Raw genomic sequence first — 57,671 nt, 5'->3', positions numbered from 1 at the left:
TAGGTGCGGCTGTCGTTGTCGGCGGTGCCGGTGGCGCCGCTGGCGGTGAGGTGTCCGGCCGGGTCCCAGGTGTAGCTGAGTTGGGTGCTGACCTTGCCGGTGGGGTCGGTGACGGTGTCGCTGGTGACCCGACCGAGGCCGTCGTGGCCGAAGGTGCGGGTCGGCCCGGGGGTGGTGCCGGTGGCGCGCTTCTCGGCGGTGACCTGTCCGGCAGGGTCGTGGGTGACGGTGCGGGTGAGGCCGGAGAGGCTGTCGGTGACGGTCGCGAGGTCGCTGTTGCCGTTCCAGGTGTAGGCGATCCGGGCGCCGCCGGGGTCGGTCTCGGTGAGTGGGCGGCCGGCGGTGTCGTAGGTGTAGCCGCTGGTGCCGAGCGGGCCCTGGCTGCCGGTCAGCAACCCCCGGTCGTCGTAGCCGAAGGTCTGGTTGCCTCCGGGGGTGGAGGCCGAGGTGAGCCGGCCTGCGAGGTCGTAGCCGAAGGAGCGGCTCGCGTTGGCGTCGCCGCCGGTGCCGTTCTCGCCGGTGAGCCGGCCGAGGCCGTCGTAGCTCGCGGTGCGGGTGACGCCGCCGGGCTGGGTGACGGTGGTGCGCTGGCCGGCCGCGTCGTAGGCGGTGACGGTGGCACGGTCGGCGGGGCTCTGGTCGGCGGGGACGGCCGGGAGGGTCTGGGTCTCGGCGAGGCCGAGGGTGTTGTAGGTCTGGTAGGTGGCGTTGGCGCGGGCGTCGGTGATCCGGGTGAGCCGGCCGAGGAGGTCGTGGCCGAGCCCGGTGGTGGCGGCGGGGCCGGCGCCGACCGGCGGGTCGGTGAGGCCGACGGGCTGGTTTCGGGCGTCGTAGCCGGTCTGCCAGACCTTCTGGTTCGGGTCGGTGACGGTGACGGCGTTGCCCGCCGCGTCGTAGCCGTAGCCGGTGGTGGCGAGGACGGCGCCCTGCGGGTCCGAGACGGTCTTGGCGGTGGCCCGGCCGGCGAGGTCGTAGCCGGTGGCGGACACCCGGCCGAGCGGGTCGGTGACGGTGGCCGGGCGCCCGGCGAGGTCGTAGGTGTAGCGGGTGGTGCCCCGTCCGGCGGGGGTGCTGGAGGTGAGTTCGCCGAGCTTGTCGTAGGTGTAGGTGGTGGACGTGTCGCCGAGGGTGCTGCTGAGGAGGTCGCCGAAGTCGTCGAAGGTGTACGTGGTGGTGTATGTGTCCGGCGTGGCGGTGCCGTTGCGGACGACCGAGGTGGCGGAGGTCCGCCGGTCCATGCCGTCGTAGACGGCGAGGGTCTGGGCGCCGCTCGGGTCGATGACGGACAGCACGTTGCCGTTGTCGTCGCGGGCGACGGTGCGGTAGCCCTGGGCGGCGCCGGGCGCGGCCGCCGGCAGGGTGGTGCGGACGAGGCGGTCGCGCAGATCGTAGGCGTAGGTGGTGGTGCGAGTGAGCGCGTCGGTGTGCGAGGTGGTGTTGCCGTCGGCGTCGTACGTCCACTTCTCGACGGGGTGCAGGGCTGCGGTGGCGCCGGGCGGGGTGTAGTCGGTGTAACGGGCCTCGATGCGGCGGCCGTGCTGGTCGTACCGGTAGTGGGTGGTGCGGCCGGTGGCGTCCTGGACGTCGGTCAGGTCGCCAAAGGTGTCGTAACCGCGGATGGTGGTGGCCGACTTGGTGGTCGGGACAGCACCCGGGGTGCCGTCCTCGACCGGGGTGGGCGGGGTGGTCGCGGTGGAGAGGCGACCGAGCGGGTCGTAGCCGTTGGTGGTGGTGTACGCCGGATCGGGAGTGCCGGCGACGGTCGGCTGCCGTGGCATGCCGCGCGGATCGGTGGAGCCGAGGACATGGCCCTGCGCGTCGCGCAGGTAGCCGGTCACCAGGCTGGTGGCGGCATCGAGCCGGACGGCGGTGCGGTCGAGCTGGCCGGTCGTCGCGTTCCAGGTGTTCTGCCGGGTCTCGGTGCGGGTGCCGTCGCTGACCGAGGTGGTGGTGACCAGGCCCGCCGGGTCGTAGACGGTGCGGCTGGTGCGGTTGAGGCCGCCGGGATCGGCGGTGGTGGCGGTGAGCCGGTTGGCCTTGTCGTACTCGTAGCCGGTGGTGCGGGCGGCGGCGCCGTCACCGCGGACGTCCTGCTTCACGTTACCGGCGTTGTCGTACGTGAAGGTGTGCAGGGTGAGGTCGCGGCCGTTGCCGCCGTTCTGGTCGGTGAGGGTGAACTTCTCGCTCTGGACCAGGTTGTCGTTGGTGTAGGTGTACGTGACCAGGTGCTGCATCGCATCGGTGGTGAAGCCGAGCCGGCCGGCCGGGTCGTAACCGAAGGACTGCAGCCGAACCTTGCGCGGGGGCGAGTTGGCGACCGGGTCGTCGACGAAGTTCTGCAGGTCGACGGAGCCGAGACGGCCGGTGACGTCGTAGTTGTAAACGTAGTGGGCGCCGTTCGGGCTGTAGCTGTCGGTGACGTTGCCGACCTGGTCGTAGGTGACCTTCTTGGTGGTCACACCGTCCTCGGTGACGGTGGTCAGCCGGTCCTGGGCGTCGTAGCCGTAGACGGTGGTGCGGGGCGCGTCGCCGCCCTGGGCGGCCGGGGTGAGGTCGGCGACCGTGCGGGTGGCGAGGTTGCCGTCGGCGTCGTAGGTGTAGCCGGTCCGTGCCTGGTGGACGACGCCGGTGACCGGGTTCTTGACGGCGGCGGCGGTCTCGGCGGTGAGCCGGCCCGTCCCGGTCTCGTACGCGTAGTCGGTGGCGACGCCGTCGGGGTGGGCCGGGTCGGCGACGGTGCGCTTGACGACCCGGCCGAGGCCGTCGTAGAAGGTGTTGGTGGCCTGGCCACCCGGGGTCACGGTCTGGGACTGGTCACCGTGCGAGTCGTAGCCGTACGTGGTGATCCGGCCGTCGGGGTCGATGACCTTGGTGGGGACGAAACAGGTGGACACCGGGAGGTTGCGCGGGTCGTTCACCGTGGGCGGGCTGGGCATGTTCCCGCCCCCGCAAGCCCATTGGGTCTCGGTGACGCCCCCGTTGGGGTCGGTACTGTGCCGCCGGACGCCCATCTCGCTGTAGTCCACCGTGGTGGTGTTGAGGTTGGCGTCCGTGACGGTCACCGGCAGACCGGTGCGCAGATCGCCGGCCCAGCCGTTGTCGAAGTACTCGGTCCGCTCGGTGAGCGGTTGGGTGGGCGTGCGGTAGCGGGTGACGCTGGTCTGCTGGCCGGTGGCGAGGTTCCAGCCGTAGCGGATGACGTTGTTATTCTCGTCGACGGCGGCGTTGAGGTGGCCGTACGCGTCGTAGGTGAACATCCGGGTGCGGCCCGGCGGCGGGGTCGGCGTGCCGTACCAGCGGTAGTTCAACTGGCCCAGCTGGTCGTACTGGTAGTAGGTGTGGACGCCGCGCGGGTCGGTGCGGTGGACGATCAGGTCCGGGCTCGGACCGGTGGTGTCGGTGCGTCGGTCGTACGTCCAGCCGTTGTCGACGCCGGTCGCGTTGTTGTCCGACTTGCCGACGTGCTGGACCAGACTGCCGTCGTAGGCGACGGTCGTGGAATTCTCGGCGCGCGCCCGCTGCACCTTGACCAGCCGGTTGACGCCGCCACCGGGGCGGGAGGTCTCGTAGCTGTACGTGGTGCAGTTGCCGCCCGGGTCGCAGACCTTCGTCAGGTAGTCACCGGTGTAGCCGTACTGCCAGGTCACCGCACTCGGGTCGGAGGAACGGTCCATCGTGGACACCGAGATGACGTGGCCGCGGAAGTCCCACTGGAGGTAGAGCTTGCGGTCCGCGGAGGCCAGGTAGAGCTCGGAGGTCATCAGCGTGCTGCCCGCGAAGCGCGTGCGGTTGAGCTCCAGGTTGCCGAAGCCCTGGGTCCGAGTGACCTGGCCGAGGGCGCCGCCGAGGTAGTAGTCCATGCCGCCCATCCGGAGATGGCCGCCGTCCACCCACTGCCCCACCCCGCCGCCGCCGTACTCCGGGACGAGGTGGCCGTCCGGGTTCCGGCCGAAGTTGACCTTCCGACCGTCGTCCAGGGTCAGGGTGCTGATCCCGTTGCCCGCGTCGGCCACGCCCATGTCCCACAGCGAGGACCAGCCGATGCCGAAGGAGCCGTTGGCGCTCGCCGCGCTGTTGTACGTGCGCTGCACCTGGAGGCCCAGGCCGGGCTGCGGCAGGTCGAAGTCGGTCTCCTGGCGGGTGTAGTTGCCGAGGTAGAGGTTGACCCCGGTCTCGTCCAGGGCGCCCGGGTCCAGGCCCAGATGGGCGGCGTCGGCGGGCGGCGGGACGACCACCGAGAACGGGCTGAAATCGCTGAACGGTGAGGTGTAGCCGGAGTCCTGGACCCGCAGGCGCCAGTAGTAGGTGGTGTTCCAGCGCAGCGCGTCGGCCGGCGGGCGCCAACTCGTCATCGCGCCGAAACTGCTTGGGTGGGACGGCACCGCCTGCATGCCCGAGCCCCAACAGGTGCCCTTGGCGGGGTCGTCGGTGGTGCACAGCTGGTATTCGACCGAGACCGGCAGGCTGGCGTCGTCGCCGACGAAGGCGGACAGCGGCGGGGTGAGCGAGCCGACGGTCGCCCCGACGACGGGCCACAGGTCGCCCGCCGTCGGGGCGTAGTGCGGCACGGTGAGCGCGGCGGCCTGGGCGGCGGGCACGCCGTAGGAGGAGAAGAACTGCGCCGTACCGGACTTGTCGGCCATCTCGTACACCAGCAGGTAGCTGCCGGGGCCCAGGTAGGGGACGACCGCGTTGACGGTCACCGACTGGCCGGGGGCTACGTCACCGGGTAGCTGGGTGAAGGCGGCGATGTAGTTGACCAGCGTCTGGTCGGAGCGGTACAGGTGCAGGCCGAGGTTCTGGCCGCCCGTCGTCCAGGTGAAGGTCGAGGTGTTGGTGACGGTGACCTGGAGGTAGCCGACCGCGTCGTACCGCGGGGCGAGCACCAGTTGGCCGACCTGGTAGGTGGCGCCGTAACCCTGGCCGTCGGTGGCGGCGGCGGTGCGCTGCGGCGCCGCGAGCTGCTCCGTGCTCAGCGGGGCGGGTGCGGCGGACCTGGCGGCGTCACGGCGTTTGCCGGTGTACTCCGCCGCCGGGTCGGGGATCCGGTACTCGGGCAGCGCCTTCGCGGCCGTCAGCTCGGCCAGCTTCCGCTGCCGCTGCGCCGCCTCCGGCGCCGGCGACGGGCCGGACGCCCGCTTCCTGGGCGCGTTCGCGGCGGCGATGTCGGCGGCGATCCGCGCCCGCTCCCGGCCGAGCGGGCTGTCCTCGGGGACGGCCTGCTGGGTCGGCGGCGGATCGACCTCCCGGGGGGCCGCGCTCACCCTCCCGGGCGGCAGCGGCGGGGAGACCACCTTCTTCTCCCCCGCCGCCCAGACGGCCACCGGCGGGGTCCCGAGCCCCAGCGCGAACAGCGCCAGGATGAGCAGCTGCGCCAGGCGCCGCCCGGCCGATCCGTGCCAGTGCGATCCCACGGTCCCCCACCCCAGACCACCGAAGCCGTCGGCCCGCCCGGCGGGAACCAGGCGTGCCCGAACCGTTCGGAGGCTAGCGACCGGCGGGGAGCGCGGGCCAGGAGGAAAGGCGAGTGGTTTCCCCTCGTTCACGCAACCGTGACCGGAGCGGTGGAACCGTCACCGCCCGGCTCGCGTCCGTTCCGGGCGCCTCGACCGACGACAGCGACGTGAGCCCGCGACTTGGGCCCTGACCGACGACCGCGACCCGGGCGCCTGTGGGGCGTCCGGGTCGCGGTCTGAGGGTTGTCGGAGAGTGGTTCAGGAGGCGGTACGGACCTCGGGGGTCGCGCCGACCGGGGTGACCTCGACGAGGCCGGTCTCGCCGAAGGTCAGCTTGCAGGTGTCCGCACGGTAGGTGGCGACGGCGAGGGCCACCAGGCGGCCGGCAGCGGCGTACTGGGTGGTCATGACCAGCACCGGGGTGCCCGGCGGGCGCTCCAGCAGCGCGGCCTCGTCGGCTTCGGCGACACCGAGCTCCACGGCCCGGGACTCGCCGTCGACCTCCAGCCGCTCCAGCTGGCGCAGCACCGAACGGGCGCGGTCGCTCTCGGCGCGGAAGCCGGGCAGGTGCGGCAGGGCGGAGGTGGGGACGTGCAGCGACTCGGTGGCCATCGCGCGGCCCTCGACCAGGCGGACCCGGCGGACGGTGTGCACGGTGGCACCCTCGGCGATGCCGAGGTTCTTGGCCAGCTGCGCCGGGGCGGGGGCGGTGGTGCAGTCCACCGTGCGCCAGGACTGGCTGCGGCCGACACCGGGCCAGCCCTCCTCCTGCCGGTTCACCGGGACGCCGACCCGCGGGGCGGCGATCAGCGTGCCGATCCCCCGGCGGCGGACCAGGCGGCCCTCCAGTTCCAGCTGGTCGAGGGCCTGGCGCAGCGTGGCACGGGCCACGCCGAAGCGGGCGGCGAGCTCGCGCTCGTTCGGGAGGACCTGGCCGGTGGAGAACTCCGAGTCGATGGCCCGAAGCAGCACCGTGCGCAGGTGCCAGTACTTCGGTTCCGGCACCGCCGAAAGCTGTCCTGTCGTCCCCACCGTGTCCTCCACCTGGTCTTGTCCGCCGTACGACAAGGAGGGCGGATCCCGGGCCCGCTGCCCGCTGTTGCGGCAGGTGGGAGAGCGGGCCTTTATCCGTCCTTCTTTATTAAAGGTCCTTGCAGTAAGTGACCCTAGGTGCTCCCTCCGGAGATGGTCAAGACCAATGGCAGGGCTTGATGGGACCGTCGCGAACATTCATGCCACGTTCACGACAGCCCGCCCCGACCGGCCCGCGGCCGGTCCGCGGCCGGTCCGCGGCCGGTCCCGACCGGCCCGCGGCAGCGCGTCACGCTTCGGTGCGTGGGCGCCCAATGGGTAGGCTGCCCGGGTGATCGTGGTGACGAGTGTGAACGTGAACGGAATCCGTGCGGCGGCCAAGAAGGGCTTCGTCGAGTGGCTCGCCGGAACGGAGGCGGACGTGATCTGCCTCCAGGAGGTGCGCTCCGAACCCGGGCAACTGCCCGTCGAACTGCGCGACCTGGACGGCTGGCACGCGATCTGGGCCCCGTCCGTCGCCAAGGGCCGGGCCGGCGTCGCGATCCTCTCCCGCACGGAGCCGCAGCGCAGCGTGATCGGATTCGGCTCGGAGGAATTCGACAACTCGGGCAGGTACGTCGAAATCGACCTCCCGGGCCTCACCGTCGCCAGCCTCTACCTGCCCTCCGGCGAGGTCGGCACCGAGCGCCAGGAGGAGAAGGAACGCTTCATGGCGGAGTTCCTCGTCCACCTCACCGCCCTGCGCGCCCGCGCCGCCGCCGACGGCCGCGAGGTCGTGGTCTGCGGCGACTGGAACATCGCCCACCGCCCCGAGGACCTCAAGAACTGGAAGGCCAACCAGAAGTCCGCCGGCTTCCTCCCCGAGGAACGCGCCTGGCTCTCCCGCGTCTACGACGAGGCCGGCTACGTCGACGTCGTCCGCGCCCTCCACCCCGACCGCACCGGCCCCTACTCCTGGTGGTCCTACCGCGGCCGCGCCTTCGACAACGACTCCGGCTGGAGAGTTGACCTTCTGACGGCTAGTCAGAAACTCGCGGACACCTGCATCAAGGCCTACGTCGAGCGGCCGGCCTCCCACGCCGAACGGTGGAGCGACCACGCGCCTGTAACGGCCGTCTTCGAAATCAGCCAACTCCTATAGCGCCAAGGGAAGATCAGAAAAACTGGCTTCGGATGCCTCGGTCGTCGCACTGCTTGATCAGAGCGACGACCGAGACTGCCATCGGCTCGCAGCTGGAATGCGTCGGGATCCCCTTCGGAGTGAGAGTCAGCTAGCGCTCCGGGAAACGACTCGTTTTGTAAAAGCCAGGCCACGAGCGTTCCCGTAGTTGATTGTTGAGACGCTCGAGGCGGGTCGGGTCGACCGGCCGCCTGGCCAGTTGCGCAGCTTGGAGGAGGTTCTGCTGCCGTGCGATGCCGACCATCGCGTGGTAGGCGCCGTCGCCCTTGCGACGGCAGTCGCGAAGGATCGTCCAGGTCTTCACTCGAACGAAGACGTGCTCGACCCGGGCGCGGACCTGCTTGTGCTCAGGACTGTGCTCGGCCTGCAAGTCGGTGAGCTCATCACCGCGTGGCCGACGGCGCGGCATGACCAGGTCCGGACGCCGGCGCAGCGCCGTCACTCCTCCTGCGGCAGGACGAAGCGCAGCCGCATCGCAGTGCTGACGATCTGATAGCTAGTCAGGCCGGACTCGCTGAACGGGTTGGGCAGCGGGGTGATCCTCCGGCGCTCGTGGTCGTTGGCGTGGGAGACGTAAACGATCCGGTACTCCACGTCGGGCTGCAGCTGGCTCGCCCGTGCGGCCCGCGTCTCGGTGTCCCCGAGGTGGATGTCGCCGTCCGCGCCAGTGGACGACTTGACCTCGAAGAGCAGCGTGCGCTCGCCGTCCCGGATCAGGAAGTCGTAGCCGAGGCCGTCGTCGCCCAGCCCGTCGGCAAGGACGTGGCGGCGCATCTCCGACTTCCACGACTCCTCGGGCGGCACCCCGAAGTGCCGTTCCAGCCAGGCTCCGACCGCCACCTCGCCGGCGAGGCCGACCGCGACGGGCTTCTCGCCGCTACCGGACTCCCGCGCGCCGCCCGTGCCGTTCCCTGAGCCGCCGGATCCGCGCTGGCGCGGGATGGCGGCCGCGGGGCCGGGCGCCTCGGGGGTCACCACGTCGACCGGCGTCGCGAGCTGCGCCTCGGTAAGGTCGGCCACCACTCGGCGTGCGAATTCGCGCAGGTCGTCGCTCCCTATGGGCAGGTGCTCACCGTTGAACTCCAGCATCGGTGCCTGGGCCCGTCCCGAGGGTGCCGTTCCTTTCCCGTCACGCGGCTCCAACGGCGGTCGGCCCGCCGCTCCGCCCTCCAGGCCGAAGTCGCCGAGGTGCGTCGTGGTCGGCATCCCCTCCGGCCAATGGCCGCGCGAGCGCAGCCAGGCGATCAGCGCCTTGCGGGTGAGCGGCGCGAAGTCGAGAAGTCCCTCCGCCTCCATCTCCCGGGCCACCTGGGCGGCCCCTGGGCAGGTGGACTCCCTGCCACCCCCCTGCCGGGCGAGCCAGCGCTCGACCAGGGTGCGAAGTTCCGGCAGCCGGGCGTGCACGAAACCCACGCACAGGTCCCGGACCTCGCTCACCGGCAGCAGGGTCCCCGAGCCCTTGCCCGCCTGGGGCAGGTGCTCGGCAAGCCACCGGTCCGCGTGGTCGGCCATCAGCTGGGCGGGGAGCGCCCAGAGCGTCCGGTGCCACACCGGATCGGGTCCTAGCCCCGGCAGTTCGCGCAGCCGCACGTACTCCCCCAGCTCCCGCCCGGCGCGGTGGGGGGCGGCGAACGCGTCGCGCACCCGGTCCACCAGCCGCGAGCGGTTGCCCTGCAGCCAGGTCTCGAACTGGCGGATGTGCAGGGCGGAGTTGTCGATCGGGGCCAGCCCGAGGGCCTCCCACGCGCGGTTGGCCCGCTCCAGCGGCACGCCGAGCCGCAGCAGCAGCCGCTGCCAGTCGTCATCCAGTAGGGAGAGCAGCAGCTCGGCACGGTCGGCGCCGAGCTTCCCCGCCAGCCAATCTCGCAGCTCCTCACGGCTGTTGAAGGTCTCCTGGAGCTGTTGCAGCTGTTCCGCCAGCTCGACGTCCTCGCAGGCGAGGACGGGCACCAGCCGGGCGCTGCCCGAGCGGGCGGAGGCGCGGTCGGAGAGCACCGCCTCCAGCCGGTGGAGCGGCAGGTCGAGCGCGGCGGCCAGGTCGGCCTCCGTTACCTCGGCGGTTCCCCGGCCCTGCATCCGCTGCCCCAGCTTCAGCAGGGCGAGCTCGAGTTCCGTCGCGAGGTAGGGAGCGCCGACTAGCTCGGCGATGCCCGGCGCGGCCGCCTGGAGGACAGGCCATTGCGCTCGCGGCGGCGTCTGGACGACCACCAGACAGGGGCGCTCGGGGTCGTCGTGCAGCACTGAGCGGTCGGTGGCGGCCAGCGTGTGTCCGGCGACATGGGTGACGGCCTCGGTGGCGAGCACCAGGGAGCAGGCTCGCAGGCGCCCGGTGAGCCGGGCGACCGTGACCGTCTCCGGACGCAGGGCGCGGTCCTCGTCGTACTCCACCACCGCGGCCACCAGGGCGCGCAGCCAGGGGCCGGCGAACTCCAGCAGGGGCGTGCTCGGCGCCTGCGGCGCGGGCAGCTGGTCCGCGACTACCTGGACCGCGGCCTCGCTGCATGGGCGGGGTTCGAAGCCGTCGTGGTCCGCGAGGTAGTCGTGTACCCGGCTGCCCAGGGCCCGGTCGTCCAGCGGCAGCACGGGGACGGGGACCTGGTCGAGCAGCCTGCGCTGCTGGCCGCTGCCCGGGTCCGGCAGGTGCACCGGCTCGGCGGCCTCGCCCTCGGGGGCGGCGGGGAGGACCTCCAGGGCGCCGGCCCGGGAGACCAGGAGGGCTTCGAGGTCGGCCCGCGAGCTGTCCTGGCCCTGGTGGGGCGGCAGCAGCTGCGACCAGGCCCGCTCGTAGGCGCGGCGGATCGCGTTGGCGTGCACCCCGTTGCGCAACTGGGGTGCTTCGAGCAGCAGTTGGGGCAGGTGGCGGAGCCGGTCGAGGGCGGTACGGGGGTCAGACCAGTGGCGCACGCCCAACAGGTCGAGCCGTTCCAGCGTTTTGCCGGTCGCCATCTGCCGAAGCCCCGCGGACACAACGGAGAGGTAGGTAGGCGGCTGCTCGCTCTCACTCCACCACCACGCGGCCGAGATCGGCGCGAAGGTGCTCCGGCCCTGGTGGTCCAGGGTCTGCGGAATCCACGGCGCATGGCAAAGGAAGGCCGCGAGCGGGGTCGGCCAGGCAGTCCCGGAACCGTCTCTGCCACGCACGAACCGGGTCTCCAAGGCGCTGTCCTGCCATGTGCCCAGGCCGTGGACGATCAGCTCGGCATAGAGCCGGCGGCCCTCGTCCGAGATGTCGGCGTAGGCGTCCTGGCCCGGGAGCGTGGCCAGCTGACGGTACTGGGGCTGGTAGGCGACGGTCGCGTAGAGGTCGCCGTGCCTGTTCGGCCAGGTCTGGGCCGTGGCCACCCACTGCCGACGCGCCTCGGCCGTACGGTGGAGAGACCGGTAGGCGTCGAAGGACCACGGGTGGTTGAGCTGGCTCCCCTTCACCGAGTCCGTGACGGGGAGGTAGGTCGGCCGCAGGCCGTGGCGCACGTCCTGGCGTTCCAGGAAGCGCTGGAACACCGCCGGGTCGGTGCCGCTGCCCTCGCACACCTCGGCAGCCGGCCTCAGGAGTGCGCCGTGGGCCTGCCGGAGGGAGCGGTCCAGGGTCCGGGTCAGGTCCAGGAAGCGGACGAGGGTGTCGTCGGCGGCCGAGGCCGCTCCCGTCCAGCCCGGGCCGAACATCGCGCTCCAGGTCGGCGACCAGCCTCGCCTGGTGGGGACGAGCAGGCCCTTGATGCGGGCGGCGCGCGGGCCCTGAGCGATCCACAGGCGGCAGGCGAGGTGCAGGCACTGCCACCGGGTCTCGTCGTCCTGCCCGTCCTGCCCCATCACCGCGGTCAGGGCGGGCAGCAGCGCCGCCGGGGTGTACGTCTGCACGAGCCCCTGCTGTTCGAGCCACCGTCGCCCGGCGGCGCGGCGGCTCCGGGCCTTGCCCCGGCCTGCCGACCACGGGATCGCGTCATGGACGAAGGAGAGGTGCTCGCGCACACTGGCGGGCAGCGCGTCGGGCTGGAGCAGGACGTCGCCGGTGCCGGGGAAGAAGACGTGCTCGCCACCGGCGGGGACGAGCCGGCCGCCCGTGTCGAGGACGATCCGCTTGCCCCGCAGCGGGGCGGCGTCGGGGAACGACAGCGCCAGGTCGTGGTAGAAGTCGGCCCAGCGCTCGTGGCCGGTGTCCGCTGCGCCGGTGGTCTCGGCCAGCTGCTCGGCCACGGCCTCGGCCCACTGGGCGAGTTGGAAGGTCCAGGGCTCCAGGCGCACGTGGAGAAGACGGGCCATCCTCCGGAGCCGCTCGGCGCGCAGCGGGTGCAGGGCAGGGTCGATAATCTCCGCCTCGCCGGTCGCACCGACGGCCTGCGGAGTGAAGACCTCGACACCCACGGGCCGCTCGACGAACGTGCCACGGTCAAGCGAGGTACGCGAGCCCTCCGGGTGGACCCTCGGGATGAAGGCCACCTCGTCGAGCTTGCGGTCCAGCTTCCGGAACGCCTCCTGCAGCCGCTCCAGCTCGGCGCCGTTCCGGCAAACCAGGTCGATCACGGCCTCGCCCGGCAGCCGCACCCTCCCCTCGTCGACCACCACGGCAGCCCGGGCGCAGGCCGTGGCCACCTCGTCCAGCAGCAACTGGTTCCACGGCGTCTCGACGACGAGCGTGTGGCGCCTGACGTGGGAGAAGAACGGCGCGTTGACGTACCCGTCGACCGGGCACTCGGTCGCGGCACTCATCGGCAGGTAGGTGTAGAGTCGGCCGCCCTTCAGCGGTTCGCCTGCCGGGACGGCGACCACCACTTCGGCGGACCCTCGCCACTTGTCCCAGGCCTTGCCCATGTCGCTGCTGGCCGCGATGGCGGCGAGGACGCGCTCCTCCGGCACCCGGCTGCGGACCAGGACCAGCTTCAGGCGCCCGCGGCGCAGAGCCACCTCCTCGATCCTGAGTCCTCGGCCTTTGTACAACGTGGTCACCCGCCGCCCGAAGACGACGCGCTTCGGGGCGGCGCCGACCTGGGTGTGGGACACCACAACCGTGGCCAGCCGGTCGAGGAAGAGCTCGAAGGGCGCTCTGCCGTCGATGAGTTCGCGCAGCTGCCCAGCAGCCGAAGCGCGGGCCTCGGTGTCCTTGAGGGGCAGCCGGACGACGGTGACGATCCCGCGACGGCAGAGCTGCCGCACCGGCTCCGGGACCTCGTCGACGGGCACCGGGAGCATCAGCCCAGACAGGTTCTCGCGCAGCTTGTCGGCCGCGCCGGGGTCGTCCGGGGCCGCCTCCGCCGCCAGCCGGTCGAAGTCCGACGGCCGGGCGAAGCGGAAGCAGTATCCGTCGAAGGCCTTGGCGCCCGGGCGGGAGACGCTGTAGACCTCCGGGGCCTCGGCGAGCTGACGGACGCTCTTGAAGCCCACCCCCTTGTGCCCGATGCCCTCGTCCGGCCGCTTGCTGGACGACGCGACCCGGCGCAGCGCGTCGAAGCGCTTCGGCGTCAGCTCACGGCCACCGTTGGCCACGTAGAGGACTCCGTGCTCGCCCTCGGCCTCGTCGAGCAGAATTTCCACCCGCCCGTCGCCCGCCTTGGCCGGGTGCGCGTCGTGGGCGTTCTGCAGCAGTTCGACGATCACTCGCCCCTTGTACTCGGAAGCCAGTACCTCCTCGATCACCGCCTTCAGATCGCGCGAGTCCGTATCGCCCTCCGCCAGGTTCCTCAGGCACGTCCGTGCCTTCTTCACTGACTGCGCCCACACCTGCCGCCGACGGGAACCCGCCGCCCCGGAGTCCTTCAACCGCTGCCTCCACATGCCGTGCGAAATCGTCCGCAGCCACGCTACTAGGGCACGCATTTGGTCATGATCAATGGGACCTGCGCTCGCGAAGGCGACCACGTTCGAGGCCCGACCCATCCCACAACCGGTTCGAGCCGATGCCTATCCGGGGCAGCCGACCTACAGCGAGCACTCCCTGTCTCGGGGTTCCTCAGTGGGATAGTTCGAGGTGTTGCGATCCTCGGCCGCCCACGCGGGCGACCGCCACCGGGCCCGTCGAAGTCACTCCCCGCCGACACGCTGGCTGCCCTGACCCAGGAAGCAGGCGGGCCCCTCCCCCACCCGGAGCCCGCGACGCCTGCTCCGCGGGCCACCGCCACTCCTCGTGCCGCCGCCCGAACGCCACCGGCACGCGGAGGCACTCCGCGGAAAATCACGCTCGTTCAGGCCGAGCGCTTGTTCCGCGAGATGGGGCTGGCCGTCGGCGGCGACGACCAGGCCGGCTTCACCTTCCGTGCCGTCGGCGGCCGGATGGGCAACCTGTCCGTCAGGCCACCGATAGGATCGATGTGGAGTACCAGGTCCAGGGCGGCTACACCCTCGTGCGGGGTGACGTGGAGGGCAATCCAGAAAGCCCTGGCTACGGCTATACCGTCACCTGGGAGCCGGGCAGCGCGCGAATGGAACTGACCCGCTCTGCCGATGCTCCTGGCGGTGGGGGCGGCCGATGAGCACCAGGAGCACAGGGTCGTCGTGGCGTGGGGTGAATTGTGGCCCCGGTTCGGATTCACCGTGACCTGGGATCCGGGCACGTCACGTCCGGTCCTTCCCCGGGCCGCGGCACGGATTGTGGACGACGGGGAACAGGCATGACCGGGCCACCGGAACTTACGACAGTCGAAGCCGACCTTCTCGGCTACCTTCGGGCCCACGCCGAGCTGTACGAACACTCCGCCCCTGGCACCGTGAGCTGGGCATACCGGTCCGCATACCATCTCCTTCTCCAGCACGGTCGCTTCTTCGAACCGGCCGACCTGCCCACCGGCATCGCACCCATGACCGAGAAGCTCTGCTACGGCAACGCCTCCACGACCGCTCGGCGACACCCAGGTCTGGTCTACGTCGAGGGCTTCGCCGCCGCCGGCCTCGGGGGCGCCAGCGTGGTGCCGCTCGCGCATGCCTGGTGCGCGGCCGCCGACGGCACGGTCGTCGACCCGACGTGGCAGGACGGATGGGGCCAGGCGTACTTCGGTGTCCCTGTAGTCGACCCGGGCCGGTGGCCCGACCCAGCGGCCGGCGGCAGTGCTCTGGACTCGTTCGACCTTCTGCGCGCCGGGCTGCCCTCCCAGGCCTTCGGTGACATCGGCCGCCGCTGTCCGTGACAGGGGGCAGGGGCGCGGCACCGAACGACGGTTCAGGGATGCGACCGGCGGCGTAGGTGTTGACGGCGACAGGGTGCCGGGCGGGGTCGCGGGGGCGGAGGCGGGTACCGGCTGCAGGTCTGCGCCAGGGGCCGCGACACCGCCTTCGACCAGGTGGCCGAGGAACCCGTCGAGGACTACCTGATCACGGTATGGCCCGAGGAGCCCTCCCCGGCCGTGATCACACGGGCCCACGACCGCTGCGGCCACAACCTGCGCGCATCGGCATCGCCGCCGAAGGCCGAGCCGGTGCAACCGACCCCGGAGGAGACCGCATCGGCCGATGCGGAACACGACCGTCTTGCAGCGCTCCGCAACAAGCTCCTGGAGGCCGCAGGCCCCACGGACCCGCCCGCGAACCCGCAGCTCGGTCAGACACCCGGCAGCCCGCAGGAACCGGCCTCTCCCCCTGCCGACTGGCAGCCTCGCCACCACTGAACCCGACCTCAACACCGGCCCGCCGGCATCGGGCAGACGACCACCCCTGCCGCCAGGAAGCGACCGGTCCGAGGAGCAGAGCACCGACAGGCCGGCTGTCACCGAGGCCGATCGGCCTGCTGCCACGGGTCCGCGGACGCCGTCGTGCCGGGTGAGCATCCGGTACCGCCGGCATTCTCACGGAGTCCTCGGGAGACGCTCAGCTGCCCGGAGCGAGACCGGGCCGGACCGCCGCCAGGACCACGATGACGGAGACAGAGGTCGGCTACCCCGGCGAGCAGCTGGTGCTGCACCACGATCGCGACCTGGGTACTCAGCTTGTTCTCCAACCAGTGGCTTCGTGGAGCCCGTCCGGGAAAGCTGAGCGCATGCACCTGTCCGTCCTGGCGGCGGAGGGTGCGGGTGAGGTGGGTGGGCCCCAGCACCCAGGAGAAATCATCGCTGGCCCACTCGCCTCATCGGGGCGAAGCGTCCACACCTAGACGGCGAGCCGGCCCTGGCCGTCGCCCGGCAGGGCCGCGAGCCCGGAGCCGGGTCACGTGACCTCGCCTCAGCCCTGGCGGGGAGCCGTCGACGGGTCTGGCTGTGGTTGTCCGGTGTGGGTTCCGGCCTGGCGGGCCGTGGCGGCGAGGGCCTGGAGTGCGGCCAGGTGCCGGTCGAGGGCCGCCCGGCCCTCCTGTGTCAGGGAGAGCCAGGTCCGTGGACGTCTGCCCAGGTAGCCCTTGCGGACGTGGAGGTAGCCGGCCTGTTCCAGCGCTGTGACGATCCGACTGACGCTTGCGTCGGAGATCGCGCAGTAGTCCCGCACCGTCGCGAACTCCGCTTCGGCGCAGCCGGCGAGAAAGGCCGTCATGGTGAGGCGGGTGGGATGGTGGATCGTCGCGTCCAGCGCCGGGGGGTTCGACTCGTTCATCCGTGTTGCCTGTGGCGCGCCTTGGCCGCGGCGTTGTGCAACAGCGCCACGACCGCCAGTGCCAGCCCGCCGGCGAGGCCGGAGACGACGGCGCCGGCGACGCGTCCTGCGGGGACGGCCGCGAGCCAGCCGAGCGCGTAGACGGCGAGGGGGAGCAGCGGCAGGAGCGCATGCGACCCGGTTCGGCCGGGGGCAGGCCAGAGGCTGATGCCGGTGCGGCGGGTCTCGCGGACGTTCAGTACGACCAGGGCGACGGCCGCCGCCGCGCCGGCGAGGTTCCCCCAGAGCCCGCCTGCGGGAGAGCCCGGCCCTCCGAATCCGAACAAGAGGATCGTGGCACCCGCGAACAGTGCGCCTTGCGCCGGCGCGAGCCAGACGGGAGCGGCGGATGCGGCTGCGGCGGTGCGGGCTCGTTCGGCGGCCTGCAGGGCGGCCGCCGCCCCGTCGGAGGCGAGGGGCTCGGAGGTGGGCATCGTTTCCCTTTCGTGCGACCAGGCTTGCATTTTCACTGTAGCAACTACTTTCGTACTCCAAAAGTAGTTTCCTTTGTGAGCGGACTGTCGTCGCTGGCGACACCCGGTTCGACGTCCCCGAGCATCACGCAGGTGGGCTCGGCGTGCGCGAACAGCGCCGCCGCTGCGGCGGCCACGTCCCGGACGGGCACCTCGCGCAAGCGGGCGGGCAGCCGTTCCAGCAGGGACGGTGACCTCCCTGCGGCGACGGTCCGGCACAGTTGGTCGGCGCGGACGGCCGCCGAGTCGAAGACGGACAGCAGCTGGCCGGCACAGAACTCACGGGCCGGGTCGACCTCTGCCGCCGATGGCGGTCGCTCGGCCATCCCTCGCATCTCCTCGCGGAGGGCGGCCAGGGCGGGGCTCGCCAGTCGCTTCGGCACCGTCGCACGGACGTAGGCGCGGGGCCGGTCCAGGAAGGTGTCCCGTCCGGCGAACACCGCGCAGCCGTCCAGAACCGTCCCCACCGTCCTGGACGCCAGGCGGGAGCGGTGGTAGCCCCCGAGCACCGCGGTGGCGAGGAAGCGGGCGGCCTCGTCCACACCGGACGGGGCCTCCGGGACGGAGAGTTTCAGGTGAGCCACAGCGCCGGCGGCGGGCTCACGGAGCAGCAGGTCTCCGGGGGCACGGCCGCCGGTGGGCGCGACAGAGGCGCCGATGAACCACTGGTCGGTGAGCCGCTCTGTCGCCGTAGCGCTCCAGGAGGCGAGTGCCCGCTGCGCTGCGGGGGCGAAACGCCGGGGGTCGAGCTCTCCGATGGCCACCAGGACGGCGCCGGTCGGGTCCAGGAGGGATCGGCCCAATCGTTCCAGCAAGCCCCGGCCGTCGATGCCCGGTCGGCCGGCGGCCGGGGCCGGCAGGACGTGAGCCCGCAGCGTGTCGTCCAGGAGGCGGTCCGCGTCCGCGAAGCCAGTTGCGGTGTCACGGGGGTCGACGGTCGGCAGGGCGGCGGTGAGGGTCTCGGCCAGGGCGTCCAGCCACCCGTCGAGGCCGGTCGACGAGGTGTAGCCGGTGGCGTCCAGCCACTGGCCGTCCGTGCTGAACCGGAGCTGTCCGACGGGTGCCCTGGCGTTGAGGGCCGCCTGGCCGCGCAGGTCGATCAGCCGGGTGAGGTGGTCGACCTGCGCGGAGTGTGCCCACCCCAGCGGGCCTACGGGTAGCCGGAGCCTCAGCTCGACCAGTGGCGTCCGGTCGTGACGTACGGCCACCGTGCGCAGGCCGTTCGGCAGGGTGGTGTCGTGCTGCTCCGACGGGCTGGGGTCGCGGTGGGCTCCGGCCGCCGGCACGGGCAACGGCCCCGGGGCGGCCGTTGTCGGCCGCGCCCGGAGCCGATCGTGCGCGATATGGTCCCTGCGGCCGTCCCGGGCCCCGGCGAGAGGACGGGTCCGTTCGCTTCCGGGAGCGATCGTCAGGACGGTTGCGGGGGCGGTGCGCAGCGAGCGGGCGGCGGCGGCGACCTGTTCCGGCGTGACCGCGGTGATGAGGTCCGGGAGCCGGTCCACGAGTTCGGCCCTGTCGAAGAGTGCCTCGAGCCTTCCCAGACTCCGGCAACGGATCTGGAGGTCGTCGTGCCGACGGTGGTGCTCGGCGGCCAGGACGCGCACGCTCCGCCGGACGGCGTCGATGAACCTGTCGTCCGCCCCGGACGCGGCCCAGTACGACCAGCGGTTGCGGACCACCTCGAGCAGATGCTGCGACCGCTCGGCGGGGAGGACCGCTGTGAGGACGAGGGTGTCGGGGCTCCGGGCGTCCAGTGGGCCGAAGAAGCCGCAGCTGGTGCTCACCGCCGGGAATTCGGGCATTCCGGTGCCGTACCGGCCGAGCAGGTCGGTCAGGACCAGGTGGGAGAGGTAGCCGGGAAGGTCCTCTTCGGGGTCCGGCAGCCGGAGGCCGACGGCCACCGCACTGGCGTCGATCCCAGGCTCGGTCCAGCTCACCCGGTGGTCGTCCGGGCGCAGCGGCTCGGTGAGATCGGTGCGCGGTGGTAGCGGGCGAGATGGGATGTCGCCGAAGTGGCGGGTGATCAGTTCCATTGCTTGTCGGGGGTCGTGATCCCCGGCGACGGTGAGCACCGCGTTTCCGGGTGCGTAGTGCGCCGTGAAGAAGTCGGCGCAGTCGTCGAGTGTGGCGCGTCGCAGCCGCCGCATGTCGCCGAAGCCGTCGTGGGCGTTGGGGTGCGTGGTGTACAGGGCTCCTGCCAGGAGCGGCCACGGAAACCCGCCGTAGGGCCGCTCGATGGTCGCCTGCCGGGCTTCCAGCTCGACGCCGGAGAGTTGCTCGGCCAGCGCCCGGGCGGTGAAGCGTGGGGACCTCATCCGGTCGGCCTCGCTGAACAGGGCCTGCTCCAGCGCCGCCGCCGGAACGGCCTGGTAGTAGTCGGTGTAGTCCTGGTGCGTGGTGCCGTTCGCCGCCCCGCCCCAGCGGTGGACGTGGTCGTAGAAGCGGCCGTCCGGCAGGCTGGCGCTGCCGCGGAACATCAGGTGCTCGAAGAGGTGGGCGAAGCCCTCCCGTCCCGGCGGTTCCGAGCGGAAGCCGACCCGGTAGTGCACGGCGACGGAGACTCTGGGCGTGCGGGGGTCCGGTGCGAGGAGGATCCGGAGCCCGTTGGGCAGGGCGGCCCGGTGCAGCGGCGGCTTCGGGCGGTCGTCGGTCATGGTGGTGCAGCCTTGGTCACAGGTCGATGAGGTAGGTGAGGAATGCCGCATAGCGCCGGAACTCCTGGTCGTTCCAGCCGACGTAGGCGGTGAAGTCGTGGAGGTGGAGCGCGATGCGCAGGACCGCCATCCGGTTCCACCGGTCGCCCGGATCGCGTCCGTAGCCGGCGAACAGCTCGTTCGTGAGGTCCTGCCACGGATGGGTGTCCCCGCCCGCGTACCAGGTGAGCTCCACGAGTTCGCCCACCACCCAGCCGAGGTCGAAGTACCACGGAGCGGTGCAGACATCCTCGCCGAACAGCAGCTGGGCTCCCCCGGAACGTGCGTCGACCACCAACGAGCCCAGGCCGGGCGCGCCGTGGGCGAGAGCTGCGGTGCTGTCGGTGCGTACGGCGGTGGACCAGTCCTGCAGGAGCAGCCAGCGCGTCTCGCCGAGGGTCCTGCGCAGCAGGAATCCGGCCCGGCCTGCGGACGCGACGGGCGAGCGGCCGGCGAGCCAGGTGTCCAGGCGGTCCAGACCGCGTGGGCCGACGCCTGGATGCGGCGCCGGCTCCGCCAGAGCGTGGAGGGAGCGCAGGGCGCTGCCCAGGTCGCGCAAGGCGGATCGGAGCCGGGGCTGCGGGCCGTCGCGCAGCAGCACTGCGGCAACGGATTCGTGGCCGCCGACCCGGTACACCCGGGCGCTGCCCGTTCCGTCGCCTGGGACCAGCAGGGTGCGGCCGTCCGGTGCGTGGCCGCTGAGGTGGTCGGTGAGCTGCGGGTCCGTATGGTGGAACGGTGAGGGTGCCAGGGGGCCTGGGGTTCGGTGCCATCGGTAACCGTAGGCCTCGTCCCGGGTCACCGTCGTGGTGAGCAGCCCGGTGCCGAACTCGGCTACCGGCGGGCTCGTCGGCGATGGACCCGGACGTGCCGGGTCGGTCGGCGGTCGTGGATTCGGCGGCCTGCTGGTCATGCGTCCGCTCCGTCCGCCAGTGCGGACGGCACGCTCCTCGGTGAGTTCGATCCGGGGGCTGTGGCGAGTTCGGCCTGTCGGCGTTCGACGAGTTCGAGCACGTCTGGCAGCGGCGCGGGCACCCAGGCGTCGGCCCGGCCGGTGGTCACGCTGACTCCGGGACCGGGGGGCGCGACGACGACGTTCGCCCGGGCGGCGAGTGCCGCCCAGTGCGAGCGGTAGGCGGCACTGTCCATCCCGCCGGGCGGCAGGGCGGGTGCGAGTCCGACCGGGGCGGTGGTGCACTGTGCCGCGAGGAGTGCGGGGCTGTCGCCTAGCCCGAGGGCGAGTCGGGCGATGAAGTGCAGGGTAGCGGGGTAGATCATGATCGCCTCGGCCCATTCGGAGAGCTGGACGTGCCGGGCAGTACCCTCGTCCGGCGGCCAGGTGTCCTGCAGGACCTCGCCGCCGCTGCGGCCGGCCAGTGCAGCGCGGGTCACGAAGCGCTCTGCGCTGCGGGTGACGACCACCTTGAGCTCGAGGTGTGGCCGGCAGGCCCGCAGCCAGCTGATCCAGTACGGCAGATCGGCGGCGGAGGTCGATCCCGTCGCCACGAGGAGGAGTCGCGACACGCCCGGCTCCCGGATGTTCGGCGTCTCCGTCCCCCGCTCGAGTGTTGGGGTGGCCCTCTGCTCGCCCGTACGGTGCCCGTTCATGCGGTGACACCGTCCAGGATGGTCTCCAGTTCGGTCAGGGCGGCTGCGGCGCCGTACTGCTGGCAGACGCCGGTGACGTTCAGCACGATCTCGTCCACTCCTGCGGTCTGGTACTCCGTTAGGGCGGCGGCCAGCTCCGCGGTGTCGCCGCTGAGGAACGCCCTTCCCCGGACCAGGGCCCGGGCGCCCGAGACGGGGTCGTCCGCGTCCACCTCGATCCCGGCTCGGCGGAGCATGTCGGTGTAGTGCGGCAGGCGCAGGTGTCCGGCGTTGCCGGCCAGCGCGATGGCCGCGGGGTCCCGGTCGGGGCCGGCCAGGGCGAGGGGCACCATCGCGACGAGGCGGGGCACCGGCCGGGAGGCTCGCACCGCGCCTTCACGGAGCGCGGGCACCACGACGTCGCGGAGGTAGGACGCGGGGGTGAGCCAGGTGATGGCGACGTCCGCGATCTCGCCGGCCAGGCGGGCCATGGCGGGCCGCAGGACTCCGAGGCCGACCTCCACCGGCGGGGCGGGCAACGGCGGCAGGTCGTTGCGCAGGTGGACGTACTCGCCCGCGAGGTAGGGCGCCGTGTTGTCGAGGACGCCGCGCACGGCGGTCAGGTACTCGCGTGCCGCGGTCAGCGGACTCGCGTACGGGGACCCCAGGAGGCTGCTCTGGAAGACGGCGGCACCGGGTCCGTAGCCGGCGACCGCGGGGTGGCCGGTCACCACCGCCAGTGACCGGGCCTGTAGGGCGGCCTCGTACGGGTGGCGCAACGGCATCAGGGTGACACCGGTGCCCACCGGGATCCGGAAACCGGACGCGGCGGCGTAGGCGAACGCTTGGTGCGGCTCGACGAGGACGGACTGGCCCTGCCAGAGCCGGTGGGCGTTGCTCCATTGCACCAGCGCCGCGAACGGGAGCACTTGCTCCGGTCTGGCGGGGGTGAAGGGCAGGAGGATCGAGAAGGTGACCATGGGGTTCGAGCTCTCAGGTGCAGGGGACCGGGGTGGACGGGACCGAACTGAGCAGTTGGCCGCTCACCAGCTCGGCGTACGCGGGGCAGCGGACGAGGAGTTCGTGGTGCCGGCCCTGGTCGACCACACGACCGGCGTCGAGGATGATCACGTGGTCGGCGTGCTGCACCGTGGAGATCCGGTGGGCGACCACCAGCACGGCCCGTTCGACGGCGAGTTCGTCGACGATCGCCCGTAGCCGCTGTTCGTTGATGCTGTCGAGCTGGGAGGAGGGTTCGTCCAGGAGGACGAGACGGGCATCGGTCAGGGCCGCTCTGGCGAGGGCCAGCCGCTGGCGCTGGCCGCCGGACAGGTCGCCGGTTTCCCCGAGAACCGTGTCCAGGCCATGCGGCAGGCCTTGGATCTCGTCTCGCAGCCCCACCTTCCCCAGGACCGCGAGGAGATCGTCGTCCCCCAGTGGCGCGTCCTGTCCGATCGTGAGGTTGTTGCGCACGCTGTCGCGCAGCAGGGTGAACGACTGGTCGACGTACGCGAGGTTGCCGCGCAGCTCTCGCAGTGGCCACTCGGTGAGGTCACGGCCCAGGATCTGCACTCGGCCGCTGTCGGGTGTCATGAAACGTTCGACGAGCCCGAGGACGGTGCTCTTGCCGGAGCCGGACAGTCCGACCAGCGCGGTCAGGCCCCTGTCCGGCACCTCCAGATCCACGTCTCTCAGGGCAGGTTCGCGGCCCTCATAGCCGAAGCTGACCTGCTCGAACCGCAGGGCCGGAACCGCGCCCGGCGCGGTGGCCGCCGCGGACGGGCTTTCACCCGTCGGTCGCGAAGCGGATGTCGAGAGGTCTTCGAAGGGCAGCGCGAACACGTCGTTGAAGCGCTTGCGGGCGACCAGCCCGGCTTGGAGCGTATTGATCCCGGAGGCGGCCATGATCAGCGGGGCGGTCAGCTGGAGCAGGTAGAGCAGGAAGGCGATGAAGGTCGCGAGGTCGAGCTGCCCGGCGAGGATCCGTGCGCCGCCGCCCACGATCACGCCGACCAGTGCGATCTGCTGGCCGAGGGTGATCACGGGAACCATCAGCGACTCCATACGGGCCGCGTCGGTTTCCAGGGCCTTCACCCGCTCGGCGCGGTGGGCGAGGTCCGCCGCGACCTTCCGCTCGGCGCGGTAGGCCTTGATGACCGTCAAGGCTTCGAGGGCCGCGACGAAGTCCTGGACGAGCAGGCCGACTTCTTCCTGGAGTACCAGGTACTTGCGGCGAAGGCCGGTGATCACCAGGGCGACGATGAAGATGGCGGCGAGGAAGGACGCGACGGTGATCAGCAGGAGGACCCAGTCCAGCAGGCCCATGATCACCATCGTGCCGACCAGGGTCAGTGCAGCCATCGGCAGTTGGATCGGACCGATGTCGATCGCGGCCTTGAACTGCATGGCGTCCGCGGTCAGCCGGGCCACGAGGTTGCCGGTGCCCTCCCGGCGGGCGTCGGCCAGCGGCAGGCCGAGGGAGTGGTTCATGGTCCGGATCCTGAGCCGGCAGATGAGCCGCTGGCCGATCCGCGACAGCAGGAACGTCGCCACCGCCCCTGCCGCCGCCGTGCCCAGGCCGGCCCCCGCGGTCGCCACCGTCCACCAGGTCAGGTCCTCGCCCAGCTGGATCTTCTCGACCAGGGTTGCCGCGATCATCGGCAGGCCGAGCGTGGCTCCCGTCGACAGAAGAGCGAGCACGGCGATGACGGTGATGTGGAAGCCGTTTCCGCGGGTGAGTTCCCGCATGATCTCCAGCTTCTGATGTGTGTTCACCTGCTGCATTGAGTGATGTTCCAGGTTCTTTTCGTGTCGGAGGGGTGCGCCGTCAGTGCCGTCAGTGCCCTGCGCCGCGGAGCGCGTCCTTGACCTTGATGACTCCGCCGTGCTTGAGGATCCCGCCGCGGTAGACGCGGCCCGCCAGGCGGACCAGCGCCGCCGTTGCGAGCAGCATGAGCACCGCGGCGACGACGATCTCCCAGGCCCGCACGGGCGCTGCGGCCATCCGCACGGGCATGGCGGACCAGGAGAAGCCCGGTGTCAGGGACAGGATCCGCGCTGCGGCGGATTGCGGGTCCAGGAAGGCCAGGAGGGGACCGGCGAGACTGCCGGTCAGCGCCAGCAGGACCGGCCCGAGGACCTGGTTGAGGTCCTCCTGGCGCGAGGCGAGCGATCCGGCGACCGCGAACACGGTGGAGAACAGGACGTAGCCCGGGACGAACCAGAGCACGACCAGGAGGCCGACGGTGACGGCGTCCGCCTGCAGATCCACGGTGTGAAAGCCGATCATGCAGGCGATGCCGGTGACCAGGGTGACCGCGATCTGTACGAGAGCGATCACCCCGATTCCGAGGATCTTTCCCGTCAGCAGCTGCCAGGCCGGCACCTTGGCCAGCAGCAGCTCGACGATGCGGCTGGACTTCTCCTCCGTCACGCCCTGGGCGGTGGTCATGCCGAAGCCGAGCATCAGGAAGAAGAGAACGACGGTGGCGAACACCGCAACGGTCGAGCGCTGCCGCTCCCTCGTGCCGCTTCCGCTCCGGTCCAGGACGGTCACCCTCAGCGGGGCCACGTCCAGGGCCGCCGCGATGTCGTGGTCGGTGAGCCCTCGCTCGCGCAGTCGCAACGACCGGGAGGCCTCCCGGTCGGCCTCCGCCAGGAGCGCACCGAGCGCCGCGGGCACCGCCGGGGTCACCAGGACCTCCCGGTCCTCCAGGACCACCGCGTCCACGGCGCTGTCCCGCAGCGCCGACTCGGCGGTGGCGCTGTCGGCCAGGTGGACGACACCGAGGTCGGCGCCGGCCGTGGCAGCCTGCCGGTGCAGCGCACCCGTGAACTCAGGGCGCTCGCCGACGATGCCGACCTTCGCGGAGACGACGTCCCGTCCACCGTTGCCACCACCGCTGAATCCGGCCTGAACAGCCATCGCGACTGTCAGGATCACCACGGTGAGCAGCATGGACCCCCAGAAGCCCCTACTGCGCAACTGGGGAACGATCTCCCGTCCGGCGACGATCCTGATCACAGCCACGGTGCCGAGACGGACCGGGGGGCGCGGCCGGCCGGCTCCGGCGCGCACGTCGACCCTCCCGCTCATGGGGCCACCGACTTCCGGAAGACCTCCGCGAGGGTGGGCTGGTGCCAGGAGAAGTGCTCGAGTTCTCCCATCGACTGGGCGGCGGCCAGGACCTGCCGCGCCGAAGCCCGCTCGGCCAGGGAGACGGTCACCGTCCCGCCTTCGCGGCCGATCGGTCGTGCGCCGGGCAGCCGCTCCTCCCAGCCGGGCGGGGCTCCGGTGACGCAGATGCGCAGCCGGCTCTGCCCGTCGGCGGCTCTCAGCTCCTCGACGGTTCCCTCGGCGACCAGGCGGCCCTGGGCGAGGATGCCCACGCGGTCGCACAGCCGCTCCACCAGTTCGAGCTGGTGGCTGGAGAAGACCACGGGAACGCCCCGGGCGGCGAATTCGGTGAGGGCCTGCGCCATGGCGTCCACCGCTACCGGGTCGAGTCCCGAGAACGGCTCGTCCAGGATCAGCACTTGCGGGTCGTGGATGAGCGCGGCGATCAGCTGGATCCGCTGCTGGTTGCCGAGCGAGAGCCTCTCCAGCGTGTCGGTCGGTGTCATCGTGACGCCGAGGCGCTCGATCCACTCGTCCGCCCGCCGTCTCGCGACGGCCGTCGGCACTCCGCCGAGCCTGGCGAAGTACACCAGTTGGTCCCGGGGGCGCATCTTGGCGTACAGGCCGCGCTCCTCCGGCATGTAGCCGATGCGGCGGCGGGACTCGTCGTCGACGGGGACGCCACGCCAACGGACCGTGCCGTGGTCGGCATCGAGCACGCCCAACGCGATGCGCATCGCCGTCGTCTTGCCGGCCCCGTTGGCGCCGCAGAAGCCGAAGAGTTGCCCGGGCTGCACGGTGAACGTCAGGTCGGTCAGCGCCGGCTTCGTGCCGAAGTGCTTGCTGACGTGGTCGAATTCCAGCACCTCAGCCGTCCTCGCGGGGGGCGACCGAGAATTCCAGCAGCGAGCGGACCGCGGTGGCAGGCCCTTCCCAGGTCACCCGGAGGCCGGCTGCGGCGCCGAGTCGCTTGAGCTCCTCGACCGAGCGGACGGGGGCGGGCATGATCGCGCGCAGCCACAGGGCGGCGCCGGCGGCCTCCTGCGACTCGTCGACGGGCAGGTTCACCTCCGCCAGCAGGACCCTGCCGTCGGGGCCGGCCGCGTCGGCGCACCGCCGCAGGATCCGCACGGCGTGCTCGTCGTCCCAGTCCGCGAGGACCGCTGACAGCAGGTAGACGTCACCGCCCGGTACCAGGGGATCGAAGAAACTGCCGATCACGGCCTCGCACCGGTGCGAGAGTTCGGCCTCCTCGAAGCGCCGCCCCGCGATCCGGGCCACGTTCTGCAGGTCGACCAGCGTTCCGTGCAGGTGCCGGTGCCGACGGACGAGCTCGATGAGGAGGGTGCCGGTGTTCCCGCCCACGTCCACGACGCGGCGCGCGGTGCTCCAGTCGTAGGCGTTCACGACGAGGTCCGCGTCCCAGCCCAGCTCGCCGGGGATCAGGTCCTGCAGCTCCCCTGCCACGGCCGGGTCCTCGTTGAGGTCCTCCCAGTAGGAGCGGCCGAACGCCGCCTCGTGGCAGGCCTGCCCGGTCCGCACCGTGTGCAGCAGTCGGACGAGGCCGAGGTCGGCCCGGCCGAAAGGTCCGTCCGTGCTCAGGTGCCGCCGCAGCTGGGCCGGGTGGTCGTCCAGCAGCAGAGCCCCCAGTGGCGCGAGGGAGTACCGTCCGGCCGTGCTCATCCGGAGCACCCCGATCGAGGTCAGGTAGCGCAGGAGCTTCGGCAGCACCTCGGGATGCGTGTTGGTGGCCTCCACCAACTCGTCCACCGTGGCGGCTCCGTCCGCGATGTGGTCGGCCAACCGGAGCGTCGCCGCGCTCCGGATCGCGGCCGGCCTGAGCAGGTCGGCCATGGCCATCAGTTCTTCGGGTGGTGGTGTGTTCGTCATGAAGCAGCGGTCCAGAGTTGTCGGAGGGAGCGCAGCGCGGCGGTGGTCCCCGCTGCGCGAGCCAGGGCGTGGGCCCGGAGCACCCGCCGGTGCTCCGGACCCACGCCACGGTCGGGCTGCGGTCAGCAGCCCTTCTTGTAGGTGGCGGTGGCCACGTTGGTGGTGAGCCAGCTGGCCCCGGCACCGCCGAGGGCAGCTCCGGAGATGACGCACGCCGGCGTGGTCGCCGGAGCGTCGGAGACCGCGGTGACGTCGAGGTCAGCAGCGGTGGCGAAGGTGTCGTAACCGGACACCAGCTCCATGATCGCCGTGCTCTTCTGCATGTGGATCTCTCCTTCTCAACGAGGTTTCGGTTCCTGCAGCGGGTTTGTGCGGCCCGGGGTCAGCAGCCCCTGTCGACGGTCGCCGAAGCGGCGCTGACGACCGCGCTGCCCACCCACGCACCGCACTTGGCCGAGCTGACCCGGGCCGCGACCGTCGCGGCGGACCAGACACATGCGGGCGAGGTCGCGGGGGCGTCCATAGCGGCGGTGACGTTCAGCTCACCGGCGGTGGCGAAGGTGTCGTAACCGGACACCAGCTCCATGATCGCCATGCTCTTCTGCATAAGATTTCTCCTTGTTCGATAGATCGCCTGAGTCGAAAACAGGAGGCGCGTGACCGCGCCCCCCGCAATCGGCTCGGACGAGATCTGAGGGCCCGCCCGAAGGTTCAGGGCCGCGTCAGGTTGCGAGCGGGGGCGCCCGGGTCGATGTTGGCCTCAAGGAACCGTCGGACGAGTGCCCGGTCGATGGGACTGCCGTCCCTCGCCCGGTCCATCAGGGCCAGCGCGACCGCCGCAGCGCGATGCTGCCCGAAGCTGAGGCCCTGCATCTCGGGTCGTGGATCGTCCGGCTCCCATGCGGTCGCCACCCCGCGCGCGAGCCGGTCGGTGAAAGCGGAGGTCTCGGCACCGACACCGGTCATGCCGTCGACGGCCTTCGCGACACCGGCTGCCTCCGCCTCGAACCCGACGCCCAGGTAGACGACCAGGGCATCACGCCGTGCGTAGAGCGCCGGAGTTGACAGCACCTTGGACCGGTAGGGAACCCGGTTGTCCTCCAGGTGACTCAGAACCTGGTGCCACACGGCTGCGGCGTGACGCGGGTGAGTGAGGTTGACGTAGACCCTCAACAGCTGCGCCGGCCGCCGGTGCCCCATCGAGCCGTCGACCAGGAAGAACCCGGGAGACAGGGCCGGACGCGTCGGCGGCACCACCAGCGTGACCCGGTCTCCGGCCACCGCGGCCTCGGCGTTCCGGACCGACTCCCGAGGCATCCAGACCCGTACGCCCTCGCGCTCCACGAGAAGCATTCCGGCCTCCGCACGGAGGCGAGGATCCGCCGTCGGCGGCCCGGGGGCGACACACAGACGTGCCGACACCACGGTCCGCCGGTGCGGCACGGCCTCGGTGAGGGTCCGTTCGAACGCCTCGTCCCTGATGCGGAACGGCATCGCCCCGGCAGCCACGTCCTGTCCGGCGTGCAGCACCTCGTAGAGGGCCCCGGACAGGAGCCTTCGAAGGTCACGAGGGCTGTCGGCGCGCAGGGACCGTCCTCCGACCTCGGCCTCGCACAGGTCCGTCGCGACCTCGACACCCTCGAGTGCGGCCAGCAACCGGCCGGGCAGGCCCGCCGACTTCGGTGAGGTGGTCACGCGGCCTCCCCCAAACCGATGGCAGCGGCGAACCTCCGCGGTGACAGCAGGGCCGAGCGCCCTATTCCGGCAGCGGCCCGCTCGATGCCGGACACTCGCGAACGCTGCGCACTTCCGGCGATCAGCCGGTCGAGCAGGTGCCAGCCGGCGAACGCCGTGGCCCTCTCGATCAGCCCGTCGTCGGCTGCGGGCGCGGTCTCCAGGTATCCGCTCCAGAAGTGCCGGACCCTCGGGCGCAAACGATCCAGCTTCTGCGTGCCGCGGTCGAGTATCAGCTCGTGGGTCAACTCGACGTCGGCGAAGGCCGTATCACCTCGAGCCGTGACGATGTCGAGGACCGACCGGTAGAGCCACTCACCGGCGAACGACCCGACGTCCCGGGCCGGATCGGCCAAGCGGAACTCCTCCCAGTCCGCGACATAGAGGTGCCCGCGCACCACCAGGAGCTGGTCGACCCTCAGGTCACAGTGCGACGGGACACGCGGCGCCCGGCTCTCCTCGGTCGCGAGAGCGGCGATCGCTTCCACGACGCCCCGGTCGCCCTGCATCAGGTGCCAGGCCTCCAGGCCCGCGAAGCTGAGGCCTTCGAACATCTGCTGGGACATGCCGCGCAGAAGGCTCGTCGAGGGAAGGGCCGGCAGCGTGGTGTCGAAGCCGTCCGGGTCCTCGGGAACCGCTGCGTGGATCCTGCCGATCGTCCGGCCGACCTCGAAGGAGAGCTGGTCGTCGAAGGTCTCGTCCACCATCATCTCGGCACCGTTCACGGCCTCGTCGAGATGGTCGAAGACCACCAGACCGAACGTCTCGTCGGCACCCAGGAAGCGCGGGGTCCGCACCGCTCCGGCCGGCAGGGTCGTACGGAAGCGTTCGAAGGACAGCAGTCGGCGCATCCGCTCCCGTACGTCACCGGGTTGCCCGAGCAATCGCTTGACGAAGACCTTCCGCCCACTGCGGGTCCTCCCTGCCCAGGCGTCGTTCCGTCCGACCGGGGCCGAGAGCGACGCACGTTCGAACGGCCCCAGCCCGAGGCGGCCGAGGAATTCATCCACCTCGGGTACGTCGTCGAGATCCACCGGCGCATATCCGCGATTCACGGCGAAGGATATTTCTTGCTCCACTGTCCTCTTTCATATTTGCCGCACGGATTCGAATTCCGGAAGGTTCATGGAATCAGCGGACGGCAATCCACGTGCGGTGCGATCTGCCTGCGGTGAACGATTCCAGGGAATCCCGGCGACTGAAAGAGGCCGACCGGTCAGGGAATTCGAGTATTTCGTCGGCAGCGCCCCCGCCGATCGGCGGGGGTGCCGTCCGCTGACCGGCTCAGGAGGCTGCCCCCGTGGGATCTCCACCATGGGCCAGCCACCCCCGGCGCACCGCATGGGCCGATGCGGTGCGTGGTCACTCGCTGTGAGAGATCGGCCGGAACCGATCAGTTATCCTCGGACCTTCGGCGGCCCGATACGAGGCCCCACTCGCAGGACAGGGTCGGCGTGGTCAACCGGATCCGGTCGAACAGCACGACACGACGGGGTACCAGCATGATCCGGGTTGCGGTGGTCGACGACGAGGCACTGATTCGTTCGGGTTTCAGCCTGATCCTGAACGCGGCCGCGGACATCGAGGTGGTGGCCGCCGTCAGTGGCGGCCAAGCCCTGGAAGCGGTCGCCTCGCACACCCCGGACCTGGTCCTGCTGGACGTTCGGATGCCCGACGTCGACGGGCTGACCGTTCTCGCCCGTCTGGTGGAACTGCCACACCGGCCCAAGGTGGCGATGCTCACGACCTTCGACATGGACGAGTACGTCGCCCGGGCCCTCGGCCTGGGTGCCTGCGGCTACCTCCTGAAGGACACCGACCCGGACTGCCTCGCTCCGATCGTCCGCTCACTGCACGCGGGCACGTTCGTCCTGACCCCGAAGGTCGCGTCCACGGTGATCGACGGCTACCTCCACGGTCATCGCACGGTCACATCCGCCGACGAGCACGCTGCTGCCCTCAACGCGCGCGAGCAGAAAGTCCTGGTGCTCCTCGCGGAGGGGCTCACGAACCGCGAGATCGGCCTGCGCCTGCACCTGAGCGAGAGCAGCACCAAGGCCCTCGTCAGCACGGTTCTGGCCAAGCTCGCGGTCGGCAATCGCGTCCAGGCCGCCTTGTGGGCGCAGCGTGCCGGCCTCCTCGTCGACAGCGCGGCCCGGTGAGCCCGGCCGACACCGCGGTGCGGCGCGTCGTGTACCGAATCGTCCAGGAATCGTTGACCAACGTGCGCAAGCACGCACCCGGAGCGGCCGCCACGGTCGAGATCCGCCCGACGGGACCGGGCCTTCGGGGTCACGGTCACCAACCCGGCTCCCACCGGGGCCTTGCCTTGTTGGGTCTTCCGTCAGCTTGACTCTGTCGGTGATCTTGGTAGTGCCCGGCTGAGCGGGGTGATCAGTGGGCAGGTTCGTGGCTGTGGTGCAGGTCATCCCAGTGGCGAGGTGCGCGTTGTCCGTCCGTCCCCGTTCCGGTGAGCAGGTTCCCGCTCTGACTGCGCGTATCGCACGGGCGAGCAACCCGAAGGGGACGACGGCGACGTGGGTGCGGGACCGGTTGGACGGGCTGTGGCACGACGAGGACCTCGCCGACTGGTACCCGCGCGACGGCCGTCCCGGTCTCTCGCGCGCCCAGCTGGCCACCGTCTGCGTGCTGTCGGACCGCCAGGCAGCCGAAGCGGTCGGCTGCCGCATCGACTTCAAGTACTCCATGGCTATGGAGCTGGACGATCCCGGCTTCGACCGCAGTGTGCTGGCCGACTTCAGCGAGCGTCTCACCCCATGACGACCGCGCCGACCGTCTGCTGGATCTGGCGCTCGCCCGCTTGAAGCAGGCCGGGCTCGTGGCCGAGCGCACCACGCAGCGCACCGACTCCACCCACGTGCTGGCCGCCGGACGCCGCTCGGGACGGAGCGTGACCAGGCGCAAGGGCTCAAAAGCGGCGATGAGCTCGCACTTCGTACTCCTGCGCGGGTCCGGCTCGCCGGGCGCCGTCCCAAGCCGGCCGCCGACGGCACGATCCCGCTCACCTGACTGATCGCCCCGTGGCCGGAGAACGAGGCGGAGCCGGTCAAGTACCGGACATCGAACCTGCCCGCCGACATCCCCGCCAAGGACCTGGTCCGGCTCGCGAAGTCACGCTGGCGGATCGAGCACGACTACCGCGCGCTGAAGACCCGCCTGGGCCTGGACCACTTCGAGGGCCGCTCCTACATCGGCTGGCACCGCCACGTCACCCTCGTCAGCGCCGCCCACCTCTTCCTCGCCGAACAGCGGGCCCTCCCCAAAGCCCAGGCCAGGGCCGCCGGTGGCCCTGGCGCGGGCGTAGGCGTGGTTGCGCTCCCGGGCGTTCGCGTCTCGACCGATTGGCCGGGTGACCCACGCCGCGTGCTGGAACCCCGCACCGCGATCGGCGCGGCAGCAAGCAGACTGCCAGGCATGCGAGTCGGGGCTGCGGATCCCCGAGTGGGTCGCAGGATAATCGGCTGGGAGGTTTGTTGGTGTTCAGTAGATTCATCATGAACGGGGAGGTTCGACGGTGGATCCATGCCAGGCCCACGCGTATGGGGGCGACGTCGGTGAGGGACGGCCACGAGAGGACCGGGTGGGTGAAATGTTTTGACATGGCTTCCGGGGCGATCCAGATGCCGTAGTGGTCTGCGACGAATTGGAGGCATTCCTCCGGTGTGCGACCCTCTGGCCCGTACTGGACGGGGTGGCTGTTCGGGCGTGGTTCTATGAACCATTCTCGCCGCACTTCGGCGGGGATGAGTGAGTGCGGTCCTATGATCGGTTCGTCGGTGATGTCTGCGAGAGCTACCTGCGACCTTTCGGCGAGCCGGTGGTCCGGGGGGACGGCGACCACTCGGGGCTCGGACAGGATGGGGGAGACGGCGAGCCTGTCGTCGCCGACCGGGAGCCACAGCAGGGCGGCGTCGGCCCGGTCCTCGATCAGGAGTTGGACGGCTTCGGTGCGGCTCAGTGTCGGGATGGCCTGAATCCGGATCCCCGGTACACACTGGCGCAGGTGAGCGGTCACCTTCGGCAGGAACCGCGCGGTGCAGTGGACGTTGAACACCATCCGCAGGGTTGAGGGTGCGTGGCAACCGATCTCGGCCACCATGCTGTCGACGGCGCTGAGTATCTGGAGAGCGTGGCGGACCGCGGCCTCGCCCGTGGGGGTGAGGGAGGTGCCTTGCGGGGTGCGTTTGAACAGTGAGTGCCCCAGGGCCTTTTCGAGCCGGCCGATGTGTCCGCTGACGGCTTGCTGGGTGAGGTGGAGGCGTACGGAGGCTCGCGAGATGCTTCCCTCCTCCGCCACGGCGAGAAGCGACTCGAGCAGCCGGAGATTGACGTCCATGGCACTTCCCTCAGCCTGGCCAGCCTCGGGGGGTTTTGTCCAGAACACCTGTGGTGAGCGAGTCCCGGAGATACTTTCCGGCCGCGTTGATGTCATGGGGTCGCACGATCCGCAGTGATTCCGAGAAATCGGAAGGCCATGTTGGATCGATGCCTTGCATCAAGAACCCTGCGTAGGCGTTTGCCGCACTGTATTGGTTTGAAATCGCCAGATCAGTGTATCCGATGGCGTAATCACGTGCGGCTTCCGCTTCCTGCTCGGTGATCCCCGAGATGGCGACGGTGTTGATGCAGCGGTGGATGTCGGCGGCGATGCGGTGTCCGGTTCGCGGGGCGGAGCGGGCGCGCACCATGAGCCAGGAGCCGACACGGGTGTGCCGGAGGCCGCACTCCACTCCGTAGACGCGACCGGTTCTCTCGCGCAGTGTGTAGACCAGTCTGGAGGACCGCATACCACCGAGCGCGAGGCTGAGCAGGTGCAGCGAGGGCAGGTCCGGGTGATCGAGAGCGACGGAGGTCGCGGCGACGGCGGTGATCGACTCGGAGGTGTGGAGCTGGTGCATCGTGAAGGAGCCCGCCTGCGGGTGGGCAGGGAACGGGGGACGGACCGCGTGGGACGGCGGGCCCGTCCACGGGCCGAAGGCGAGTTCCACTGCGGTCAGGACGGTGGTGGGGCGGAAGTCTCCGGTGACCAGCAGGGTGGTTCCCTGCGGAACGACCAGGTGGTGGTGCGTGCGCACGACGTCTTCGCGGGTGACCTCGAGCAACTCCTGCGAGGTGGGGGGTTCGGCTGTCAGGGGGTGCTCGCCGAACCGGTGGCGTAGCAGCTGGCGTTCCAGACGGGCGGCGGGCTGAGGGGAGCCCGTGGTGGCGGCCAGCCTGCCGCGGGCGAGGTCGACCTCGCCCGCGGCGTACGCGGGGGCGGTGCAGACCTCGGCCAGGAGCGACAGTGCGGTGACGGTACCGCTGGACAGTACGGTGGCGGACAGGACGAGGGACTCCGGCGTGAGGGAAGCGTTCAGAACGGCTCCGACGTCGGCTGCCCGGTCGGCCAGGGCCGTGCGGTCGGTGCGCCGGCTGCCGGCCAGGACGGCTGCGGCCAGGACGTCGACAGCTGCCGGGAGCGCGGTGGCGGTTCGCGCGGCCGGAATGACCAGGCGGATGTCCGTGACCGGTATGTGGTGGGTGGGGAGCAGTGTGACCAGTAGTCCGTTGTCCAAGGTGGTGGTGCTCATCGGAGGTTTCCGCCGTTGAGGATCTCGGCCGCGTGGGGGCCGTGCAGGAGCGTTCGGGCTGCGTGCTGGACGGCTTCTGTGGTGATGCCCTGGATGGCCCGGGGCAGGTGTTCCAGCCAGTCGGCGTCGTCGTAGAGCAGCGCGTAGCGGCTGAGCATGCGTGCGTGTTCGGCTGCTGCGTCCTTGCGCTGCCAGTGCGCGAGTTGGAGCGCGCCGGCGGCGCGTCTCAGGTCCGGTTCGCCCGGGCCCGAGTACGCGATGCGGTGCAACTCGCTCTGGAGGGCGGTGGTGACGCCCCGTGGGTTGCCGAGTGGGTCCAGGAGCATGGAGCAGTGGGCGAGGTCGGGCTCGATGGTGTGGAAGGGCTCGCCGTAGTAGCCGTGGGTCCATCGGGCTGTCAGCAGGCCGGGTGTTCTCCTGGTGAGCTGAGGGAGCACGGTGCGGTTGAGGTGTTCGGCGAGGACGAGTTGGGCGGTGCACTCCGGGCGTCCCGGCTCGGGCGGGGGCAGCAGGTAGCCGACGGCGAGGACGGTGGGCGAGGGTGCGGGGCCGGGGAACTGGGTGAGGACGGACGCCGGGTGGGCCGGGACTGCTGTGGTGGTGGCGTCGGGTGACAGGGCACCGGGGCGGGCGGGGAGCGGGGCGAAACGGCGGGCTGCTCGGGCCAGCGTCCGGGAAGGCGCGTCGGGCCCCACGATCGCGACCACCGTGTGTTCCAGGCCGTAGTGGTGGCTGTGGAAGCGGTGGACCTGCTGCAGTGTGGCGTGAGCGAGGTGGGTGGTGTCCCCGAATCCGTTGTGGCCGTGGTCGACGAGCCGTGCCCGGATACGGTCGACCGGTAGCCGGAGAGGCCCCGTCCCGGCTTCTCGGATCTCCTGGGCGATGACCCGGACCTCGGTCCGGAGCTGCTCGGGGGTCGGGGCGAAGTGGAGGAGACGGGAGGCTTCCTGCCGGTAGAGGGTGTCGGCCTCGCGCGAGGGCACCATGGTGTGGAAGCTGGTGTGGTCGCGGTAGGTGGTCGCACCACAGGTACCGCCGGCGGCCTCGATCAGCGCCGTGTGGGAGCCAAGGACCTGTGAGGGTCCCCCTCTGGGGAACATGAGGTGTTCGACGAGGTGCGCGAGGCCGAGCAGCGCCGGGGGGTCGTTGCGCGAGCCGGCGGCGATGTCGAGGGCGGTGACGGGCCGGTGGGCGGCTTGTGCGGCAACGAGGCGCAGCCCGTTGTCCAGCCGCACGGTCTGCGTGCTGGGGGTCATCGTGGGCACCGGGGCTGCGGGGGATCAGTCGGGGCGGCGGTAGACGGAGATGGTCATCCGGCGGGTCGTTCCGGCACGGAAGGCTTCGCCGTTCCAGCCCAGGTACCGGTCCTCCGGTTCGAGGCCGACCACGCCGGCGTAGAGGTCCATCTCGGCCGGCCAGATGTACCGCAGGGTCGATGTCGCGGTGAGTGGCGGGGACCCGTCGCGGAGGAACACCGCCGAGACGATGGCGTACTGGTGCTCGGGGACGGTGTCGATTGATTCGATCATGATGCCCTCGTCGCCGATGGGGCGCGTCGACACGCTCGTGCCCTGTTGGACGTGGAGCAGGCTCGGATCGAAGGATTCGATGATCGTGTAGCCGCCCGGCCGGGTGTGTTCGGCCATCGCGTTGAAGGCCGCGATCTGCTCCTGCGGGCTGGCGGCACAGTACAGGGCGTTGTAGGGGGCGATGACGAAGTCGAAAGTCCGGCCCAGGGCGAGCTCGCTGAAGTCACCACAGGTCGTGGTCACCAGACCGTCGGGGTTCTTGTCGGCCAGCCGGGAGAGCATGCGCGGGGACGCGTCGACGCCGTGGACCGTGAAGCCGTGCCGAGCGAGGGGGAGGGCGACACGACCGGTTCCGACTCCGAACTCCAGGACGCTGCCGGGGGGTGCCTGCCGCTGTTCCAGGAAGGCGATGAGATCGTCGATGTCCGGGGTGGGCGGGTAGACGAGGTCGTAGTGGTCTGCGAAGACGTCGGCGAAGTGGGTGTCGGTGGGGGCGGGGGGCTTGGTCATGGGGGTTCCTTAAGAATGTGAGGCGGTCCGGGGGGACCGGGTGTGGCTGATGGGATGTCTGCCATTGATGGCTTCAGGAGAATGGTCGCCCGGTCCTCCGGGACGCTCCGACTGCTGATTGGGAACTGCGGTCATCGCTGGTTAAGGACCTGTCGGCGGAGTGTTCCTCGGGCCACGAAAGCGCTGGTTACGGTGGAACGGAGCGATGGGCGTGGGCACGCCGCACGAGCGGATATGGGTCGGCATCGACGCCGGCAAGGGGCATCACTGGGCGGTGGCGGTCGATGCCGAGGGCCGGTCGCTGTTCTCGACGAAGGTGATCAACGACGAGTCGCAGATCATCCAACTCATCGCCGCAGCACGGGAGAAGGCGAGCGAAGTCCGATGGGCGGTGGACATCTCCGGCAGGGCCTCGGCACTGCTGCTGGCCCTGCTGATCGCCGACGGCCAGCGGGTGGTCTACGTGCCCGGCCGTACCGTCAACCGGATGACCGGTGCCTACCGTGGTGAGGGCAAGACCGACGCCAAGGACGCCCTGGTCATCGCCGACCAGGCCCGGATGCGCCGGGACTTCGCTCCCATCGAGACGCCGCCCGAACCGGTCTCTACACTGCAACTGCTGACCGGCTACCGGCGCGACCTGATCGCCGACCGCGTCCGGCTGATCAACCGGCTGCGGGACCTGCTGGTCGGCGTCTGCCCGGCCCTGGAACGGGCATTCGACTACTCCGCGGCCAAGGGCCCGGTCGTGATGCTGACCGAGTACCAGACCCCGGCCGCCCTTCGGCGGATCGGTGTCAACCGGCTGACGACCTGGCTGGAGCGCCGTAAGGTCCGCGGCGCCGGCGCCGTCGCTGCCAAGGCGGTGGACGCCGCCCAGTCCCAGCTCACCGCCCTGCCGGGAGAGGCCCGGGCCGCCAAGCTGGTGCGCGACCTGGCCCATCAGCTCCTGGCGCTGGACGAGCGGATCAAGGACAACGACCGGGAGATCCGCGAGACGTTCCGCACCGACGAGCGCGCCGAGATCATCGAGTCGATGCCCGGCATGGGCCCTGTCCTGGGCGCCGAGTTCGTCGCCGTCGCAGGGGACCTGTCCGGCTACCGCGACGCCGGCCGTCTGGCCTCCCACGCCGGCCTGGCACCGGTCCCCCGCGACTCCGGCCGCCGCACCGGCAACTACCACCGGCCGCAGCGCTACAACCGACGCCTGCGCTGGCTGTTCTACATGTCCGCGCAGTCCGCGATGATGCGGCCGGGACCATCGAGGGACTACTACCTCAAGAAACGCGCCGAGGGGCAGCTCCACACGCAGGCCTTGCTGGCACTCGCCCGCCGCCGGGTCGACGTCCTGTGGGCCATGCTGCGTGACAAAAGGCTGTTCACCTCCGCTCCGCCGGTCACGCAAGCGGCTTGACACGGTCATTGAGATTCTCCTTCATCGTCATCCGCTGAGGTTGCGCGCGGGCTCCAAGGGGTCGATGTCGGCGGCGCGCAAGGCATGTGCCACGGCGGCGGCACGGTGGCCGGGACTGGGGTCGGTGGCGTGGGCGACGAGCCCTTCGGCGATCGCGAAGCTCCGGTGCTGTCCGAAACTCATGCCTCGCATGCCGGCACGGGGGTCGGAGGGCTCCCAGGCCGTGCAGACGCCGGGAGCGAGAGGGGCGGCCAGGACCGAGGTGTCGGATCCGATACCGGGGTGCCCCGTCAGCGCGGCGGCCACGTGCTGCGCCATCGCCTCCCCGTCCGGTGGCAGGTAGATGACGAGGGCGTCCCGACGGGGGAAGCCGTCGGGTGCGGAGAGCACTTTCAGGTGGTAGCGGGCCTGGCGTCGTTCCAGAACGGCGACGGTGGTCGCCAGGATGCCGGGGGCCGCGGACGCGGTGGTGATGTGCAGGTAGACGCGTCGGACCGGGCCGTCCAGGAGGGTCAGCCGGCTGCCGTGGACGTAGAAGAACCCCGGGGAGAGCACCGGCCGTGCGGCGTCCAGAACGAGGTCGACGGTGTGGCCCGGCGCAGGGAGCGTTCCGACGACCTGCTCCTGGGACAGGAGGACGGTGACGTCGGCGAGGCGCACGATCGGGCCTCGGGCACTGGTGCCGAGCAGCACGCCGCGGGCGCGGGTGTGTCGGTGCGGCACGCACCGGGCGAGCCGGGCTTCGAAGTCGTGGTCGCGGACGGTTCGGGCGCGTGGCTGCTCGCCGGAGGGGCGGGCGCGGTGAGCGCCGTGGCCGGCGTGCAAGGTCGCGTAGAGGGCGTCGGACAACTGCGCGCGTAGGGCGCGTGCGCTGTCCGTGCGGAGCACGGTGGGCCCGACGAAGGCACGTCGCGCGCCGGGCTCGACCGTGACGTCGGCCAGCGCCGTGGACAGGCGTTCGTTGAGGACGGCATCGTCCGTCACGGCGATCACGCTCCCCCCTGGCCGCTGCGCGGGCCGAGGAGCGAGACGGCGCGCTCGGGGGTGAGGACGAGGGACCGTCCGATACCGGCCGCGGCACGGGCGACGGGACTGAGCCGGGCCTGCTCGTCGGAACCGGCGAGGAGCCGGTCGAACATGTGCCAGCCGGCGAAGGCCGCCGCGCGCGTGGCCAGGGCTCGGTCCGGCGGCGCGCTCGAGGTCCGGGCGTAACCGTGCCAGAACGCGGCGATGTGCGGCCGGTGACGGCGGATGCTCGTGGTGCCGCGCACGAGGATCCGCTCGTGTGACGGGGTACTGCCGCTGTCGGCTCCGAGGTCGCTCAGCGCCGACAGGACGGCGTGGAACAGGAGCTCGCCCAGCAGCGAACCGAGGTCGCGGGCTGGATCGGCGAGGCGGAACTCCTCCCAGTCACAGATGTGGAGAGTGCCGTGGTACTGGAGGATCTGGTCGAGACGCAGGTCGCAGTGGGACGGAACGGCAGACGTGTGCCCTTCCTGCCACCGTAGCCGCCGCAAGGCTGTGACCAGGGCTGCATCGTCCTGGATCAGGCGCCAGGCGGCCAACTGCGCCATGGAGGACTCTTGGGCCTGGGGCCAGGGAAGTGCCTCCAGCCAGTCCAGGGGCGGCCACGCGGGTGGTGAGGTGTCCAGCATGCACTGTGGCCCCGGGCGGGGCGTGAACGCGTGGAGATCTCCCACCGCGAGTCCTACCGCATGCCACTGCGGGGGGCCGAAGCGCCCTCCCAGCATGAGCGCGGATGCGGTCTTCCGTCCCCGCAGGTATTCGAAGGCGATGAGTGATCTCTCCGTGTCCCACCCGAGACAGCGGGGGGACCTCAGCGCGCCGGGGGGCTTCCTCGCGGCTGCCGTTCTCTCGTAGCTGATGGAGCGTTTCAGCCCGGGCGAGGGGGTCTCCCGGGCCGAGGCGAGGTCTTTGATGAGTACTTCTGCTCCGGAGGTGGTCCTTCCGGCCCAGTTCCTGTGCTGTCCCATGAAGGAATCGATGCCGTCGGCGATGAACTCCCCCAGGCCGAGGCGGTGCATGAGCCGTGCGATACCGGGGTCCCTGGTGGAGTCTTCCGCCTGTACCTCCTCCAGGGACGACGCGTCGCTCCTGGCCGTCGTGTTCATCCGGCGCACCTCCCGGCGAGTTCGAGTACCTGCAGCCCGTCGTGGTCGACAAGCTCGGCGATGAGTCCGAAGTAGTCGGAGAACTCTTCGTTCCATGCCACGTAGGCGGCGTGGTCGTGCATGTGGGTCAGGATCCGTAGGACGGCCGCATGGGCGACGGTGGAGACTTCGGGAACCGGGCCGTGGGCTGCCGTCAGCGTGTGTGCGATCTCTGCGTGGGCGTGGCGGGGGACCTTTCCGGCGGAAGCGGCCAGCCAGTGGAGTTCCAGGAGTTCTCCCAGGAGCCACCCGAGGTCGAACCCTTCCGGCCCGTGGGATCTCTCCGGGCCGAGCATGATCTCCACGGGGCCCCTTCGTAGGGGAGGCACGATCGTGGCCAGGGAGAGGTCCCCGAAGATTCGGGTGGTCGGTCCGGAGCACGCATGGTGGCACCATTCGTGCAGGGTGCTCATGCGCCGGTACCCGCAGATCCGTCGTATCCCGTCCGTCAGGCGCGCGGTGCCCGGTTGCGGGTTCTCGTTCGTGAGCCAGCGCGCCAGGCGACACAGTCCTGGTGGCGGCCGTCGCTGGGCGGGGACGCCGGTGTCGTCCCAGGACGCGGTGCGCATCGTCGTGCCGACGGTGTGCAGGGTTCGGGTGACCAAGGCGGAGGCCGCGGGCCGCGGGTCCAGGAGCCAGTCCGCGGCGGAGTAGGGTCCGTGCAGGTCGTAGGCCAGTGCTCCGTCGGCCAGGGGCTTCGGGGCGACGCACTCGGCAGCGTTCGCCGACCGTACCGAGGGAACGGTACCGGCGGGTCCGGTACCTGCTTCCGGAAGGCACCGGACCTCCCAGCGGTACAGGTTGCGGTGCGATGCGCGGACGGTGGTGCGGCACAGCCTGGTACCGAAGTGCCTGGCGGCACCGGCCGCGGCGCCGGGACGGGTCATGGCGCACTCCTCTGGCTCCGTGCCAGCAGGGAGTGCCGCTCCTCCATGAGGGAGAGCATCTGTGACAGGTAGCCGGCGCTTCCGTCGTCCAGGGCGCCGGTGGTGGCGCTGACCGCCGGGATGGTCGGCTGCACCACGACACGGGGGAGCGCCCGGAGGGTCTGCACGTGCCGCTGGAGGACGGGGCTGCGGTGCGCGTGCGGAGGGTACGACGGCGCGATGCCGATCACGGCATCCGTCGCCTGGAGGCCCAGCAGCACCGGGGTGTCCGCGAGGCCCAGGGCGAAGCGGGCCGTGAAGTGGGCCGTCGCCGGATAGACCGCGACCGCTTCCGCCCATTCGGCGATCGTCACGTGGAGAGCCTCCACCCCGTGCTGGTCGTCCCACTCGTCCCTGATGACGGCCCGCCGGGACAGCACCGCCAGGGCTTCCTCCGAGACGAAGCGCCGGGCCGAACGGGTCAGGGCGACCCGAACCTGGACATCGGGGTGGACGGTCGCCAACCATTTGACCCAGAACGGAAGGAAGGAGACGCCCAGTGCCCCGGTGCCGACGAGTAGAAGGCGCCGCGGGGTGAAAGGGGTGTAGCGGAATGGATCGAGCTGTTCCGGCGGAGATTCGTCGTCCATGACTCCGTTCCCTTTCTCGCCGGCGCGTATCCGATGTGCCGGGGTGAGGCCGGGTGAGACCGGGGCCCCACCCCGGGACTGCACCGATCAGCGGATCAGCACTTGGACGCGACCGAGTGGCCGATGCTCTGCGCGCACTTCTGGCTCGACTTGGCGACCACGAGTGTGGCCCGCAGGCAGATCGCACTGCTGACCGCGAACTCGGGCGCCTCGGCCCCGTCGTAGAGACCCAGCTCGGAGGCGGTGGTGTAGGACGCGTAGCCCTCGAAGACATCGCGCTCGTTCATCGTTTCCATGAGGATTTCCCTTCTCGGCGATACCTCTGGGTGATCCGCTCGGGGCTCCGCAGTCGGCGAACCCGCGAGCAGGTCTCAAAGACTACAAGGGGAGCAAACGAATAGCCATGGGATCGTAAATGAAGAATATTGTCACCGCTACAAGAAAAAATTGTGGCCATGGAAGCGAAGCGAGTGCGAAAAGACTTCTCGGAACCGTCGCCTCCTTTGTGAATCTTGGTACTCTGGTTTTTCCGATGCTTTACCCCTCCTGAATTCGTGCGAGGCCACCCGAACCGGCGATGCGCCGGACGGACACCGGAGGAACCGCCGTGAAAGAGGAGACCGACTCGAGTGCTCGCGGGTCCCTGCGCGTCCTGCTGGCCTACGCCAAGCCCCACCGCTGGATCCTTCTCGCGGTTCTGGCCCTCACCCTGCTGGGCAGCGCCGCCTCGCTCGCGCAGCCCCTGATCGTGCAGAACGTCCTGCAGTCCCTCGGTGCGGGCCTCGGCGCCGGCGCCGGCTTCTGGTGGCTGGCGGGGCTACTCGTCACGTCGGTCCTCTTCACCTGGATACAGGCATGGCTCGCCGAACGGACCGCGGAACGCGTCGTGCTGTCCGTCCGCCGCGCACTGATCTGGCGGCTCGTTCGACTGCGGGTCCCCGAACTGGACCGAGCCGCGCCGGCGGAGCTCACCTCCCGGGTCACCTCCGACAGCACCCTGGTGCAGGCGGGTGCGACGGGCGGTCTGATCCAGATCGTCGACGGTGCCCTGGGCCTGATCGCCACACTCGTACTGATGGGACTGCTCAGCCCGGTGCTCTTCGCGGTGACCCTCGCCGTCCTGGCCTGTATCGGCCTGGGAATCGGCATCGTGCTGCCCCGTCTGCGCCGGACGGTCACCCAGGCCCAGGACTCCGTGGGCGCGATCGGCGCCGCGCTCGACAGGTCCCTCGGCGCGGCCCGCACCGTCAAGGCCAACGGAGCCGAGGCGGTCGAGACCCGGCGCGCAACCGAAGCCGCCGAACGCGCCTACCGTGCCGGACTGATCGGAGCCCGCTACAGCGCGACGATCGCGGTTCTGGGCCAGCTGGCCATCCAGGCCTCCTTCCTCGCCGTCATCGGCGTCGGCGGGGTCATGACGGCAACCGGGAGCCTGGACCTCGCCACACTCATCGCGTTCCTGCTCTACCTCTTCAACGTGGGCTCACCGATCATCTCGCTGATCACCGGAACCACCACTCTGCAACAGGGCCTGGGAGCCCTCGTAAGGGTCGAGCAGGTGGAGAAGATGCCGATCGAGGAAGACGTCGAAGTACCCGTCCGGTCACGGCTGCGCACCCCGCCGCAGGTCTCCGTCCGCAATCTCACCTTCGGCTACGCCGGCCGGGACACCACCCTGCACGACGTCTCCTTCGTCGCGCCGCGGAACGCGCAAACCGCGATCGTCGGTCCGTCCGGCTCGGGAAAGACCACGCTGTTCTCGCTCATGCAACGCTTCTACGACCCCCAGACCGGCGCCATCCACCTCGACGACACCGACATGGCCGGCATGACACGGGCCGAGAGCAGGCGCGACATCGCCTACGTCGAACAGGACGCTCCCATGGTCGACGGCACCCTCGAGGAGAACCTCCTCTACGGCACCACCGACGTCACCCCCGCGGCCCTGGCCCGAGCACTTCGCGACACCCGCCTCGAGGACCTGGTCACGCGACTCCCCTCGGGCCTGCGCACCCCCGTCGGTGCACGTGGTGTCACCCTTTCCGGCGGTGAACGCCAACGCCTCGCCATCGCCCGCGCCCTCCTACGCCGCCCCCAGGTCCTGCTCCTCGACGAAGCGACCTCCAACCTCGACGCCCAGAACGAGGAGGCACTGCGCACCACCCTGGCCCGTGTCTCCACCCGCTGCACCATCCTGTTCATCGCACACCGCATGTCGACCGTCCTGAGTGCCGACCATGTCGTCGTACTCGACACAGGGCGTGTGGTCGGCACCGGAACCCACCGGGAACTCGCCCGTTCCACCCCGACCTACCGCCGGCTCGTCACCACACAGCTCACCGGCGCCCCACCCACGTCCCTGGAGTCCGCATGACCACCCACGCCGTCGAGGACCAGTACTTCCGCACCCTGGCCGTGACCCTCGACACCGCAGGAGGCTTCGCCGAGGTCTCGGGGGAGCTCGTCCCCACGGGCACGGTCCGGCGCAGGCCCGGTAGCGCCGCGCAGGCCCCGTACCCGATCGGCACCGGCGACAGCACCCTCCTGACCGCCCAGGTGCAGGACGAGCCCCTCGCCCTCACCCCCGGCCCCGCCAGATTCCGCCGCGGCACCTGGTACGTCGACGCCCTCCTCGGAACCACCGCCTACCGGCTCGCCGCCAGGAGCACGGAGACCAGCACCCTCACACGCGACGGCGAAGACATCGCCACCTTCGAGGCCCACGGAAACGAATGGATCTCCGCGGCCTGGCAACGCCCCGTCGACCCCCAGGACGCCACCGTCGGCTACCTCCTCGCCCTCGCCTTCGGCACCGGCGCCCAAACCGCCCCCCGCGCCTTCGTCATGGCCCTGCTCGATTCCATCCCCGGCCAGTAGTCCCCGCAGTCCGCGATCCCGGACGGGAAGTCCGCCCCGGCACCCGGACACGCCCAGCGCGTCACCGGACCCGAACCGGCCCAGACGCCCGTCGCCTGACCGAACGACACCGGGGCCGGTCTCCACCATGGAGACCGGCCCCGGCCGTACGCGTGCGGATGCTCAGCTCGGCGTCGACAATCCGCTCTCCGGAAAGACCGCTGTCCCCAGCTCCCGCCCCCTCGTGCAGGCCACCACCCGCCGCGCCACCAGCCGTATCAACGGCTCGCCGGTCCGCTCAACCGAACCGGCGGGCGGGCCGATGCTCGAAGGGGTGGGCTACGAAGCTGCCTGGCTTGAGGCCAGAGCGGCGGCGACCGAACTCAACGCCGTGCTCGCCGCGTTGGGCCTGGACGGCGACGACCGGGGCAAGGCTCAGGCGGGTTGGTCGGACGATGGTCAGGTGTGGTGTTCCTGACGAGCACCTTGTCGGGCGCGCGGAAGACGTGCTCGACCGCATGGTAACGAAAAGCGAGACCAGTACCTGCCAGGGATCCCAAGGTTCATCCGGTAGTTGATCGTCGCACGGTCACATACTGCCGTCGGGCGGTCTGGCGCCCGGCGGCGCTGCGCATCGCCTCTTGAGTGAGCGAAGAACGTACCGTCCTGGTGATCCGCGTCAGGCAAGCGAACGCCGCTGTTCGATGGCTCGGGCGGCCGGCCCGGGCAGTGGTGTGACGGCGACGCGGTGGACGCCTGAATGCGCCGTCAGCGAAAGGCCGACGACCTCACCGGCGTCCAGGCCGCGAAGCTGGACGGTCTGGACGGCTGGGTGGCCCTGGTCGATGGCCGGGTCGTCCTCGACGCCCGCCCGGGCCTCGCCGTTGATAACCGAGCCAGTCACAGGGCTGCCCGTCCGCCGCGAACGAGTTGATCTCAGGCAGGGCCGTCCGCACGCGGGAGCCTGCCCGACCCCCCTCTGCAGCGTCGCGGCGTCGGCCCGTCTGGGACACGGTTCATCTCCCGCGCGTGGCCTCGCTGATCGGCGACGGGCGTGTGCGGCGTGGCGGCGGTCAGTGCCCGATTCCGGGCAGGGTGGCGTGGATGCGGTAGCCGCCGTCGGGGGTGGTGCCGCAGGCCAGGGTGCCGTGGAGGTTTTCGGCTCGTTCCCGCAGTCCGACCAGGCCGAGCCCGGAGCCTGGCAGTTGGAGAGCGGCCCGGGTCGGGGCCGTGTTGGTCACGGTCACCTCCAGAACCTGTCCGTGGTGGCGGATCTCGACCGTCGCGGTGGCGCCCGGGGCGTGCTTGCGCACGTTGGTCAGGGCTTCCTGGACGATCCGGTACACCGCCCGTTGCACGGTCGCGCCGGCGCCTTCGGGTACCTCACCGATCAGACGGGCGTCCAGGCCGCTGCCCGTCACCAGAGCGGTGAGCCGCTCCCGGGTGGGCTGGGGGGTGATCCCGCTGTCCGTGCTGCCGACGGCGCGCAGCAGGGTGACCATGTGCCGTAGCTCTTCCAGGGTGGTGACGCTCAGCTTGCGGATCGTGCGCGCCGCCTCCCTCGTCTCGCTGCTGTCCGCCCCGATCTGCAGGGCTCCGGCGCCCACCGCGATCAGGCTCACCTGGTGGGAGACCACGTCGTGCATCTCCCTTGCCAGCTGCGCCCGTTCGCGTGCCAGGACGGACTGGGCGTGCAGTTCGCGTTCGTGTTCCTGGGTCTCGCGGAGTTCGGCCATGCTTCGGGCGAGTACCCGGCGGGTGTGTATCAGGCGGCCGAGGAGGACTGCCGCGGCGGTGAGCACGGCCCATTCCGAAAGCCGCAGGTAGTACACGGGGCCGCCCGCGAGAGGCGCGCCCTGCCAGAATGTCCACGACCGCAGCGTCAGGTAGGCCGCCGCCGCGCCCAGTGCCCGGCCCAGGGAGCGCTCCGCGACAGTGCCCAGTACCACCAGCGTCAGGAAGTTGTCGGTGATTCCAGTCAGAGCCGATGCCAGGAGAACGGCGCTGAACACCGCGACCGGATACCGTCTGCGCAGCAGCACGGAGAGGATCATCAGGGACTCGACGGCCCGCTCTTGCGGGGCGAAGACGAGGAGGTCGTAGCCCGTGTGGCGCTGGTAGCAGACCATGAACAGCTCGAAGCCCCATTCGATGGCCAGCATCACCACGACCAGCAGGATGTCCACCACCCGCGGCGGCAACGACCTCGCGGCCCGCAACCTGCTCACCGTGGCACGCACCGCCGCGCCGGCCGCACTCACTGAGCGCCCTCTGTATCGAGCAGGCCGGCGCGTTGTGCCCACAGGGCGGCCTGGACCCGGTTGTTCACCGCGAGCTTGGCCAGGAGCGCGCTGACATGCTCCTTGACGCCGCCGACGCTCAGGTGCAGGCTCCGTCCGATCTCGGTGTTGGTCAGTCCCCGGGCGAGGAGCAGCAGGACCTCGCGTTCGCGTCCTGTGAGTGCGGCGCCGAGTGCGGCTGTACGGGCGGCGGCGGACTCCAGGCCGTGGTGATGACGCAGGTAGCCCTCGACCACGGCCGGCACGATCTGCGGAGCCAGGACCACGGCTCCGTCGGCGAGCGAGCGGACGAGGGGTGCGAGGTCGTCGGGGTCGGTGTCCTTGAGGAGGTAGCCCGCGGCGCCCGAGCGCAGTGCCTGGGCGATGTACTCGTCGGAGTCGAAGGTGGTCAGCATGGCCACCACGGGCGGGTGGGGCAGCTGCCGTAGGTGGCGCAGGAGGGCCAGCCCGTCGACGTCGGGCATCCGGATGTCCAGCAGCACCAGGTCCGGTGTGTGTGCGGCGACGGCGTCCAGGGCCTGTCCGCCGGTGACCGCGGCGGCGACGTCGATGTCGTCGGCCGCGTTCAGGATCAGGCTGAAGCCCGACCGGATCAGTGCCTCGTCGTCGACCACCACAACCCGGATCACGCCCGCGCCCCGCCCTGTCGTCCTGATTCCTTCGGATCCGGTCGACCGTTCCGAACCTGCCCCGTGCGCGGCGCGATCCACGCAGCCGCCGCGTCCAATGTAACCGGTCGCGGCGAGTACGAACCAGCACGGTTTCGGAGCGGTCATCGGCGTACGGAGGCTGCGTGGCCGCAGAGGCCGTGGACTTTAACCATCGCCGACGGGCCGGTCCGCGGCAGCCGGGTGGCGGGTGGCAGGCAGCCGGTCGGCGGTCCCCGAGCGGCCGGTTCGGGGGATCACAGAACCGGGTGGTGCGGGAGAAGCTGGGCCCGCCTGACGGTCGTCCGTGCAGGCCGAGAGTTTCCTGAGAGACCGTCAGAAAATAGGAGCGGGACCGGGCATGCCGGAAAATCCCGCCAGCTCACGGCATTCGATGAAAGGAACTACAGAACTATGCGTTCTCATCTGCGGATTGTCGCCGCCACCGTCGCCGCCACCGCCTCGCTGATGGTGGCAGCGCCGCTCGCGACCGCGGCTCAGGCCCATCACGGAGCCCAGGTTTCGGTCGCGGCCTCAGCCGCGGGCGACCAGGCCGTCGAGCTCACGTCGGCCGAACTCGCCGAGATCCAGCGCCTCTCCGAGGAGATCATGCAGGAGGCCCAGCGGGAGAACGCTCCCGCTGGGGTGGTTTCCGCGTTCGGCGCCAAGGGTGAGCTGGGCAAGAAGGTCATCGCCCTGCTGAAGAAGTCCCCCGGCCTCATCAAGGGCGCGATCGGCAAGGCGAAGGAAGGCAAGGAAGCCTTCGACAAGTGGATGAAGAACCAGAACTGGGCTGTGCGCGCCGCGTGGTGGGCCCTGAACAGCAGCGCCCAGACCTGGGTCCTCGATGAGCTGATCAAGATGGTTCCGTAAGCGACGGTCGGTGGTGCTTCCCCCGGACCTCCGGCCCGGGGGAAGCACCCGGTGTGTGAAGGGGTGAGGGAAATGGCGGACCGGGGGCCCGGGAAGCGGGCTTCGACGGCAGTGGACAAATTCTTCGCGGTTCCGATGGTTCTTCTGGCCGTGACGTTCCCACTTTTCCGTTTCGGAACCGAGGGTGTCCGCAACAGCCTCGGCTGGCCGTGCTACGGCGCCGGGCTCGTTCTGACGGCCGCGGGGCTGATCTACTGTGAGCGGGCGCGACGCAGTCCAGGTGTGGGCGGGATGAGTTGTGTCGTCGCGGCCCTGATCATCGGCTTCCTCGCCTGTGGCCGATACGGGCTGCCGTCCTACTGAGCCTGTGATCTGTCCAACGGCATCGAACGAGTGGGCGCGGCCCCGACGAGCCCACCGCCGCCGGAACGCCCCGCCCACCGGCCGCCGCCGAGTCGCGCGACAAGCCGTACAGCCGCAGAATTCCGAGTTTCATTGAGTCCCGATCAACTCAGAAGGGGAGGCGAATGCGATCCCGCCATCCTTGCGTATGCAAACATTGCACACTTCGGGAAGTGTATGCCCGGCCAGGACGTTGGCGGACATCGCCAACTCGTCCTACGACAAGGACATCCGGCCAGCCGGATGGCGCATCACCGGCTACCGACTCAAGGACTCCCAGGGCGCCGCCACAGGTTACACCCCGGTCGACCACAGAAAGTGCACGTATAGTTGCCGTAAGTGATGCTTGGGGGAAGGGGCTCCGCGAGAGGAGGGACTGCCATGGTGAATCACCCCATCCGCCGATCGCTGACAACCGCGACGGGGCTGGCCCTCCTGCTGGCCTCGCCGCTGACCGCGCAGGCACAGCCTCGCGCCGCCCGTCACGGCAGTGTGGTGTTCACCGAGTCCGACGAGTTCCCACTCTCGGAAGGCATCACGCACATCACCGTCTACCTGTGGGGGCAGGCGGCGGAGGCGAGGGCTCGAACAGCAGCCCCAAGGTCAATGCCCCCTCCGGAGCCGACGGTGGGCAAGGCGGTGGGGGCGGAGGAGGGTCGGGGGCCTTCCTGCAGTGCTCCGTCGACATCTCCCCGGATTCGTCCTCCAGGACAAATCCGGCCGACGGCCACGGTCCTGGCCAGCGCAAGCCCATAGAAATCGGACCTCGCAGGGACCAGGAACCCGGCGAACAGCGGTCGGGGCGGGGCCGGCAAGCAAGACGGCACGAGAGCGGGACCGGAGCGGTGCCGGCCCGGGTAAGGCCCGCACCTGCCCCTGCACGGCGGGACGGCGACATCAGTGAGGGGTGAGGGTTGAGCGACCTGGTTCAGACGGTGCGCGGTCGGCGGCCGTTCGTCGTCGCGGCCCTCGTCATCGTGGTGGCCTGCCTGTGCGCGATGTGGTCGCCCGCGGATGCCGACAGGCGTCCGGCCGCGCACGCGGCGCCGTCGGCCGGGTCGTCCGTACCGGCTTGTGACGTCGGCGCGTACCTGGCGGATCTGTACGACCTGGTTCCCGCCCAGCGTGTCTTCTCCGCGCGGGTGTACCTGTGGTCCGTCTGCCCGGACCGGGCACTCGACCCGCTGCCCACGGCCGCGTTCACCAACGCCGACAACCCTGAGAAGGGCGATCCCGTCCTGACCTCGGAAGCGGGCAGGTTCCGGGACCTGATACTGCTGCAAGGGACCTTCCGGCAGGACTGGGACGTCCGTGCCTTCCCCTTCGACAGGCAGCGGGTCCAGGTACTGGTCACAGCGGCGGCGGAGAACCGTGACTTCCGGATGGTCCCGGATACCGCCAACTCGTCCTACGACAAGGGCATCCGGCCGGCCGGATGGCGCATCACCGGCTACCGGCTCGCGGACTCCCAGCACGTCTTCCCCACGAACTTCGGCGACGCCAGCCTGCCGCCGGGCACCACCAGCGCCTACAGCAGGATCCTCGTCCAGATCGACCTGGCCCGGGAGGACCCCACCGTCTTCTGGAAACTCACCGGACCGCTCTACCTCATGGTCCTCGTGGTCACCGCCACCTTCCTGCTCCCCTCCCACGCCGCGCAACTGGGCATGACCGACCGGCTGAACACCCTCCAAAGCCGCCTGGCCATACTCGGCGGCGGGCTTTTCGTGGTCATGCTCAACATGCAGCAGGCCAACACCGTGATCAGCAGCACCGTGGGACTCACCCTCATCGACTGGCTCCACCTCCTCACCCTCGCCTTCGTCCTCCTGGCCGTCATCGCCACCGTCGTCTCCTGGCGCCGGACCGTCCACGACGGCACCTCCGCCCGGACACAACGATGGCACCGCACCGTCGCGATGGCCGGCCTCGCCGGGTACGCGGCGATCACCGCGGCAACCGTGTGGATCTTCGCGGCACACGCCGGATAGGCCCGCCCGTATGGTCACCGTCCCGAACGGCGCGACGGCGGCCCGGAACGGACCCAGGACAGCCACCGGCCACGGCACCATGGGAGAGATCCGGAATCACAGAACATGATCACGACATGGGTATCGTCGACCCTTCGCAGGCATCTCCGACACCGGCTCCAGGACGGGTGCAGCCGACACGCCCCGGAACGCTCCAGCATGCCGGGCTCAGCCTCCGGCACGATCGAGCAGCGGCTCCGGGCATGACCGCTGCGCCGTCTGCAGCTCACTTCCCGAAGCAAACCGCCTCGCCCACACCGAGCACCACAACCGGTGCACGGGCCTCACCCGCGTCCGCGCTCTGCCATCGCTGCCGTCCCCTGGCCGGCCGGAGCGCGGACCGTTCAGGCCCCGGCAAGCTCCACGCTCCGGAGCCTGGCAAGCTCAGGCTCAACGCGGACCGCCCGAGGGCATCAACGCCGACGCCCACCGCGACGGCTGGACGGCCGGGTTCAACCTCACCTCACCAAGCCCGCAGAGCTGAACGGTCCTGCTCACCGTCGACCAGCACAAGGCGTACGTCGCGGAGGAGTCGTGGCGGCGGGCCCGCCCGCCACACGCGCCGGCCGCTCACGGACCCTACGTGAGCGGCCGGCGCGGTGTTGTCAGCTTCTTCCGTCAGCTCCGCCGGGGGCGTCGTAGTTGCCCTTGGGGGTGGTGTTGACGGTGCCGTCGTTTCCCTTGCCGCCCGAGCCGGGGGGCCGACCGTTGCCGCCGTCACCACCCTTCACGTACCCCTTGCCGGCGTGGAGGATGTCGATGGTGCGGTTGTTCCCGTCTCCTCCCTCGCCCCCCGCGCCGCGGTACTCGCTCGTGTTGAACTCGGCGTTGCCGCCGCGTCCGCCGTAGGCCTCCACCGAGGTCGAACTCGCGATGCCGCGGTCGACGGTGATGCGGCCGTCGTTGCCGATCCCGCCGTTGCCGCCCCTGCCGACCGACCTGCCGTCGCCGCCCGGCCCGCCCACGGCCTTCACCCTGCTGTCGAACCCGCTGCCGATGATGCGGCTGTTGTTGCCGTCGCCACCGCTGCCGCCGTTGCAGTTGACCGGATCGGTGTCGTAGCCGCCCCGGCCGCCCGATCCCCCGGTCACGGTGATGCTGCCCTGCGCACTGATGTGTCCGTCGTTGCCGTGCCCACCGTTCCCGCCGTTCCCGCAGTCCCTCAGGGGGGCGATCGCCCTTCCGGCGTGCCCGTTGCCACCGGTCAGGACCACGGTGTCGTGGCCGCCCCCGCCATAGATCTCGCCGGTGTTGGCGGCCTTGCCGTCGTCGCCGTCGCCGCCTCCGTCGCCGCCGCGCACCGTGATGATGTCGTCCCCCTCTCCCCCGTTGACCTCGCCCCTGTTGCCGACCACGTTCGGGCTGTACTTGTCACCGACGTTGATGGTGATCCTGTCGTTGCCGCGCCCCCCGTTGACCACGACCCCGCTCGGGATCGCGGGACAGTCGATCGTGTCGTCGCCGTCCGTTCCGTAGATCGTCGAGCCGGTGACCTCGACACCGTTGACCGTGCACGTCACCGTGGCGGCCTGCGCGGGCGTCGCGGCGAACACCGCGATCGGCATGACCAGTGCCAGCACCGGCAGCAGGACCCCGCACGCCCGGCGCGCGGGGACAGGTGTGATCGGCATGGGAACATCCATTTCTCGTCAAGGGGGCAAAGGGATCAGCACGGTCGGCACCGTCCGTCCCGACGGCGGCCATCGCAGCACCGCCCGAACGGGGCGCACAGCCCGGCCGGCTTCTGGAACCGGAGTATCCGGCCCCCGGTCCCCAGCTCCCGGCCGACACGCCTCCCACCCCCGGGACTCCACCGGATGTCGCAAGCGACCCGGATCCGTTCGACGAACGCCTACAGGTGACACTGCGCCCGGCAGAAGGCGTGTACACCGCAGAGGGGCTCCGGACGGCGGGGCACCACAGCCCCGGCGGTGGTTCCCCGCCGCCGGGAGCTACGAGTCTCGACGGCACCGAACGCATCACCAAAACCACCCTCGACAGCGTGCGCCTGGATCACCTCGCCGAAACCGGCTGAGAATCCCTCAACACCAGCGAGAACACGGCCGGGCCAACCCCGCCCGTACCCGACATGATCCGAGAACACCCCAAGATCAGTGAGAACCAGGCCCCGGCAAGCGCCCGGTCGGCCTCAACAACACCCCGTCTGATCAGGAAGAACAGCACTGACCAGCCAAAACACGAAAACAGCCATGAGCGCACCGCAAATCCCACTACACCAAAGATCAACATCACCGAGCCCTCAACACCCCAGCCCACGCCCCCGCCCAACGCCCCAGAGCCCCGTCCAGCCGCTCTCACCCCACCCACACACCATCCAGGACCTCAACTACACCCCCTCAAACCTCAGCCGTCACTCGGCTGCGCCCGGTGGGCGTTGGAGGCGTCGCCGACGCCGCGCACCCCGAGAAGCGCTGACCACCCGGGCCCGGCCGCCCGCCTTCCGCTCAGTCCGTCGGCTTCGTGAGCTGCTTAAGGATGTCGTATGCCGACTGCACGAAGCGCCCGTTGAGCGCCGGGCCGGTGTTGGTGAGGGCCGCGACCGCCGTCTCGGTCTGCGGGCAGAAGCCGACCAAGGCGGTGAAGCCGCGGGTGGCACCGGAGTGGAAGTAGAGGTCGCGGCCGTCTGCGGTGCCGCGCAGGTTCCAGACCAGCCCGAGCCGGTCCGTCGAGCGCGCCAGCTGAAGCCGCGGGCGCTGGACGTCACGCAGCGCGCGCCCCAACTCGCCTTCGCCCGGCGACAGGTGGGCTCGGAGGAAGCGCAGTAGATCGGCGCCGCCGGCCCGGACGTCGCCGGCACCCGGCAGCCCGGGGATCAGCCAGGGCTGGAGCGGCCGGCCGCGCCGGTGACCGGTGGCGCGGTGCGGGGCGTCGGGGGAGCAGGTGGTGGTGTGCAGGCCGAGCGGACGGTGGAGGCGGTCGGCGAGCAGCTCTGCATAGCTGGTGCGGCCCGTCTCGGCGAGCAGCCGGCCGAGCAGGCCGACGCCGTAGTTGGAGTATTTGTACCGCGTACCCGGTGTGTGGCGCACGGTGGTCCGGGCCACGCCGACGCGCAACCGCAGGTCGTCGAAGGCGACGTACGGGTTGCTGCTCCAGGTGGGGAGCGCGGTCGCGAGCAGTCCGGGCGGGAGTTTGGGCAGCCCGGAGGTGTGGGTGGCCAGGTGCAACAGCCGGATCGGGCCGCCGCGCCGGAGGCCCGGTGGGCACCAGTGCGGCGGGAGGTGGCGCTCCAGTGGGTCGTCCAGGGAGAGTTCGCCCCGAGCCGCCATGGCGGCGAGTAGAAGCGCGGTGAACGTCTTGGTGACGGAGCCGAGTTCGTAGAGGGTGTCGGGTGTGCAGGGTTCCCCGCCGCGGGCGGTCAGCCCGTGGCAGTGGACGGCGGTCCGGTTGCCTTGGGCCACGGCAAGGGTAACGGCGGTGGCGTACGGCATGGCGGCCCGGACCAGGACGGGTAGGTGGTCCGAGCCCGGACCGCTGACGTCCGCCCCGCCCCCCAGCTCCGTGTCCGGGTGGGGGGCACGGTCCAGGCTGGCGGTCATGTCCGGGCCGCCCGTCGCGTCCGGTTCGTTCATCGCGTTCAGGCCGCCACCGCGGCGCCGCCTAGCGCCCGGGACAGGGTGACGGTACCGGCCACCACTGCGACGACGGCTGTGTGCTCGTGGTCGCGGAAGGCCTGCTCGGGGTCGTTCGAGACCGGTTCGGCGCTCTCGCGCGGGACCAGTCCGTCCTCGCGCTGGATCGCGGCCAGTGCCTCCCAGCCCTGTATGCCGGTGACGGGCTCCCCGATACACGAGTCGACCGCCAGCAGCTCGCCGACGAGGTCCCACTGGCCGACCTCCAGCCAGGTGTCGACCCAGACCGGAAGCCAGTTGCGAACGTACTCGCGCATCCGCTCGGGCATGCCCTCGGGCCGGGCACCCCAGTCGGTGAGGTGGAACACGGCGTGGGTGATGTGGTAGCCGGTCAGCCAGTCGATCGCCCACGGTTCCGGAGTGGCGCCGAGCCAGGTCCGAGCGGTGAGGGCTTCCCAGTCGTCGGGCTGGTTGCGCAGTCCGATCACCCGGCGCGCGTTGGCGAGCGCGAGCCGCCGGTTGGGCATCATCTCGATGGCCTGGATCCCGCGGACCTTCGTCAGGGTTTCCAGCAGCTCCTCCAGCGGGGCGTGCCGGTAACCGGCCCGGGCGAAGTGGACGTACGTTTCCAGCGGGTCGGTCATCACCGGGTATTGCAGCAGCCGCTCGTACAGGAGGTTTCCCTCCCGCAGCTGGGCCCAGCCGAAGTCCAGGAGTTGGCGGGCGATGCGGGCGTCGTCCGGGCCGGTGACGCCGTCCCGCAGCACGAGTGATGCAGCCAGGGCGGACTCGGCGAGCGGCTTGTAGGCGTTGTTCGGATCGGCCAGGTCGATGGTGACGTCGTCGGGGAGCCGGCCGAAGCCGCGCTCGTGGCAGACGTGCAGCCAGGCCATCGCACGGGAGCCTAATTGTTGAGCAGAGGATAGAGTTTGATGGTCAATCATTCAGCTGCTCCGTTCAGCAGGTGTCCGGCGATGGCGAGTTCGAGTGTGGTTCGGGTGTTCCCGTCGCCCACGGCCCGGATCCGGTCCAGCACAGGTTCGACCTCCAGGGGCAGCGGCCGTCCGTCGGCGGCGAGCCAGGCGAGCCATCGGGTCAGCCGCGCGGCGACCCGGTAGTCGCAGCGCAGCAGCGAACGGACGGCGCCGCGCGACAGATCGAGGGTGTGCTCGCGGGCCGCGTTGTGCACAGGGCCGTCGAGCCCGGGGAGCGCGAGGGCCGACAACTGGGCCATCCGGACCGACCAAGCCTGCCAGGCGTAGGGCTCAGGCCGAGGGGCATGGTCGGGGTGCGGTGCGCCCCGGCCCTGCGCCGGGGAGCTGGCTGGTTCGGGGAACGGAGTATCGGCGCCGGGTGTCCGGGAGAGCAGCACAATGGTGGCCCAGTCCCTCCACGCGGCGATGAGGACGGCGTCGGCGGTCTGGTCCGCGTCGACGGACCAGGCGGCTCCGGTGGATCCCGGATCGGCGGGTGGCGGGAAGACCGCGAGTGGGAATGCCTGATGGGCTTCGGTCAGCAACAGGACGGCCTGCTCGTCGGTCTCGGCCGCGCCCAGTACCTGGGGTGCGAGCACGTCCGGCCCGAGCACCCGGGCGGCGGCGAGGAGCGGACGGCCGGTGTCGGGGTCGGCGGAAGTGAGCGCACCCTCGAATCCCCGGAGGGCGTCGAGGGTGCGGCCTGCCAGCCGCTCCACCGCCGCAGCATATTCGTCACGGAGCGAGAGATCGGCGGTCGGCATGGTGCGTGCGTCTCCTTAAAGAGTGCTGCGCGGTGTCACGAGCGGTAGTACCTTCACGAACTCCGGACGGTGCCGGGTACCGTCGGTCCCGGCCTACCGGGTCTTCTCCTTCGGCGGCTTCGGAGACAGCAGCAGGGCACCTGCCAGCAGCAGCAGGGCTGCGGCTTCCGGACGGTACGTGGGCGCGTCGCTGACGGTCGCCTCGTCCTCCGTGATCAACATGCAGAGCGCGTCGAGCTCCGCCTGGGTGGCGAGGGCCGACCGCGTAGTCTGAGTAAGCATCTGAGTGCCTCCTCATCGAAGTTCCATCGCCTGGTCCGGCGATGCCCCCCTGACCGACGATAGGATTACAAATCGTCCAGGGCAACCGCAGCACGCCACATGACCGGGAAGCCACCACCGTTGCGCAGCAGCCCCAGTCTGCCGACGAGTGCAGGGCCGACATCTTCGCCTACTTCATCCAAGGTGGGGACCTGCCCGCCTGTGACGTGATGCACGCTGCACCTTCGCCGCCCGAACCCGACACCGAGGACGCCCACGCGGTGAGGGAGCCGGACATCTCCAGCCCGGACGTCTTCGTGCATGCCTCGGACATCATCGGCACCGGCTACCGGATTCTGACCGAAGGCGAGCGGGTCCAGTACGAGCTCCGGCAGACCTCCAAAGACCCGGAGGCCGCGGCCGTCATCCCCCTTGGACTGACCACCTCCTCGCATGACGCAGGGCCACCCCTGCGCCGTGCGCTCCTGTGAAATGGCATCGCCCGGGCGCCGCGCCCAGGCTTCCGGGGGACCTTTCAGGCGGTACTCGATGGCACCAGGGAGATTGTGCGATACCACCCTTAGGGCACCAAAATTGGAGAAGCGATTCTTCCAACTCATCCTTTCGGATTATCCACTATCTGCGCGACCTTTCGACTCGGGTCCCATGTGTTCGCGACTCGGCGGCTGTTTTCTCCCGTTGCTTCATTCTGGTATGTGGAATTGGTCCGTCGATGTCGGGTCACGCCAGAGGATGGTGGACTCGCCAGTGATTCCGCGAGCCATGGGGTCGGGCATGGCCAGGTGGATCATGGCTTCGGAGCGGCCCGGGAGGTCTCGTAGTCGCGTGCCAGGCGGCGGTTCAGCATGAGCCAGCCGTAGGTCCGTTCTACCGCTGAGCGTTTGGGTATTGCCGTGAAGCCCCTGCTCCCGGGTGTACGGGCGGTGATCTCCATGTCGATGCCGAGAGCGGCGGCGTGACCGAAGAGGCGCTTACGGTAGCCGCCGTCCACCCAGGTCTTACGGACCGTGGGGTGGTCGGCGGCGATCTGGTCAATCAGGCAGGCGCCGACATTGGAGTCCTAAACGCCGTCCGCGGTGACCAGGACTGCGCGCACGAGGCCGAGCGTGTCGGTCACGATGCCGTGCTTACGGCCCACGATCCGACACAGGACGCCAGGCCCTACCACGCCGACCAGGACCACACTGACGGCCGCGCAGCGGCAACGGCCCGACACAGCCGTCGGCCGGGACGGCGACCCGGCACCCGAACTAGCAACAGGACCCGACCACGCACTTCACGTTCAGGCACAGCGCCGGCGTGGGGCGTGCCGGCTACCAGGGCCGTTGCCACCCGTGCCGATCCCCCCGTAGCCGGGGTTACGAGGCCTGCGCGGACTCCTCGGCAGAGGGCCTCGCCGGCACCGCCCCGAGGAGCGGTCACACGGCAGGCCCCGGCGCCGCGGGACCCGCGCAAGCCCCGATGGCGCCCCGGACCTCGGCCAGGGCCACCTGGCCGTCCGATGTGACGCCGTGCC

General features: G+C 70.7%; 46 protein-coding genes and 3 pseudogenes (1 of these 49 running past the window's edge). 13 read left to right on the top strand and 36 right to left on the bottom strand.

Annotated elements, in window-relative coordinates; all coding sequences use genetic code 11:
• A protein-coding gene (locus ACFV8H_RS18020; RefSeq protein WP_380400813.1) for a DUF6531 domain-containing protein crosses the window boundary here: on the bottom strand, positions 1-5,414 show its 5' portion. 2,188 nt of this gene lie to the left of the window's left edge; 5,414 of the gene's 7,602 nt are visible here — the first part of the coding sequence; its start codon is at positions 5,412-5,414; the stop codon falls past the left edge of the window.
• 300 nt (positions 5,415-5,714) lie between these two features.
• On the bottom strand, positions 5,715-6,488 hold the full coding sequence (locus ACFV8H_RS18015) for a GntR family transcriptional regulator (protein WP_375886354.1): 774 nt from the start codon (positions 6,486-6,488) through the stop codon (positions 5,715-5,717).
• A gap of 331 nt (positions 6,489-6,819) precedes the next feature.
• On the opposite strand from ACFV8H_RS18015, the gene ACFV8H_RS18010 reads away from it, so the two are divergent.
• The gene (locus tag ACFV8H_RS18010) at positions 6,820-7,629 is read left to right on the top strand and encodes an exodeoxyribonuclease III (protein ID WP_380400811.1); all 810 of its coding nucleotides are present in this window, start codon (positions 6,820-6,822) and stop codon (positions 7,627-7,629) included.
• Between the two features lie 244 nt (positions 7,630-7,873).
• Here ACFV8H_RS18010 and ACFV8H_RS18005 read toward each other — a convergent pair.
• Positions 7,874-8,111 (bottom strand): annotated as a pseudogene (locus tag ACFV8H_RS18005) (transposase family protein); the annotation flags it as partial.
• Positions 8,107-13,437, bottom strand: coding sequence for a sacsin N-terminal ATP-binding-like domain-containing protein (locus ACFV8H_RS18000; RefSeq protein WP_380400809.1), 5,331 nt, complete (start codon positions 13,435-13,437; stop codon positions 8,107-8,109). The pseudogene ACFV8H_RS18005 and the gene ACFV8H_RS18000, both read right to left, overlap by 5 nt.
• Positions 13,438-14,456: 1,019 nt before the next feature.
• Between ACFV8H_RS18000 and ACFV8H_RS17995 the strand changes: the two genes are divergently transcribed.
• Both ACFV8H_RS17995 and ACFV8H_RS17990 read left to right on the top strand, forming a co-directional pair.
• Positions 14,457-14,783 (top strand): hypothetical protein, encoded by a 327-nt coding sequence (locus ACFV8H_RS17995; protein WP_380400807.1) that lies wholly within the window; start codon positions 14,457-14,459, stop codon positions 14,781-14,783.
• A gap of 153 nt (positions 14,784-14,936) precedes the next feature.
• Complete coding sequence (locus ACFV8H_RS17990; protein ID WP_380400805.1) at positions 14,937-15,260, top strand: hypothetical protein; 324 nt, start codon at positions 14,937-14,939, stop codon at positions 15,258-15,260.
• Between the two features lie 550 nt (positions 15,261-15,810).
• Here the strand turns inward: ACFV8H_RS17990 and ACFV8H_RS17985 are convergent.
• The 14 genes from ACFV8H_RS17985 to lxmK (ACFV8H_RS17920) form a co-directional block, all read right to left on the bottom strand.
• On the bottom strand, positions 15,811-16,173 hold the full coding sequence (locus ACFV8H_RS17985; protein WP_380400803.1) for a transcriptional regulator: 363 nt from the start codon (positions 16,171-16,173) through the stop codon (positions 15,811-15,813).
• A complete protein-coding gene (locus tag ACFV8H_RS17980) occupies positions 16,170-16,646 on the bottom strand; it encodes a hypothetical protein (protein WP_380400802.1) in 477 nt (158 codons plus the stop codon). Before ACFV8H_RS17980 ends, ACFV8H_RS17985 begins: the two co-directional genes overlap by 4 nt.
• Positions 16,647-16,690: 44 nt before the next feature.
• The gene (locus tag ACFV8H_RS17975; RefSeq protein WP_380400800.1) at positions 16,691-19,339 is read right to left on the bottom strand and encodes a M16 family metallopeptidase; all 2,649 of its coding nucleotides are present in this window, start codon (positions 19,337-19,339) and stop codon (positions 16,691-16,693) included.
• Positions 19,340-19,355: 16 nt separating this feature from the next.
• Positions 19,356-19,979, bottom strand: a complete 624-nt coding sequence (locus ACFV8H_RS17970) for a hypothetical protein (RefSeq protein WP_380400798.1) — start codon at positions 19,977-19,979, stop codon at positions 19,356-19,358.
• Positions 19,980-20,287: 308 nt separating this feature from the next.
• Positions 20,288-20,902 (bottom strand): flavoprotein, encoded by a 615-nt coding sequence (locus ACFV8H_RS17965; RefSeq protein WP_380400796.1) that lies wholly within the window; start codon positions 20,900-20,902, stop codon positions 20,288-20,290.
• 80 nt (positions 20,903-20,982) lie between these two features.
• A complete protein-coding gene (locus ACFV8H_RS17960; RefSeq protein ID WP_380400794.1) occupies positions 20,983-21,945 on the bottom strand; it encodes an LLM class flavin-dependent oxidoreductase in 963 nt (320 codons plus the stop codon).
• Between the two features lie 13 nt (positions 21,946-21,958).
• Positions 21,959-23,740 carry an ABC transporter ATP-binding protein gene (locus tag ACFV8H_RS17955; protein WP_380400792.1) on the bottom strand — a complete coding sequence of 594 codons (1,782 nt, stop codon included), beginning with the start codon at positions 23,738-23,740 and terminating at the stop codon, positions 21,959-21,961.
• Between the two features lie 61 nt (positions 23,741-23,801).
• Positions 23,802-25,061, bottom strand: a complete 1,260-nt coding sequence (locus ACFV8H_RS17950) for an ABC transporter permease (RefSeq protein ID WP_380400791.1) — start codon at positions 25,059-25,061, stop codon at positions 23,802-23,804.
• Positions 25,058-25,948: an ABC transporter ATP-binding protein gene (locus ACFV8H_RS17945; protein WP_380400789.1), complete on the bottom strand. Its 891-nt coding sequence runs from the start codon at positions 25,946-25,948 to the stop codon at positions 25,058-25,060. The genes ACFV8H_RS17950 and ACFV8H_RS17945 overlap by 4 nt, the downstream gene beginning before the upstream one ends.
• A 1-nt stretch (position 25,949) precedes the next feature.
• Complete coding sequence (locus ACFV8H_RS17940; RefSeq protein WP_380400787.1) at positions 25,950-26,972, bottom strand: methyltransferase; 1,023 nt, start codon at positions 26,970-26,972, stop codon at positions 25,950-25,952.
• Positions 26,973-27,094: 122 nt separating this feature from the next.
• Positions 27,095-27,295, bottom strand: a complete 201-nt coding sequence (locus tag ACFV8H_RS17935; protein ID WP_380400785.1) for an LxmA leader domain family RiPP — start codon at positions 27,293-27,295, stop codon at positions 27,095-27,097.
• Positions 27,296-27,354: 59 nt separating this feature from the next.
• The gene (locus ACFV8H_RS17930; protein ID WP_380400783.1) at positions 27,355-27,579 is read right to left on the bottom strand and encodes an LxmA leader domain family RiPP; all 225 of its coding nucleotides are present in this window, start codon (positions 27,577-27,579) and stop codon (positions 27,355-27,357) included.
• Positions 27,580-27,683: 104 nt separating this feature from the next.
• The gene (locus ACFV8H_RS17925) at positions 27,684-28,667 is read right to left on the bottom strand and encodes a T3SS effector HopA1 family protein (protein ID WP_380400781.1); all 984 of its coding nucleotides are present in this window, start codon (positions 28,665-28,667) and stop codon (positions 27,684-27,686) included.
• A complete protein-coding gene (gene lxmK / locus ACFV8H_RS17920; protein WP_380400780.1) occupies positions 28,664-29,740 on the bottom strand; it encodes a class V lanthionine synthetase subunit LxmK in 1,077 nt (358 codons plus the stop codon). Before lxmK (ACFV8H_RS17920) ends, ACFV8H_RS17925 begins: the two co-directional genes overlap by 4 nt.
• Before the next feature lie 468 nt (positions 29,741-30,208).
• Between lxmK (ACFV8H_RS17920) and ACFV8H_RS17915 the strand changes: the two genes are divergently transcribed.
• The 3 genes and pseudogenes from ACFV8H_RS17915 to ACFV8H_RS17905 form a co-directional block, all read left to right on the top strand.
• Positions 30,209-30,868: a response regulator gene (locus tag ACFV8H_RS17915; RefSeq protein WP_380400891.1), complete on the top strand. Its 660-nt coding sequence runs from the start codon at positions 30,209-30,211 to the stop codon at positions 30,866-30,868.
• Positions 30,869-31,121: 253 nt separating this feature from the next.
• A complete protein-coding gene (locus ACFV8H_RS17910; RefSeq protein ID WP_380400778.1) occupies positions 31,122-31,487 on the top strand; it encodes a transposase in 366 nt (121 codons plus the stop codon).
• Between the two features lie 249 nt (positions 31,488-31,736).
• A pseudogene (locus ACFV8H_RS17905) lies at positions 31,737-31,901 on the top strand (transposase); the annotation flags it as partial.
• Between the two features lie 43 nt (positions 31,902-31,944).
• Here the strand turns inward: ACFV8H_RS17905 and ACFV8H_RS17900 are convergent.
• From ACFV8H_RS17900 to ACFV8H_RS17885, 4 genes are read right to left on the bottom strand one after another with little or no spacing between them, the layout of a single operon-like run.
• Positions 31,945-33,063, bottom strand: coding sequence for a LysR family transcriptional regulator (locus ACFV8H_RS17900; RefSeq protein ID WP_380400776.1), 1,119 nt, complete (start codon positions 33,061-33,063; stop codon positions 31,945-31,947).
• A gap of 10 nt (positions 33,064-33,073) precedes the next feature.
• Positions 33,074-34,297 carry a M16 family metallopeptidase gene (locus ACFV8H_RS17895; protein ID WP_380400774.1) on the bottom strand — a complete coding sequence of 408 codons (1,224 nt, stop codon included), beginning with the start codon at positions 34,295-34,297 and terminating at the stop codon, positions 33,074-33,076.
• The gene (locus tag ACFV8H_RS17890; RefSeq protein WP_380400772.1) at positions 34,294-35,553 is read right to left on the bottom strand and encodes a M16 family metallopeptidase; all 1,260 of its coding nucleotides are present in this window, start codon (positions 35,551-35,553) and stop codon (positions 34,294-34,296) included. Before ACFV8H_RS17890 ends, ACFV8H_RS17895 begins: the two co-directional genes overlap by 4 nt.
• A gap of 24 nt (positions 35,554-35,577) precedes the next feature.
• Complete coding sequence (locus tag ACFV8H_RS17885; RefSeq protein ID WP_380400770.1) at positions 35,578-36,336, bottom strand: class I SAM-dependent methyltransferase; 759 nt, start codon at positions 36,334-36,336, stop codon at positions 35,578-35,580.
• A 211-nt stretch (positions 36,337-36,547) separates the two neighbouring features.
• On the opposite strand from ACFV8H_RS17885, the gene ACFV8H_RS17880 reads away from it, so the two are divergent.
• A complete protein-coding gene (locus ACFV8H_RS17880) occupies positions 36,548-37,750 on the top strand; it encodes an IS110 family transposase (protein ID WP_380400769.1) in 1,203 nt (400 codons plus the stop codon).
• A gap of 27 nt (positions 37,751-37,777) precedes the next feature.
• Here the strand turns inward: ACFV8H_RS17880 and ACFV8H_RS17875 are convergent, their stop codons facing one another.
• The 5 genes from ACFV8H_RS17875 to ACFV8H_RS17855 form a co-directional block, all read right to left on the bottom strand.
• On the bottom strand, positions 37,778-38,734 hold the full coding sequence (locus ACFV8H_RS17875; protein ID WP_380400767.1) for a T3SS effector HopA1 family protein: 957 nt from the start codon (positions 38,732-38,734) through the stop codon (positions 37,778-37,780).
• Positions 38,735-38,739: 5 nt separating this feature from the next.
• Positions 38,740-39,882 (bottom strand): class V lanthionine synthetase subunit LxmK, encoded by a 1,143-nt coding sequence (lxmK, locus tag ACFV8H_RS17870; protein WP_380400765.1) that lies wholly within the window; start codon positions 39,880-39,882, stop codon positions 38,740-38,742.
• Complete coding sequence (locus tag ACFV8H_RS17865) at positions 39,879-40,226, bottom strand: hypothetical protein (protein WP_380400763.1); 348 nt, start codon at positions 40,224-40,226, stop codon at positions 39,879-39,881. The genes lxmK (ACFV8H_RS17870) and ACFV8H_RS17865 overlap by 4 nt, the downstream gene beginning before the upstream one ends.
• 578 nt (positions 40,227-40,804) lie before the next feature.
• Positions 40,805-41,437 (bottom strand): flavoprotein, encoded by a 633-nt coding sequence (locus tag ACFV8H_RS17860; RefSeq protein WP_380400761.1) that lies wholly within the window; start codon positions 41,435-41,437, stop codon positions 40,805-40,807.
• Between the two features lie 95 nt (positions 41,438-41,532).
• On the bottom strand, positions 41,533-41,724 hold the full coding sequence (locus tag ACFV8H_RS17855) for an LxmA leader domain family RiPP (protein WP_380400759.1): 192 nt from the start codon (positions 41,722-41,724) through the stop codon (positions 41,533-41,535).
• 320 nt (positions 41,725-42,044) lie between these two features.
• Here ACFV8H_RS17855 and ACFV8H_RS17850 point away from each other — a divergent pair, with 320 nt between their 5' ends.
• The 3 genes from ACFV8H_RS17850 (at position 42,045) to ACFV8H_RS17840 (ending at position 44,771) form a co-directional block, all read left to right on the top strand.
• Positions 42,045-43,811, top strand: coding sequence for an ABC transporter ATP-binding protein (locus tag ACFV8H_RS17850; RefSeq protein ID WP_380400757.1), 1,767 nt, complete (start codon positions 42,045-42,047; stop codon positions 43,809-43,811).
• Positions 43,808-44,314 carry a hypothetical protein gene (locus ACFV8H_RS17845; protein WP_380400756.1) on the top strand — a complete coding sequence of 169 codons (507 nt, stop codon included), beginning with the start codon at positions 43,808-43,810 and terminating at the stop codon, positions 44,312-44,314. The genes ACFV8H_RS17850 and ACFV8H_RS17845 overlap by 4 nt, the downstream gene beginning before the upstream one ends.
• A 127-nt stretch (positions 44,315-44,441) precedes the next feature.
• Entirely contained in the window at positions 44,442-44,771 is a 330-nt protein-coding gene (locus ACFV8H_RS17840; protein ID WP_380400754.1) for a hypothetical protein, read from the top strand.
• A gap of 201 nt (positions 44,772-44,972) precedes the next feature.
• Here the strand turns inward: ACFV8H_RS17840 and ACFV8H_RS17835 are convergent, their stop codons facing one another.
• The 3 genes from ACFV8H_RS17835 to ACFV8H_RS17825 all read right to left on the bottom strand — a co-directional run bounded on the left by ACFV8H_RS17835 (position 44,973) and on the right by ACFV8H_RS17825 (position 47,222).
• Positions 44,973-45,197 (bottom strand): hypothetical protein, encoded by a 225-nt coding sequence (locus tag ACFV8H_RS17835; protein WP_380400753.1) that lies wholly within the window; start codon positions 45,195-45,197, stop codon positions 44,973-44,975.
• Positions 45,198-45,366: 169 nt separating this feature from the next.
• Complete coding sequence (locus tag ACFV8H_RS17830; RefSeq protein WP_380400751.1) at positions 45,367-46,521, bottom strand: sensor histidine kinase; 1,155 nt, start codon at positions 46,519-46,521, stop codon at positions 45,367-45,369.
• A 29-nt stretch (positions 46,522-46,550) separates the two neighbouring features.
• Entirely contained in the window at positions 46,551-47,222 is a 672-nt protein-coding gene (locus ACFV8H_RS17825) for a response regulator (protein ID WP_380400749.1), read from the bottom strand.
• A gap of 432 nt (positions 47,223-47,654) precedes the next feature.
• Here ACFV8H_RS17825 and ACFV8H_RS17820 point away from each other — a divergent pair, with 432 nt between their 5' ends.
• Positions 47,655-48,113, top strand: a complete 459-nt coding sequence (locus ACFV8H_RS17820) for a hypothetical protein (RefSeq protein WP_380400747.1) — start codon at positions 47,655-47,657, stop codon at positions 48,111-48,113.
• Positions 48,114-49,429: 1,316 nt separating this feature from the next.
• Positions 49,430-50,506, top strand: coding sequence for a hypothetical protein (locus tag ACFV8H_RS17815; protein WP_380400745.1), 1,077 nt, complete (start codon positions 49,430-49,432; stop codon positions 50,504-50,506).
• A gap of 644 nt (positions 50,507-51,150) precedes the next feature.
• Here the strand turns inward: ACFV8H_RS17815 and ACFV8H_RS17810 are convergent.
• From ACFV8H_RS17810 to ACFV8H_RS17790, 5 genes are all read right to left on the bottom strand, one after another.
• Entirely contained in the window at positions 51,151-52,176 is a 1,026-nt protein-coding gene (locus tag ACFV8H_RS17810) for a hypothetical protein (RefSeq protein WP_380400744.1), read from the bottom strand.
• 834 nt (positions 52,177-53,010) lie between these two features.
• Positions 53,011-54,135, bottom strand: a complete 1,125-nt coding sequence (locus tag ACFV8H_RS17805) for a serine hydrolase domain-containing protein (protein ID WP_380400742.1) — start codon at positions 54,133-54,135, stop codon at positions 53,011-53,013.
• 5 nt (positions 54,136-54,140) lie between these two features.
• Positions 54,141-55,079: a DUF6895 family protein gene (locus ACFV8H_RS17800; protein ID WP_380400740.1), complete on the bottom strand. Its 939-nt coding sequence runs from the start codon at positions 55,077-55,079 to the stop codon at positions 54,141-54,143.
• On the bottom strand, positions 55,076-55,873 hold the full coding sequence (locus ACFV8H_RS17795) for a hypothetical protein (RefSeq protein ID WP_380400738.1): 798 nt from the start codon (positions 55,871-55,873) through the stop codon (positions 55,076-55,078). The genes ACFV8H_RS17800 and ACFV8H_RS17795 overlap by 4 nt, the downstream gene beginning before the upstream one ends.
• Positions 55,874-55,966: 93 nt before the next feature.
• Entirely contained in the window at positions 55,967-56,155 is a 189-nt protein-coding gene (locus ACFV8H_RS17790; RefSeq protein WP_380400736.1) for a hypothetical protein, read from the bottom strand.
• 209 nt (positions 56,156-56,364) lie between these two features.
• Between ACFV8H_RS17790 and ACFV8H_RS17785 the strand changes: the two genes are divergently transcribed.
• Complete coding sequence (locus ACFV8H_RS17785) at positions 56,365-56,625, top strand: cold-shock protein (RefSeq protein ID WP_380400735.1); 261 nt, start codon at positions 56,365-56,367, stop codon at positions 56,623-56,625.
• A 213-nt stretch (positions 56,626-56,838) separates the two neighbouring features.
• Here ACFV8H_RS17785 and ACFV8H_RS17780 read toward each other — a convergent pair.
• A pseudogene (locus ACFV8H_RS17780) lies at positions 56,839-57,299 on the bottom strand (transposase); the annotation flags it as partial.
• Positions 57,300-57,671 lie beyond the last annotated feature (372 nt).

Source organism: Kitasatospora sp. NPDC059827 (assembly GCF_042731675.1).
GTDB lineage: Bacteria > Actinomycetota > Actinomycetes > Streptomycetales > Streptomycetaceae > Kitasatospora.
This window is presented reverse-complemented; position numbering and strand designations above follow the sequence as displayed.

Excerpts from the sequence above, each read along its gene's own strand:
- ACFV8H_RS17885 (WP_380400770.1), bottom strand. The coding sequence starts at position 36,336 with ATGACCAAGCCCCCCGCCCCCACCGACACCCACTTCGCCGACGTCTTC.
- ACFV8H_RS17985 (WP_380400803.1), bottom strand. The coding sequence starts at position 16,173 with ATGAACGAGTCGAACCCCCCGGCGCTGGACGCGACGATCCACCATCCC.
- ACFV8H_RS17800 (WP_380400740.1), bottom strand. The coding sequence starts at position 55,079 with ATGATTGACCATCAAACTCTATCCTCTGCTCAACAATTAGGCTCCCGT.
- ACFV8H_RS17795 (WP_380400738.1), bottom strand. The coding sequence starts at position 55,873 with ATGCCGACCGCCGATCTCTCGCTCCGTGACGAATATGCTGCGGCGGTG.
- ACFV8H_RS17845 (WP_380400756.1), top strand. The coding sequence starts at position 43,808 with ATGACCACCCACGCCGTCGAGGACCAGTACTTCCGCACCCTGGCCGTG.
- ACFV8H_RS17915 (WP_380400891.1), top strand. The coding sequence starts at position 30,209 with ATGATCCGGGTTGCGGTGGTCGACGACGAGGCACTGATTCGTTCGGGT.
- ACFV8H_RS17900 (WP_380400776.1), bottom strand. The coding sequence starts at position 33,063 with ATGGACGTCAATCTCCGGCTGCTCGAGTCGCTTCTCGCCGTGGCGGAG.
- ACFV8H_RS17980 (WP_380400802.1), bottom strand. The coding sequence starts at position 16,646 with ATGCCCACCTCCGAGCCCCTCGCCTCCGACGGGGCGGCGGCCGCCCTG.
- ACFV8H_RS17805 (WP_380400742.1), bottom strand. The coding sequence starts at position 54,135 with ATGAACGAACCGGACGCGACGGGCGGCCCGGACATGACCGCCAGCCTG.
- ACFV8H_RS17785 (WP_380400735.1), top strand. The coding sequence starts at position 56,365 with ATGCACGCTGCACCTTCGCCGCCCGAACCCGACACCGAGGACGCCCAC.
- ACFV8H_RS17975 (WP_380400800.1), bottom strand. The coding sequence starts at position 19,339 with ATGACCGACGACCGCCCGAAGCCGCCGCTGCACCGGGCCGCCCTGCCC.
- ACFV8H_RS17855 (WP_380400759.1), bottom strand. The coding sequence starts at position 41,724 with ATGAACGAGCGCGATGTCTTCGAGGGCTACGCGTCCTACACCACCGCC.
- ACFV8H_RS17810 (WP_380400744.1), bottom strand. The coding sequence starts at position 52,176 with ATGCCGATCACACCTGTCCCCGCGCGCCGGGCGTGCGGGGTCCTGCTG.
- ACFV8H_RS17895 (WP_380400774.1), bottom strand. The coding sequence starts at position 34,297 with ATGAGCACCACCACCTTGGACAACGGACTACTGGTCACACTGCTCCCC.
- ACFV8H_RS17860 (WP_380400761.1), bottom strand. The coding sequence starts at position 41,437 with ATGGACGACGAATCTCCGCCGGAACAGCTCGATCCATTCCGCTACACC.
- lxmK (WP_380400765.1), bottom strand. The coding sequence starts at position 39,882 with ATGAACACGACGGCCAGGAGCGACGCGTCGTCCCTGGAGGAGGTACAG.
- ACFV8H_RS17930 (WP_380400783.1), bottom strand. The coding sequence starts at position 27,579 with ATGCAGAAGAGCATGGCGATCATGGAGCTGGTGTCCGGTTACGACACC.
- ACFV8H_RS17995 (WP_380400807.1), top strand. The coding sequence starts at position 14,457 with ATGACCGAGAAGCTCTGCTACGGCAACGCCTCCACGACCGCTCGGCGA.
- ACFV8H_RS17820 (WP_380400747.1), top strand. The coding sequence starts at position 47,655 with ATGCGTTCTCATCTGCGGATTGTCGCCGCCACCGTCGCCGCCACCGCC.
- ACFV8H_RS17890 (WP_380400772.1), bottom strand. The coding sequence starts at position 35,553 with ATGACCCCCAGCACGCAGACCGTGCGGCTGGACAACGGGCTGCGCCTC.
- ACFV8H_RS17950 (WP_380400791.1), bottom strand. The coding sequence starts at position 25,061 with ATGAGCGGGAGGGTCGACGTGCGCGCCGGAGCCGGCCGGCCGCGCCCC.
- ACFV8H_RS17840 (WP_380400754.1), top strand. The coding sequence starts at position 44,442 with ATGGAGACCGGCCCCGGCCGTACGCGTGCGGATGCTCAGCTCGGCGTC.
- ACFV8H_RS18000 (WP_380400809.1), bottom strand. The coding sequence starts at position 13,437 with ATGTGGAGGCAGCGGTTGAAGGACTCCGGGGCGGCGGGTTCCCGTCGG.
- ACFV8H_RS17790 (WP_380400736.1), bottom strand. The coding sequence starts at position 56,155 with ATGCTTACTCAGACTACGCGGTCGGCCCTCGCCACCCAGGCGGAGCTC.
- ACFV8H_RS17935 (WP_380400785.1), bottom strand. The coding sequence starts at position 27,295 with ATGCAGAAGAGCACGGCGATCATGGAGCTGGTGTCCGGTTACGACACC.
- ACFV8H_RS17940 (WP_380400787.1), bottom strand. The coding sequence starts at position 26,972 with ATGACGAACACACCACCACCCGAAGAACTGATGGCCATGGCCGACCTG.
- ACFV8H_RS17960 (WP_380400794.1), bottom strand. The coding sequence starts at position 21,945 with ATGGTCACCTTCTCGATCCTCCTGCCCTTCACCCCCGCCAGACCGGAG.